This is a genomic window from Agrobacterium sp. LR_9 (assembly GCF_041954855.1).
Classification (GTDB): Bacteria; Pseudomonadota; Alphaproteobacteria; order Rhizobiales; family Rhizobiaceae; genus Agrobacterium; species Agrobacterium leguminum.
In genome coordinates, this window is the sequence record NZ_JAVAYA010000014.1 from 1 (window position 1) to 56,477 (window position 56,477).

The 56,477-nt window shown below is 58.3% G+C and carries 53 protein-coding genes and 5 pseudogenes (1 of these 58 running past the window's edge); 24 read left to right on the forward strand and 34 right to left on the reverse strand.

Annotated features, from left to right (window positions below; translation table 11 throughout):
* The 7 genes and pseudogenes from RAC79_RS16440 to RAC79_RS16470 all read right to left on the reverse strand — a co-directional run.
* Positions 1-315 (reverse strand): annotated as a pseudogene (locus RAC79_RS16440) (recombinase family protein); the annotation flags it as partial.
* Positions 278-586, reverse strand: coding sequence for a hypothetical protein (locus RAC79_RS16445; RefSeq protein WP_174037372.1), 309 nt, complete (start codon positions 584-586; stop codon positions 278-280). The gene RAC79_RS16445 and the pseudogene RAC79_RS16440, both read right to left, overlap by 38 nt.
* Before the next feature lie 369 nt (positions 587-955).
* A complete protein-coding gene (locus tag RAC79_RS16450) occupies positions 956-1,342 on the reverse strand; it encodes a response regulator (protein WP_374997307.1) in 387 nt (128 codons plus the stop codon).
* Positions 1,342-3,654, reverse strand: a complete 2,313-nt coding sequence (locus tag RAC79_RS16455) for a GAF domain-containing protein (RefSeq protein ID WP_374997291.1) — start codon at positions 3,652-3,654, stop codon at positions 1,342-1,344. Before RAC79_RS16455 ends, RAC79_RS16450 begins: the two co-directional genes overlap by 1 nt.
* A gap of 9 nt (positions 3,655-3,663) precedes the next feature.
* A complete protein-coding gene (locus RAC79_RS16460) occupies positions 3,664-4,110 on the reverse strand; it encodes a response regulator (protein WP_065654879.1) in 447 nt (148 codons plus the stop codon).
* Positions 4,111-4,121: 11 nt separating this feature from the next.
* Positions 4,122-5,231, reverse strand: a complete 1,110-nt coding sequence (locus RAC79_RS16465) for a PAS domain-containing protein (protein ID WP_080857739.1) — start codon at positions 5,229-5,231, stop codon at positions 4,122-4,124.
* A gap of 23 nt (positions 5,232-5,254) precedes the next feature.
* Positions 5,255-5,437 (reverse strand): hypothetical protein, encoded by a 183-nt coding sequence (locus RAC79_RS16470; RefSeq protein ID WP_174040250.1) that lies wholly within the window; start codon positions 5,435-5,437, stop codon positions 5,255-5,257.
* Positions 5,438-5,515: 78 nt separating this feature from the next.
* Between RAC79_RS16470 and RAC79_RS16475 the strand changes: the two genes are divergently transcribed.
* From RAC79_RS16475 to RAC79_RS16485, 3 genes are all read left to right on the forward strand, one after another.
* Positions 5,516-5,806 (forward strand): hypothetical protein, encoded by a 291-nt coding sequence (locus RAC79_RS16475; RefSeq protein WP_174040251.1) that lies wholly within the window; start codon positions 5,516-5,518, stop codon positions 5,804-5,806.
* Positions 5,807-5,972: 166 nt separating this feature from the next.
* A complete protein-coding gene (locus tag RAC79_RS16480; protein ID WP_174037378.1) occupies positions 5,973-6,452 on the forward strand; it encodes an Hsp20 family protein in 480 nt (159 codons plus the stop codon).
* A gap of 78 nt (positions 6,453-6,530) precedes the next feature.
* Positions 6,531-6,830 (forward strand): DUF982 domain-containing protein, encoded by a 300-nt coding sequence (locus RAC79_RS16485; RefSeq protein ID WP_081307784.1) that lies wholly within the window; start codon positions 6,531-6,533, stop codon positions 6,828-6,830.
* A 512-nt stretch (positions 6,831-7,342) separates the two neighbouring features.
* On the opposite strand, the gene RAC79_RS16490 is transcribed toward RAC79_RS16485, so the two are convergent.
* Positions 7,343-8,260 (reverse strand): LysR family transcriptional regulator, encoded by a 918-nt coding sequence (locus RAC79_RS16490; RefSeq protein WP_078052924.1) that lies wholly within the window; start codon positions 8,258-8,260, stop codon positions 7,343-7,345.
* Positions 8,261-8,379: 119 nt separating this feature from the next.
* On the opposite strand from RAC79_RS16490, the gene RAC79_RS16495 reads away from it, so the two are divergent.
* The gene (locus RAC79_RS16495) at positions 8,380-9,246 is read left to right on the forward strand and encodes an aldo/keto reductase family oxidoreductase (RefSeq protein WP_078052923.1); all 867 of its coding nucleotides are present in this window, start codon (positions 8,380-8,382) and stop codon (positions 9,244-9,246) included.
* A gap of 81 nt (positions 9,247-9,327) precedes the next feature.
* Here the strand turns inward: RAC79_RS16495 and RAC79_RS16500 are convergent, their stop codons facing one another.
* Positions 9,328-10,341, reverse strand: a complete 1,014-nt coding sequence (locus RAC79_RS16500; protein WP_374997292.1) for a LacI family DNA-binding transcriptional regulator — start codon at positions 10,339-10,341, stop codon at positions 9,328-9,330.
* Between the two features lie 119 nt (positions 10,342-10,460).
* Between RAC79_RS16500 and iolG the strand changes: the two genes are divergently transcribed.
* From iolG to RAC79_RS16520, 4 genes are read left to right on the forward strand one after another with little or no spacing between them, the layout of a single operon-like run.
* Positions 10,461-11,468 carry an inositol 2-dehydrogenase gene (gene iolG / locus RAC79_RS16505; protein WP_174040255.1) on the forward strand — a complete coding sequence of 336 codons (1,008 nt, stop codon included), beginning with the start codon at positions 10,461-10,463 and terminating at the stop codon, positions 11,466-11,468.
* Between the two features lie 18 nt (positions 11,469-11,486).
* A complete protein-coding gene (gene iolE, locus RAC79_RS16510) occupies positions 11,487-12,401 on the forward strand; it encodes a myo-inosose-2 dehydratase (protein WP_174040257.1) in 915 nt (304 codons plus the stop codon).
* A gap of 14 nt (positions 12,402-12,415) precedes the next feature.
* The gene (locus tag RAC79_RS16515) at positions 12,416-13,588 is read left to right on the forward strand and encodes a Gfo/Idh/MocA family protein (RefSeq protein ID WP_022557482.1); all 1,173 of its coding nucleotides are present in this window, start codon (positions 12,416-12,418) and stop codon (positions 13,586-13,588) included.
* Between the two features lie 31 nt (positions 13,589-13,619).
* The gene (locus RAC79_RS16520; protein WP_080857748.1) at positions 13,620-14,666 is read left to right on the forward strand and encodes a Gfo/Idh/MocA family protein; all 1,047 of its coding nucleotides are present in this window, start codon (positions 13,620-13,622) and stop codon (positions 14,664-14,666) included.
* Positions 14,667-14,809: 143 nt separating this feature from the next.
* On the opposite strand, the gene RAC79_RS16525 is transcribed toward RAC79_RS16520, so the two are convergent.
* Together RAC79_RS16525 and RAC79_RS16530 are read right to left on the reverse strand one after the other, a co-directional pair.
* The gene (locus RAC79_RS16525; RefSeq protein WP_374997293.1) at positions 14,810-15,604 is read right to left on the reverse strand and encodes an SDR family NAD(P)-dependent oxidoreductase; all 795 of its coding nucleotides are present in this window, start codon (positions 15,602-15,604) and stop codon (positions 14,810-14,812) included.
* A 10-nt stretch (positions 15,605-15,614) separates the two neighbouring features.
* Positions 15,615-16,784, reverse strand: a complete 1,170-nt coding sequence (locus tag RAC79_RS16530) for a zinc-dependent alcohol dehydrogenase (protein WP_080857750.1) — start codon at positions 16,782-16,784, stop codon at positions 15,615-15,617.
* Positions 16,785-16,966: 182 nt separating this feature from the next.
* On the opposite strand from RAC79_RS16530, the gene RAC79_RS16535 reads away from it, so the two are divergent.
* Together RAC79_RS16535 and RAC79_RS16540 are read left to right on the forward strand one after the other, a co-directional pair.
* Positions 16,967-17,164, forward strand: a complete 198-nt coding sequence (locus tag RAC79_RS16535; RefSeq protein ID WP_080857751.1) for a hypothetical protein — start codon at positions 16,967-16,969, stop codon at positions 17,162-17,164.
* A 22-nt stretch (positions 17,165-17,186) separates the two neighbouring features.
* Positions 17,187-17,390: pseudogene (locus RAC79_RS16540) on the forward strand (sigma factor-like helix-turn-helix DNA-binding protein); the annotation flags it as partial.
* Here the strand turns inward: RAC79_RS16540 and treZ are convergent.
* Positions 17,373-19,178: a malto-oligosyltrehalose trehalohydrolase gene (gene treZ, locus RAC79_RS16545; RefSeq protein ID WP_374997294.1), complete on the reverse strand. Its 1,806-nt coding sequence runs from the start codon at positions 19,176-19,178 to the stop codon at positions 17,373-17,375. The pseudogene RAC79_RS16540 and the gene treZ sit on opposite strands and share 18 nt — an antisense overlap.
* The gene (glgA, locus tag RAC79_RS16550) at positions 19,178-20,731 is read right to left on the reverse strand and encodes a glycogen synthase GlgA (protein ID WP_374997295.1); all 1,554 of its coding nucleotides are present in this window, start codon (positions 20,729-20,731) and stop codon (positions 19,178-19,180) included. The genes treZ and glgA overlap by 1 nt, the downstream gene beginning before the upstream one ends.
* Positions 20,732-21,455: 724 nt before the next feature.
* On the opposite strand from glgA, the gene RAC79_RS16555 reads away from it, so the two are divergent.
* Positions 21,456-21,635, forward strand: coding sequence for a hypothetical protein (locus RAC79_RS16555; RefSeq protein ID WP_065654894.1), 180 nt, complete (start codon positions 21,456-21,458; stop codon positions 21,633-21,635).
* A 130-nt stretch (positions 21,636-21,765) separates the two neighbouring features.
* Positions 21,766-22,295, forward strand: a pseudogene (locus RAC79_RS16560) (thiamine pyrophosphate-binding protein); the annotation flags it as partial.
* Here RAC79_RS16560 and RAC79_RS16565 read toward each other — a convergent pair.
* From RAC79_RS16565 to RAC79_RS16605, 9 genes and pseudogenes are all read right to left on the reverse strand, one after another.
* A pseudogene (locus tag RAC79_RS16565) lies at positions 22,286-22,531 on the reverse strand (NAD(P)/FAD-dependent oxidoreductase); the annotation flags it as partial. The pseudogenes RAC79_RS16560 and RAC79_RS16565 overlap by 10 nt on opposite strands.
* A 54-nt stretch (positions 22,532-22,585) precedes the next feature.
* Positions 22,586-23,557, reverse strand: a complete 972-nt coding sequence (locus RAC79_RS16570) for a FecR family protein (protein ID WP_174040258.1) — start codon at positions 23,555-23,557, stop codon at positions 22,586-22,588.
* Between the two features lie 47 nt (positions 23,558-23,604).
* Entirely contained in the window at positions 23,605-24,147 is a 543-nt protein-coding gene (locus tag RAC79_RS16575) for an RNA polymerase sigma factor (RefSeq protein WP_174040260.1), read from the reverse strand.
* A gap of 366 nt (positions 24,148-24,513) precedes the next feature.
* A complete protein-coding gene (locus tag RAC79_RS16580; protein ID WP_142845666.1) occupies positions 24,514-25,308 on the reverse strand; it encodes an ABC transporter ATP-binding protein in 795 nt (264 codons plus the stop codon).
* Entirely contained in the window at positions 25,301-26,275 is a 975-nt protein-coding gene (locus tag RAC79_RS16585; protein WP_142845665.1) for an iron ABC transporter permease, read from the reverse strand. Before RAC79_RS16585 ends, RAC79_RS16580 begins: the two co-directional genes overlap by 8 nt.
* Positions 26,272-27,321 carry an iron ABC transporter permease gene (locus RAC79_RS16590; protein ID WP_174040262.1) on the reverse strand — a complete coding sequence of 350 codons (1,050 nt, stop codon included), beginning with the start codon at positions 27,319-27,321 and terminating at the stop codon, positions 26,272-26,274. The genes RAC79_RS16585 and RAC79_RS16590 overlap by 4 nt, the downstream gene beginning before the upstream one ends.
* Positions 27,318-28,238 (reverse strand): iron-siderophore ABC transporter substrate-binding protein, encoded by a 921-nt coding sequence (locus RAC79_RS16595; RefSeq protein WP_174040264.1) that lies wholly within the window; start codon positions 28,236-28,238, stop codon positions 27,318-27,320. The genes RAC79_RS16590 and RAC79_RS16595 overlap by 4 nt, the downstream gene beginning before the upstream one ends.
* 54 nt (positions 28,239-28,292) lie before the next feature.
* On the reverse strand, positions 28,293-30,671 hold the full coding sequence (locus tag RAC79_RS16600) for a TonB-dependent receptor (RefSeq protein WP_236775092.1): 2,379 nt from the start codon (positions 30,669-30,671) through the stop codon (positions 28,293-28,295).
* A 195-nt stretch (positions 30,672-30,866) separates the two neighbouring features.
* Positions 30,867-31,676: a ferric iron reductase gene (locus RAC79_RS16605; RefSeq protein ID WP_223215643.1), complete on the reverse strand. Its 810-nt coding sequence runs from the start codon at positions 31,674-31,676 to the stop codon at positions 30,867-30,869.
* A gap of 512 nt (positions 31,677-32,188) precedes the next feature.
* On the opposite strand from RAC79_RS16605, the gene RAC79_RS16610 reads away from it, so the two are divergent.
* Positions 32,189-32,869: a 4'-phosphopantetheinyl transferase superfamily protein gene (locus RAC79_RS16610; protein WP_174040268.1), complete on the forward strand. Its 681-nt coding sequence runs from the start codon at positions 32,189-32,191 to the stop codon at positions 32,867-32,869.
* Positions 32,870-32,958: 89 nt separating this feature from the next.
* Here the strand turns inward: RAC79_RS16610 and RAC79_RS16615 are convergent, their stop codons facing one another.
* Complete coding sequence (locus tag RAC79_RS16615) at positions 32,959-33,579, reverse strand: GDSL-type esterase/lipase family protein (protein WP_142845659.1); 621 nt, start codon at positions 33,577-33,579, stop codon at positions 32,959-32,961.
* Between the two features lie 68 nt (positions 33,580-33,647).
* Positions 33,648-34,559 (reverse strand): 2-dehydro-3-deoxygalactonokinase, encoded by a 912-nt coding sequence (locus tag RAC79_RS16620; RefSeq protein WP_142845658.1) that lies wholly within the window; start codon positions 34,557-34,559, stop codon positions 33,648-33,650.
* 115 nt (positions 34,560-34,674) lie between these two features.
* Between RAC79_RS16620 and RAC79_RS16625 the strand changes: the two genes are divergently transcribed.
* The 9 genes from RAC79_RS16625 to RAC79_RS16665 all read left to right on the forward strand — a co-directional run bounded on the left by RAC79_RS16625 (position 34,675) and on the right by RAC79_RS16665 (position 44,402).
* On the forward strand, positions 34,675-35,583 hold the full coding sequence (locus RAC79_RS16625) for a dihydrodipicolinate synthase family protein (RefSeq protein WP_142845657.1): 909 nt from the start codon (positions 34,675-34,677) through the stop codon (positions 35,581-35,583).
* A complete protein-coding gene (locus RAC79_RS16630) occupies positions 35,580-36,746 on the forward strand; it encodes a mandelate racemase/muconate lactonizing enzyme family protein (protein WP_078052905.1) in 1,167 nt (388 codons plus the stop codon). Before RAC79_RS16625 ends, RAC79_RS16630 begins: the two co-directional genes overlap by 4 nt.
* Positions 36,747-36,770: 24 nt before the next feature.
* Positions 36,771-38,042, forward strand: coding sequence for a sugar ABC transporter substrate-binding protein (locus RAC79_RS16635; protein ID WP_142845655.1), 1,272 nt, complete (start codon positions 36,771-36,773; stop codon positions 38,040-38,042).
* Between the two features lie 83 nt (positions 38,043-38,125).
* Complete coding sequence (locus tag RAC79_RS16640) at positions 38,126-39,052, forward strand: carbohydrate ABC transporter permease (RefSeq protein WP_142845654.1); 927 nt, start codon at positions 38,126-38,128, stop codon at positions 39,050-39,052.
* A 10-nt stretch (positions 39,053-39,062) separates the two neighbouring features.
* On the forward strand, positions 39,063-39,893 hold the full coding sequence (locus RAC79_RS16645; protein ID WP_142172418.1) for a carbohydrate ABC transporter permease: 831 nt from the start codon (positions 39,063-39,065) through the stop codon (positions 39,891-39,893).
* Between the two features lie 2 nt (positions 39,894-39,895).
* Positions 39,896-40,978, forward strand: coding sequence for an ABC transporter ATP-binding protein (locus tag RAC79_RS16650; RefSeq protein ID WP_142845653.1), 1,083 nt, complete (start codon positions 39,896-39,898; stop codon positions 40,976-40,978).
* Positions 40,975-41,958 carry an NAD(P)-dependent oxidoreductase gene (locus RAC79_RS16655; RefSeq protein WP_174040270.1) on the forward strand — a complete coding sequence of 328 codons (984 nt, stop codon included), beginning with the start codon at positions 40,975-40,977 and terminating at the stop codon, positions 41,956-41,958. The genes RAC79_RS16650 and RAC79_RS16655 overlap by 4 nt, the downstream gene beginning before the upstream one ends.
* Positions 41,955-43,637, forward strand: coding sequence for an SMP-30/gluconolactonase/LRE family protein (locus RAC79_RS16660; RefSeq protein ID WP_142845651.1), 1,683 nt, complete (start codon positions 41,955-41,957; stop codon positions 43,635-43,637). Before RAC79_RS16655 ends, RAC79_RS16660 begins: the two co-directional genes overlap by 4 nt.
* Positions 43,638-43,640: 3 nt before the next feature.
* Positions 43,641-44,402, forward strand: a complete 762-nt coding sequence (locus tag RAC79_RS16665) for an SDR family NAD(P)-dependent oxidoreductase (RefSeq protein WP_078052899.1) — start codon at positions 43,641-43,643, stop codon at positions 44,400-44,402.
* Between the two features lie 382 nt (positions 44,403-44,784).
* Here the strand turns inward: RAC79_RS16665 and gst are convergent, their stop codons facing one another.
* The 9 genes and pseudogenes from gst to RAC79_RS16710 all read right to left on the reverse strand — a co-directional run bounded on the left by gst (position 44,785) and on the right by RAC79_RS16710 (position 52,705).
* Positions 44,785-45,483, reverse strand: coding sequence for a glutathione S-transferase (gene gst, locus RAC79_RS16670; RefSeq protein ID WP_174040272.1), 699 nt, complete (start codon positions 45,481-45,483; stop codon positions 44,785-44,787).
* A 163-nt stretch (positions 45,484-45,646) separates the two neighbouring features.
* Complete coding sequence (gene ggt / locus RAC79_RS16675) at positions 45,647-47,404, reverse strand: gamma-glutamyltransferase (protein ID WP_174040274.1); 1,758 nt, start codon at positions 47,402-47,404, stop codon at positions 45,647-45,649.
* Between the two features lie 307 nt (positions 47,405-47,711).
* On the reverse strand, positions 47,712-48,593 hold the full coding sequence (locus RAC79_RS16680; RefSeq protein WP_081307780.1) for a carbohydrate ABC transporter permease: 882 nt from the start codon (positions 48,591-48,593) through the stop codon (positions 47,712-47,714).
* The gene (locus tag RAC79_RS16685) at positions 48,590-49,678 is read right to left on the reverse strand and encodes a carbohydrate ABC transporter permease (RefSeq protein WP_174040276.1); all 1,089 of its coding nucleotides are present in this window, start codon (positions 49,676-49,678) and stop codon (positions 48,590-48,592) included. Before RAC79_RS16685 ends, RAC79_RS16680 begins: the two co-directional genes overlap by 4 nt.
* A 13-nt stretch (positions 49,679-49,691) precedes the next feature.
* Positions 49,692-50,960, reverse strand: a complete 1,269-nt coding sequence (locus RAC79_RS16690; protein WP_104679853.1) for an extracellular solute-binding protein — start codon at positions 50,958-50,960, stop codon at positions 49,692-49,694.
* Between the two features lie 30 nt (positions 50,961-50,990).
* Positions 50,991-51,413: pseudogene (locus RAC79_RS16695) on the reverse strand (EAL domain-containing protein); the annotation flags it as partial.
* 26 nt (positions 51,414-51,439) lie between these two features.
* Entirely contained in the window at positions 51,440-51,745 is a 306-nt protein-coding gene (locus RAC79_RS16700; protein WP_065654962.1) for a hypothetical protein, read from the reverse strand.
* 120 nt (positions 51,746-51,865) lie between these two features.
* Positions 51,866-52,258 carry a GFA family protein gene (locus RAC79_RS16705; RefSeq protein WP_078052893.1) on the reverse strand — a complete coding sequence of 131 codons (393 nt, stop codon included), beginning with the start codon at positions 52,256-52,258 and terminating at the stop codon, positions 51,866-51,868.
* Between the two features lie 84 nt (positions 52,259-52,342).
* Positions 52,343-52,705, reverse strand: a complete 363-nt coding sequence (locus tag RAC79_RS16710) for a hypothetical protein (protein WP_065654901.1) — start codon at positions 52,703-52,705, stop codon at positions 52,343-52,345.
* A gap of 235 nt (positions 52,706-52,940) precedes the next feature.
* Here RAC79_RS16710 and RAC79_RS16715 point away from each other — a divergent pair, with 235 nt between their 5' ends.
* Positions 52,941-54,629: a dihydroxyacetone kinase family protein gene (locus RAC79_RS16715; RefSeq protein ID WP_174040281.1), complete on the forward strand. Its 1,689-nt coding sequence runs from the start codon at positions 52,941-52,943 to the stop codon at positions 54,627-54,629.
* 55 nt (positions 54,630-54,684) lie between these two features.
* Here RAC79_RS16715 and RAC79_RS16720 read toward each other — a convergent pair whose 3' ends face one another.
* Positions 54,685-55,143, reverse strand: a complete 459-nt coding sequence (locus RAC79_RS16720; RefSeq protein WP_003521846.1) for an Lrp/AsnC family transcriptional regulator — start codon at positions 55,141-55,143, stop codon at positions 54,685-54,687.
* Positions 55,144-55,266: 123 nt separating this feature from the next.
* Between RAC79_RS16720 and RAC79_RS16725 the strand changes: the two genes are divergently transcribed.
* Positions 55,267-56,477 carry the 5' portion of a cystathionine gamma-synthase family protein gene (locus tag RAC79_RS16725; protein ID WP_174040283.1) on the forward strand. It continues 73 nt past the right edge of the window, so 1,211 of the gene's 1,284 nt are visible here — the first part of the coding sequence; its start codon is at positions 55,267-55,269; its stop codon lies beyond the right edge, outside the window.

Genomic DNA, 56,477 nt, shown 5'->3' on the forward strand with positions numbered 1-56,477 from the left:
CTGGACCTCAAGCGATGACTGCTGATGGGCGGGGGTCTTGCCGATGACGACCTTCTGGATGAACTGGCGCACGATGTTCATGAAGGGCTGCTTCGTCTCCGTGTCGGCGTGTTCGCGTAGGTAATAGAAGGCGGAGTTGATGACCAACTCGACGGCGTCCGGGCTGACCTCGGCCTTCAGCTTCTTGATCTTCTCCCCGAAATCTTCCTCCGCCGGCGCCTGCTTCAGCCGCGCCTCGAGGCCGGCACGGCGTTCCTCAAGCGTATCGAGCGTATCGTTAAGGGCAGCCAGACGGGGCCGCCCCCTCGGCCGCACGATCGCTGATCTGCTGGATGATCTGGCGCTGTTCCTGTTCGGCAGCTTTCAACTCCCTGGAAATCTGCTCGCGCTCGTCGGGTTCGTGCTTGATGGACGCTGCGAGGTTATGGCGCGCCTGTCCGGCGACGTCGTCGAATAAACCCATTCCGAAGAACGCAGCGGGGAGGCAGGACAGAACCCGATCCTCGAGGTTCTTGTGCAGGATGGTCTTCTGGTTCGTACAGCAGGCGCCATCGAGGCCGTCGATTGGCAGTCCCCTGAAGGCCAATGGTCAATTCAAGTTGCGCGCGCTCACACGCGATCCGAGCAAGTATCAAGGCCTTGCTGACGAAGTCGCCGCCGCGGACAAGCGTCGTTCTTGTGCGTTGCGCAACGATGGATGGATCATCATGGCGACCCGTGCACGATATACTGAAGGCGGCCGGAATTGAAGTCGCCGTTGTTCGGCTTCCGTTGACGAGCCTCAAAGCAGACGTTTATGCGACTTTGCTGTGCATTGCGCGGCAGGTAGGAAAGTGGCCTGCTGACGGTTCAGGTGTCGGTGCATTACTCGGCACCACCGTTGCAAGATGGCTAACGAACATCGGCGGACATGCTTTGGCCTAGTGTGTGCATGGCAAACTTGGCTCTTATCGAATTACGCCTTCTGTTGAAGCAGCTGCCTAATAGTCTCGACGATCTGCTCTTCCCGGTAAGGCTTGGCGAAAAATACCGTTTCAGCAGGAATCCGGTCGCCAGGGTCCTGGATATGTCCAGAAACAACGATCACCTTGATCGGCGGCCACCTATCACGAATGATCGCCGCAAGGCGCATGCCGTCGAGGCCGCGCGGCATATCGACGTCGGTAAACACAATGCGAATATCGTCGCGTTCCTCCAGAATAGCCACGGCTTCTGTCGCATCTGCCGCGGCAACCGCTTGATATCCTGCCGCCTCAACGAGGTCGACGGCAGCCAGGCGCAACAGCGGTTCGTCTTCGACTACCAGGATGATCGCAGCTTTGTTCGTAATGTCAGCCATCATCATGAGTGCCTCAGTTGCGAAACCAATGCCTGCATCGTCACTCGCAATCCTTCCGGATCGTAATTGATTTCGACACCGCCTGTTCCCATCAATCCAAGTCGGATGAGTTTCGATCCAAAACCTTTACCTGATGGCGTAACCACCGCGGGGCCATCATGCTCGTTCCATTCAAGAAGAAGCGCAGTATCTCCGTTGCACTCCTGCGTTGTCCAACGAACGGTAACGGTACCCACGTCGTTCGACCATGCTCCATATTTCAGGGCGTTGGTGCCAAGTTCATGCATCAAAAGAGCCAGAGAAAGAGCCGAGCGCGGTCCAAGCTCCAAGTCTTGACCTGACGTCGAGTAACGGTCGGGTAGTGACAGCTGGCGCAAAACAGAATCAATGACGGCCTCCATACGCGCGGAAGACCAATCCTGCACGAGAAGGACCTCGTGGGCTTTGGAGAGCGCGTGGAGACGGTTGGTAAAGGCCTCGACTGGCCCTCGATCTGTCACCGGACGCAAGGTCTGCGTTGCAATCGCCTGGACCATGGCCATCGTATTCTTCAGGCGATGACTGATCTCATGGTTCAACACCTGCTGTTCCTGTTGGGCTAGTATCCTGGAGATGGCTTCGCGCGTTCGGTCGGCAATTGTGCGGACAAAATCGCGCTCTTCCGTCGTGAAGTGATGGGGTCTGTCGTAGTGAACGAACATAACTCCCACAAACGCGCCGTGCTCAACGATCGGAACATTGACGAGAACCGAGATTCCGATCGAATGAAACAGCTCGGCCGAGTCTGACGTCCGGGGATCTTTTTCCACGTCTGGGATAATCACCGTCTCGCCGCGCTTAAGATCCTCGATATATGATCCATAGTTACGAAACTGATGTAGGCCAGCGACGGTCGAGACCCCTTCTGCTCGCCAGTCTGGCAGCATTTCAACGGTCTCGGCAATCGGGTCCACAAGGCCGTAGCCTGCTCTTGTGGCGCCAGCCAGGTTTCGCGCCATAATCTCGGCTGCGGCAAATGCTACATCTGTGACATCGTCCAGTTCACGAATTTTGTCACCTAGCTCCAGAAATGCCAGCTGTCGGTCTTCCGCAACTTTTTGCGCCGTAGCATTCCGTGCGACCTTGATGAACCCGGAAATCGGTGAAGCACCTCGGCTTGGAAGCGGGCGAAGGGTTCCGTCGAGAAACACCTTTGATCCGTCCGCTGCCTGATGCCATCGCCGATCGACTGCGAGGCCTTCTGCTGCGGCTTTCCGCACTTCCCTAGCCGGAACGTCTGCCGCGCGATCCTCATTCGTAAAGAGCTCTGCGAACGGCCGGCCGAGCATCTCCGCTTCCGACCAGCCAAACGTTTCCTGCGCCCCGCCAAACCAGCTGGTAATGCGGTGCTCGTTATCCACTGTCAGAATTGTGTAGTCTTTCGCCCCCTCGACGATGAGCCGCAGCTTTGTCTCGCTCTCCTGAAGTGCCTCCAGCGCCCGCATTCGGTCTGTCACCTCGACAAAGATGATGACAAACTTATCATTACCGGTGGCTTGTACGTAGCCATCGAACCAGCGGCCAAGCGAGCCAACTTTCCGGGTAAACCGTTTATTCTGGCCGGTTTCGACCACGTCTGCGACGTCGGAAACCCACTCCTGTTCAAAACTCGGGAAAATCTCACACATTGTACGGCCTGACACGTTTTGGTCAGGATAGCCTACCAGTTCACTCCAAGCGGGATTAACCGTTTCATACCGCCAGTCGACGATCTTGCCATCGATATCCCGAACAACCGAGCCGACGATAATGCCTTCCTCGAGCTGCTCGAAAAGCGAACTCCATCGACGCTCGGATAGAAAAGTGGCAATCTGGTTCGAAACCAGCTTGCCGATCCGACTGAGCAACTCGAGCTCGCTCTCCGTCCAGTTACGTGGCTCGCCATCGATCGCAGCCAACGCCCCGATCACCATTCCGTCCGGCAACGTAACTGGAACCCCCATGTAGGAGATCACGCCCAGATCCGTGATGGCCAGATTGTTCCGGACAAGATCGTGGATCGTCGCGTCACCTATGATCAGAGGCTGTTTATCGCGGACGACATGTTGACAGAATGAGTGCGTCAGGGGGGTCTCAGCCGCCTCGGCCCATTTTTCCGGCAAGCCGAGGTGAGCGATGAAAACCTGACGATCTTCATCGAGTATCGACACAAGCGCCACAGGACAGTTCAGCCCCGCTTTGACGACCTCGATAATGTCCTGGAATTCCGACTGAACCGGAGCTTCAAGCAGACCTGAATCTCGAACAGCGCCGATGCGCTCCGATGGTGAACTCACTGGGTTTCCTTAACCGCGCGGACGCGAAGTTGATCGTGAAGCTAGAGCCGCAAGGACGGCGGGCGAAAGGACAAGGCTCGGCGGAACTACGGACGTGGGGCCTCCATCGACAAAACTTTGAAGAAACTGCATGGCGTTCTGCAACCCGTTCATTGTGTAAGGCTTCTCGATCGCCCCGAGTCCTCCGGCAAAATCGTCTGGTATACGCTTGAGATTACCTGACACGAAAACGAAGGGTATTGTTTTTTCCGACAGGTAGCGGCCGACATCGATGCCTGTCGGGCCGTCGAGCAACTGAATATCGACAAAAGCAAATTGCGGCGAGGTCGCTTCAGCGAGTTCGATTGCTTCCCGGCTGTCAGCGGCCGTCCCGACGACATGATGGCCGGCATCTTCCACTTCGCTTTCCAGCTCCATAGCCAGGAGGACCTCGTCCTCGACAATCAGAATATTCAAGACAAATCCTCTCAGTCTTTCACCGACAGTTCGACGCTGACGTCTGTTTTGTGACCGGTAATCTTCCGGTCCATCTTGGCGCGAAGTTGCAGGAGACACGCCTCAAGCATCTTCTGGCTGAAAGCCTCCTCTTCTTTGTCTACCTCCACTGGCGAAACGGTGTCGATGACCCGCATCAAGAAGTGCCCGTTCAGCCGCCTTATCTCGAGATGGATTTTGCCACCGCCGTCACTCAGACCCCTGCGGATAGCGTCGCCGACGAGCTCGTTTATGATCAGGGCCAGCGGAGATGCCTTAGTCGCTGGGACTACGACTTCGTGAAGATCTGTCGTGAGCTGGATGTCGGGGCGCTTAAGCGCACCTATCTTGTCAAGCATCAGGGTGTTTGCGAAATCTGCGACGTCGAAATAGCCGACCTCTTCGTCGTTCAGGAGTTTACGCTGAACCGTGCTTAGAGCTTCGACCCGATTGAGCACTGACATGAGTGTTCGCTCAACGACATCATTCTCAGTCATACGCGCTTGAAGTTTCACGATCGACGCAATCGTCAGCAGGTTGTTTTTTACCCTATGATCGACCTCGTGAACCAAGGCCGTTTTCGCTCGAAGAGCATCTGTCAGAGCCGCGGTTCGCAACGCAACTTCTTCTTCGGCGGTATGACGTGCCTGGGCGAGCTTCGCTTCCTTGCTCTTGATATTTGTGAAGTCGAGTTGCGAGGCAAAGAAATAGATGACCGTTCCTGAGGCATCCCGAACCGGACTGACGAAGAGGGCGTTCCAGAATTCTGATCCATCTTTCCGGTAATTTAGGATGTCGATTGACAGATCCTGCTCTGCCGCAATGGCTTCGCGAAGCTTCTGCACAGCTTTCGGATCGGTATTCGGTCCCTGAAGGAGACGGCAGTTCTTTCCGATTAGCTCCTCGTTGGAATAGCCAGTCAACTTAGAGAACGCCGTATTACAGAAGATAATCGGGTTGTCAGGTTGACGCGGATCGGTGATGAGCATGGGCATACGCGTGGCTTTGAACGCCGCCGCGAATGGATCTTCAGAAGCATGACCAGCAACGAGACGGTTCCCTGCATCTCTGGCGTCTTGTCGGGTCTGAGGGTCATCTGTCATGAGGATTCCTGATTTTGCGGCAACTAATAATGTGCGGCTCCCATATTGGTTCCATGGCAGGAGCTCGTTTGGCAGGAAAGCGTATCTTCATCCGCGCATCTGTTAAGGCGCTTCGTCAGACGATGTTCGAGGCTGGGTTGGACGCCGCCGCAGAATGGCGGCGTGTCGATGGTGAGTTCAAGCTGCACCAGGCTTGAATCGGACATGTCCACTTCCTAGCTCACCCGGCGATCGGGGCTTGATGAGCCCGGTCGCTTTCCCACGTCTGTATGGAGTGAGACCAAATGGAAGAGGACATTAAGATCATCAAGGACGCTAGCATCGCCGAGAGGGAAGAGATTATTGTCGATTTTGCGCGATGGCTTGAGACCGCCTCGCAGGAGGCAGTGGTCTACGGTGAGGGGCGTTTTGCATTGATGTCTGCGAATATGGCGGAAGCCATCCGCGTAAACGCCGATGAACTGGCACGCGACACTCCCGAAACCGCCGAGCGGGTATTGCAACAAGCTTGCGAGATGATCTCGCAGTTCAAGGCGGCTTATCCGCATCGTGTTCTCAGTCGATCGGTACATTGACAGCCGGACAGCGCGAATTCGGTAAATTTTTTCCGCAGCAGATCTTGAATCGGAAAATCACCAAAACCAAATCGTCTGCCGCCAGCCGCTTAAGACAGGGTTGGCATTGCCGGGAGCGCCGCTTTTGGCACTCCCGTACCCATGTTGCTTCAAGGAGGATATGGCTATGGCAACATCTTACGACTATGCACCACTCTACCGCTCGAGCGTTGGTTTCGACCGGATCTTCAATCTTCTGGAAAACGCTCAGCGTGCCCGTTCGACGAACGACTGGCCGCCCTATGACATCGTCAAAACAGGGGACGATTCATATCGGATCTCGATTGCGGTGGCGGGCTTTGCCCAAGACGATCTCGACGTCAGTTTCCAATCCAACCTGCTCACTGTTGCCGGCAAGAAGCAGGAGGCACCCTCGGATGGCTACCTGCATCGCGGCATCGCTGGTCGCCCGTTCGAACATCGTTTCGAACTCGCCGACCATGTCCGTGTGAGCGGAGCGGGTTTGAATAACGGTCTCCTGTCGATCGAGCTTGTCCGCGAGATTCCCGAGGCATTGAAGCCGCGCAAGATCTCGATTCAGAGCACGCCCACGCCCACGCTGACGTCGGCGGCTCCGGCACAGATTGAAGCACAGAAGGCGGCTTGATCTGTAAGTTTGTCCACTAAGTCCAAGGGCGCCATTGAGATGGCGCCCGTCAACATGACGGGTTGGAAGGAGAGAACGATGAAACCCGATATGTTCAGCAAACCAGTTACTATTCTTGTCGGCTTGGGGTTCCCGACGGAAGTTCGTACCTTAATGGATGCTTACCGACACCTGGCCGAGTGGCCGGTGTCACTCAGAGACACTGCCCATTCCGTTGCCTTAAAAGCCTGTCAGGCAGCCCTTCGTGGCGAGATTGAGGCAGAAACGGCGCGTGGTCTGTTCACAGCGTTTGCGGAAAAGCATGAACTTCTTGCCCCTGAAACATCTGCGGTTTTGGCTTCTCGCAGGTATCGCGATAGAGATCCACACGTGGGGTGATGCAGCTCGAGAGGTTCACTTCGGACGAAGATAGTTCCACCAACTTAAGGTGGGCTGTATTCCGAGAGGTCCCATCGAGTAGAGGGCAAGACTACCCGATGCCAGACCTTCGGGCGAGTCGTCGATGTTAACCCTGAGCTTTGGCGTAGCTTCCATCGGTTCCGTCTCCCGGCCGTCCAACGTCGTCGGGACAACAGTTCATGTAAGCCAGCACGCGGGTTGAACCTGGGTTGACTCCAGCAGGGATTGTTTTCGAACTCTACCTTCGTTCCCCGCAAAGGCTTGGCCTTCACGAGTATTTCGGCCCCATTCGCTGGTTCGCCGTCAATGCTATTGAGCGTCGGTATGGAGCGCTGCTCTTTTTCGACACATGATCGCTGTTTCACCGCATGTCCACCATGACGGACGCTCGACATATCGTTGGAAACCGAGCCTCCGCTAAAAGCAGTGTCGCCGGTTCGATTCCCATCAAGAGCGAGGACCGACCTTCAAGTTCAAACCGAAGCGTCCGCTCATTCTGCCCCGATCCATACCTTGTGCGATTGCCTCACGAAATCGATAAATGCGCGCAATGGCGCGGGCACAAGGCGCCGCCCAGGGTAATAGAGGAACGGACCCGAAAACTGCAGCCACCATTCTTCCATCACCGGCACCAGATCTCCTCGATCAAAGTGTGGCCTTAGCCAGTCCTCGAAAATATAAATCATGCCAGAACCGGCAATGGCTGCGTCGATGCCAAGATCAGTGCCGCCGCCGAACTGGACCACGAGGTTACCTTTCGGATTTATGATGACTTCCTCCCCATCGCGTTCGAATTCCCAAGAGGGGAGTGCACGCCCCGAAAACCGCCCCAGAATACAATCATGCGAAAGCAGGTCTCGTGGATGTTGCGGTCCACCCCTCCTTGCGAGATAACGCGACGACGCGGCAAGGGCGTAGCGCTGCTGACGCGGGCCGATCGGCAAAGCCACCATATCCTGCTCGAGCCGTTCGTCATAACGGATGCCAGCATCGCAGCCGCTTTTTATGATGTCGACGAAGTTCTCGTCGGTCACGATTTCCAGTCTTATGTCTGGATAGGCCGCCAAGAACGGCGGCACGATCGCAGGCAGGACCAGCCTTGCCGCGCTCATCGGGACATTTAGCCTGAGCTCCCCCGAGGGGCGGCCGCGGCTGCTTCTTACCTCGTCGAGTGCCGATGCGACTTCTGCAAACGCAGGTCCGGTGCGCTCCAGCAAGAGACGTCCGGCCTCCGTCGGGAGTACGCTGCGAGTGGTGCGATTGAATAGCCTTACCCCAATGTCCTCTTCCAGGCGTTTCACCGCATCGCTCAACGCGGAGGAACTGATGCCACTTTCGCGCGCGGCCTGCCGAAAACCTCTGGATCGAGCCACCAGCAGAAACGCATTGACGTCCGTAATGTCCGACATCCTGTTCTCCAAATCATGAGGCTGATTGTCCGTTAGGGCGGACAGCTTGTCCGGATTATAGCTTCTTGTGCCGCATATGCCAAACATCTATTTCTGAGGACTACAAAGGAGATACAGCCATGAGCACTATCGAAAATACAGGAACCTTCAAGCTTGGCGATCGTACGGTGCGCCGGCTGGGTTATGGCGCCATGCAGCTTGCGGGCAAAGGCGTGTTCGGCCCGCCGCGCGATCGTCGGGAGGCCATCGCCGTTCTGCGCGAGGCTGTGGACAGTAGCGTCAATCACATCGACACCAGCGACTTCTACGGTCCGCATGTCACGAACGAGATCATACGCGAAGCCTTGCATCCCTATGGCAGCGACCTGGTGATTGTCACGAAAGTCGGCGTAGTCAGGGGAGCTGACGCCTCGTGGAACGCGTCATTTTCGCGCGCCGGCCTGACGCAGGCCGTTCATGACAACCTCCGCAATCTCGGGCTCGATGTGCTCGATGTAGTGAACCTCCGCGCCATGTTCGACGTGCATGGTCCCGCAGAAGGCTCGTTGGATGAGCCGCTTCAGGTTCTGGCGGAGTTGAAGCAACAAGGCCTGATCCGGCATATTGGACTGTCTAATGTCACGGCCAAGCAGGTTGAGGAAGCCGGCAAGATCACCGAGATCGTCTGTGTGCAGAACCAGTACAACCTTGCGCATCGCCAGGACGAAGCCTTAATCGACACGCTCGCCTCTCGAGGCGTGGCCTATGTCCCGTTCTTTCCTCTTGGCGGCTTCTCACCGCTGCAATCCTCGACCCTGTCGAGCCTCGCCGCCCGGCTCAACGCCACGCCGATGCAGGTGGCCCTTGCATGGCTTCTCCAACGATCGCCGAATATTCTCCTGATCCCTGGCACTTCATCACGAGTCCATCTGCGGGAAAACCTTGCAGCGGCCACGATAGAGCTTCCCTCGGAGGTACTGTCGGAACTGGATAATGTTGCTGCCTAATGCCGTTGTTTAGATCTGAGGAACCTGTGGAGGTTGATGGTCCAGGGGATGTTCCAGTTCGTCTCAAACAGCCTGCCCATTTCAGCAGTTTTCAATTGTGTGGATCTGGACCGGCGTTATGAGCGAGGGTGGTGGTCTTTCCTGTCGCCCAAAGAAAGCTGCAAGCGCACCAATAGCAGTCTGCACCTCGAAAGCGGGTCCTTGATCGATGATGATATCGATCAAGCCCTGTCGCAGCAACTGCCGTCTCTCGTCCGTCAATTCATGGGTGATGAACACTATTTCATTCGCTCGTCCTACAGCATCCACGGCATTCAGGACGGTTGATGCGCCAGCTGACGCATTGTAGATCCCGCGAATGGCGCTGTTGCGCTTCAAGGCGCTAAACACTAAGTCGCCAGCCAGTTCAGCCCGCTCATAGCTTTCAAGCACCTCGGTCACATGACAATCGGGATAGCGTTCGTTTAGCACGGCACGGAATCCGGTCTCACGCTCCTCATGTCCCATCATGCTGAGCATGCCAGAAATCACAATGACGTCTCCACCGTCTCGCCCCAGAAGGCGGCCCATCAGATCGCCGGCAATCCTGCCTGTCTTGACGTTGTCGGGACCAACATAGGCAAAGCGCTCCGAGCCTGCGATGTCAGTGACAAGCGTGATGACCGGCTTGCCCGACGCGCCAAATTCTCTCAATGCGGCAGCAATATCGGGATCCGCTGCGCTGACAATCACCATCCCATCGCATGTCTTGATGAGGCTGCCGATCAGGCCAGCTGTCGCACGAGGCTTTACCGGATCGATATGATGGATTTTGAACTGCAGATTGAACTGCGGGAAATCTCGCGCTGCCGCCTCGAAGTTTGCCTGGACTGAGGCGTGAAACGGGTTTTCGGGACGCTGAAGCAGAACGGCAATCCTGAGGGTTCGTGCGGCCCGCTGATTGAGCGCGCGATCAATCTTGAGCTTTCGAGCCCATTCGATAACGCGTCTTTCCTTCGCGTCGGTGACGCCGCCACGATTGTTAAGAACACGGTCAACGGTGGAAAGCGAAACGTTTGCTGCCTTGGCGATGTCCCTTGCCGTGATCTTTCCCATTCCAGGTGGCCCTATTTTGACGAGATCTCTTCAAGAATAGAATACCGCATCAAGAACCTAACGCTATCATCTTTCTCATTCGAACGTCATGGGCGTTTCGAAAAAGGGAGGTTACAAACATGATTGAGCTCGCCGTCTTTGGCGCAGGCCGTATTGGGCAGGTGCATGCCCTGAATGCGGCTGCTCACCCTTCAGCGCGCCTGAAATACATCGTTGACCCCGTAGCAAGCGAGCATCGCGAGCATCTCGTAATCCAAACCGGAGCCGTGCTGTGCGAGCCGGAAGAAGTCTTTGCCGACCTAGATATCACAGGCATCGTCATAGCGAGTTCCACTGATACCCATGCGGAACTGCTTTTGCGGGCGGCGCAGGCAGGCAAAGCCGTGTTCTGTGAAAAACCGGTCAGCCTTGATTTTGCAACCGTCGTAGATGTCACAAGCAAGGTTGAAAACGCCGGTGTGGCCTGCCTACTTGGATTTCAACGCCGATATGATCCGGATTATCGTCTGGTGCGTGACAGGATTGCGAGTGGTCAGGCAGGCCGCTTGGAGCACATCGTCATGCACACCCGCGACCCGTCGCCCCCGCCACGTTTCTACGTCGAGCGGTCGGGTGGCATGTTTCGAGACCAGGCGATCCATGATTTCGACATGGCCCGTTATCTTCTTGGAGAGGAAATCGCAATTGTCTACGCGGTTGGAAAAAGCCTGATCGACCCGGAAATCGAAGCGGCGGGCGATATCGACACGGCAATGATCACACTGACATCGGTTTCTGGTCGCTTCGTTCAGATGATAAATTGCCGGCGTGCGCCATTCGGTTACGATCAGAGGTTGGAGGCCCTGTGCTCGAGCGAGGTGCTCTACGTCGAAAACCGCCCGCAACGGGGCGTCATGATCGCCGACGCCAATGGTTTTCATTCGTCGATACCCATGAACTATTTCATCGAACGTTTTGCGGGTGCCTATCTCGCGGAAATGCACGCCTTCATCGATATGATCGAGAAGGGTACCAAACCGCTCGCCGGGATAAGAGATGGCTTGGAGGCGCAACGCCTTGCCGAGGCCGCGATCGTTTCGATGACAACCGGCTCACCCGTCCACATCAGTTCCGACTGGCATCCTTGAGAAAGGAAGGTAACGACCATGACAACCACCGATCTCCTGCCAGAAGGTGTCAGAATTGCCGTCAGCCCGTTGTCATGGGTGAATGACGTGCTTGAGGATCTCGGACGCGACATATCGCTTGAAACCTGCCTGAACGATGCGGCAGCAATCGGTTACCAAGGCGTAGAGCTGGGTCGCAAGTTCCCCCGAGACGCCGCCGTGCTTCGTCCGCTTCTGGACAGCCGCGACCTGCAACTCGCATCAGGCTGGTATTCCGGCGAACTTGCCGAGCGCGGCGTCGATGCGGAGATGGCAAGCGTCGCCGCGCACGCTGCCCTGCTGCGGGACATGGGCAGCAGTGTGCTTGTCTATGGCGAGGTGGCGATGATGGCACCAGGCGCGCCGCTCGATGCGCCGATGTCGAAACGCCTGACCATGCCGGCGGATGATATTGGCGGTTACGCCGCGAGACTGACAGAGTTCGGCAAGCGGCTTGGCGGAGAATACGGGCTGGTGCTCGCCTATCATCACCACCTGATGATGGTCGCAGAGACCTTCGACGAGATTTCGTCGCTCTTTGACAAGACGGGAGCGGAGGCTGGGCTTCTGCTCGATACCGGCCATGCCGCCGGTGGTGGTTTCGAGTATGAACGGCTGATCGAACGTTTCGGCGATCGCATCAACCACATTCATCTCAAGGATATGCGCACTCCCGTGATGACGGAGGTTCGCAGCCGCGACCTCAGCTTTAACGACGGTGTTCGTGCCGGCATGTTCACTGTTCCTGGCGATGGTAACGTCGATTTCAGTCCGATCGTGCGCTTTGTTCGCGGCGGCTACAAGGGCTGGCTCGTGGTGGAGGCTGAGCAGGATCCCGCCCAAGCGCCGCCGCGTCCTGCCGTCACTCGCGCCTTCTTTCACATGCACGACCTTTTCGCAGCTAGACCAGATTGAAAGGGAGAGAGGCCATGACCCAAAAAAAACTCAATATCGGCCTGATCGGTTCAGGCTTCATGGGCCAGGCCCATGCGGACGCCTACCGTCGTGCTGGCGTGCTGTATCGTGATCTGGCGGCCATCCCCCATCTCTATATGCTCGCCGATGCGAGCGATGAAATGGCTGCCGATGCCGCCGCCCGATATGGTTTCGAGAAAAGCACCGGAGACTGGCGGCGACTGGTTGAGGATCCCAATGTCGACATCGTCGACATCACCTCGCCAAACGTCATGCACCATGAAATGGCGCTTGCAGCGATAGAAGCAGGCAAGCACGTCTACTGCGAAAAGCCACTTTCCGTGACGCTGGCAGAGGCAGAGCAAATGGCTGCAGCTGCCCGAAAAAAAGGCGTCAAGACGATGGTCGCCTTCAACAACATCAAGACACCGGCGGCAATGTTGGCCAAGCAATTGATCGACAGAGGCGATATCGGACAGCCCATGCGCTTTCGCGGCTGGTTCGATCAAGGCTTTTTCAATGATCCCGATTTGCCATTTTCGTGGCGCTGTACGCGTCGCGATGCAGGATCAGGGGCGCTGGGCGATCTCGGCAGCCACGTAATTTCCGTTGCACAATATCTGCTGGGTCCGGTTGAAAGCGTCATCGCCCAAAGTCAGACGTTTTTTCCAACGAGGCCCGTGCCACGGGGTGGTTCGGGTTACGGTGCAAAGGCGGGCAATGATGCGCCTCGCGCGATGGTCGAGAACGAGGATCAGATCCAGGCGCTGGTCCGCTTCAAATCCGGCGCAGGTGGCACCATTGAGGCATCCCGCGTAGCTGCTGGCAAGGTCTTTGGCGTCTACTGGGAAATATCCGGGACAGAGGGCACAATCATCATGGACGGAGAGCGCTTTAACGAGCTGAAGATATCGCGTTTCAACGACCCAAAGCCTGACCGCGGATTCAAGACGATCCTAGCGGGAAGCCAAGTACCGCAGTTTTCGGCATTTTTCGGCTTTGATTTCGCTGGCGGTGGCCTCGGCTACTTCGACGTCAAGGTTATAGAGGTACGTGACCTGATCGAAGGCATCATGCGCGATGCCGACTGTTACCCAAATTTCGAATTCGGGCTGGCCAACGAACAGATTATTGACGCCATGGAGCGGTCTCTGGCAACGGGCCAGTGGGAACAGACGGCGTCCTGAGCAATCGAGAGGCTTTTTGAGGAGATTTAAGATGACATTTCCAACCGCTCTTCCACCGTCCCGATTGCGAGCACCCCTGGACGCTCCTCCACTGCGCTGGGGCATTTTGGGGACTGGCTGGATAGCGGCAAAGTTCACAGAATCGGTAAAGGCACACACTCGGCAAGTAATCGCGGCCGTGGGTTCGAGATCGGAAGAAACTGCCAGGCGGTTTGCATCTGAGTGGGGTGTCGAGAACGCTTATGGAAGTTACGAGGCGCTCGTTCAATCACTCGATATCGATATCATCTATGTGGCGACACCACATGGTTGGCACCATGAGCACGTCCTGCTCGCGATCAACGCCGGTAAGCACGTGCTCGTCGAAAAGCCGATGGCGCTGAATCATGCCCAGGCTGCCGAAATGGTCACCGCTGCTCGTAAGAAAGGCGTCTTTTTTGCAGAAGCGCTCTGGACGTATTTCCTGCCGAAATTCGACATTGTCCAGCAGGTCCTTGATGCGGGCGTTATTGGGGACATCAAATCGGTCTACACGGAATATGGCGAGTATCTTCCGCGTGACCACCGCATCTTCAACCCAAAACTGGCAGGCGGGCCGCTGCTTGATCTAGGTACGTATCCAGTGTCGTTAATAAGCAAGCTGCTTGGCGTTCCTTCCAAGGTCGTCGGCGTTGCAAGTCCCGATCCGGCCGGAGTGAATGGGCAGCTGGCTGTCGCTATGATGAATTCCCGGGGCTGCCAGGGGACCATGGCAACGACCCTTTATGGGTTTACGCCAACCGGCGCGACCATGGTAGGCACGGAGGGCTCGATCCGGTTTGTCAACGAGTTCCATTTGCCAGGGGCGTTCGAAGTTTGGTCGCTGGACGGGACTGTCAGGTTGAAATACGCAGAACCTCGTGGCGCGCATTTCGAAGGGCTTTACCATCAGGCTGCTGGGGTCGCTTACAGTATCAGCGACGGCGACCTTGAAAGTCCTTGCAGACCGCTTGATGCATCACTTGACACGATGAAAACACTTGATGCGATCCGTGCAGCGCTCGATATCGACTTCAGGAAAGCAGGGTTGTCTGAATGACCGCAAGACGGGTCCGATAGTCGTTGTAATCTTTGCGCGAGATCATGAGCCTGGCGAAACGCGCCGCGGGTATGGCGACGCTCTTTGGAGCCCTCCCTTCGCAATCCACTCTGCGGTTCACAGGATCCTCGTAAGCCCCAGCGTCACTTTCCTTCCCGGGCAGCCATTTTGCGGTGTTGTTTCGCGAGAATATCCGAAGGGGTCACGTTTGCCGCGGCCGATATCAGCTTGTTCTTCCAGCCGGACACGACGTCTCCGTCACCATTCATCATCGCATCGTAGCCGATTTGTGCAACGAAGCCGGGGTCGTCCTTTTTCTGTTTGCCAACCGCCGTGTCGAGCATGTCCGCGCGCTCGAAAAACGCTGTCTCGGTCGCGCCGGGCATCAGGCACGTGACGGTGACCCCGGTGCCATCCAGCTCTTCGCGAAGTGCGAATGAGAAGGAATTAATGAAGGCTTTTGTCGCGTTATAGACCGCCTGAAAGGTGCCGGGCATGAAACCGGCAATGGAGCCGGTGAGTAGAATCCGGCCGCTGCCGCGCTGGCGCATGCCGTTGCCGATCGCATGCACCAGCGCAACGGTACCGCTGATATTGGTGGCTATCACCCGCTGGACCGCTTCCATTTTCTGATCGAGAAAACCGTTGCCCAGCCCCTGTCCCGCGTTCGCAAACAGCAGATCGACCGGCCACTCTTTCGTCGCTATGCGGGAGAGAAGTTTTTCCACGCCTGCCTGTGTCGAAAGGTCGGCTCGCATGGCTTCCACTTCCGTTCCCGCTGCCCGCAACTGTGTCGCCGCCGTTTCGATTTCCGCCTCGTCAGCCACGATGATGAGATTGTAGCCGTCCTGCGCCGCGCATCTTGCCAGTTCGTAACCGATGCCTGAGGAGGCGCCGGTGACGACAGCAAGGCCTTTGATTGATTTTTCCGCAGGCATGATTCTTTTCCTATGGCTTGAGGACGACCTTGATACAGCCGTCGTCGCGGTGGCTGAACGTTTTATAAAGATCAGGACCTTCATCGAGGGTGGCGCGGTGGGTGATGACGAAGGAGGGGTCAATCTCTCCCTTCTCGATCCGACCCATAAGGGTGGGCAGATAGGCCTGCACCGGTGTCTGCGCCATCCGGAATGTCAGGCCGCGATTGATCGCGGAGCCCATCGGGATTTTGTCGAGAAAACCGCCATAGACCCCGACGATCGAGACTGTGCCGAAGTTGCGGCAACAATAAATAGCCTGCCGCAGCACATGCGGGCGGTCCGTCCCCATGAATGTTGCCACCTTGATACGGTCAAGACGGGAATCCCAGCCGGCGGCCGGATCCGGTTCCGTCCCCACGGCGTCGATGCAGGCGTCGGCGCCCCGGCCATGGGTTAATTCCATGATCTGCTCGTAAATATCGTCATCCAGATAATTCAGTGTGAGCGCGCCGGCGGCGGCGGCAAGGGCGATCCGTTCCGGCACGGAATCGATAGCGATGACCCGTTCCGCACCCAACAGGAAGGCGGAGCGGATGGCCATCTGGCCGACAGGACCACAGCCCCAGATCGCGATCGTATCGCCGGGCTGGATATTACAGAAATCCGCCGCCATGTAACCGGTCGGGAAAATGTCTGACAGGAACAGGACCTGCTCGTCTGTCAGCCCGTCAGGAACCTTGATAGGCCCGACATCGGCGTAGGGAACGCGCATATATTCGGCCTGGCCGCCGCTGAAACCTCCCAGAAGGTGCGTGTAGCCGAACAGCCCGGCGGGGGAGTTTCCCCACATTTCCCGGACCTTATGGGGGTTGGGGTTGCTGCGCTCGCAGCCGGAATAAAACCCTCTTTTGCAGAAGAAACACTCTCCACAGGCAATCGTGAAGGGAACGACAACCCGGTCTCCGACCTTCAGCGTCTTATTGTCCCTGCCGACATCGACGACTTCGCCCATAGTCTCGTGGCCCATTATATCGCCACCATGCATGTCGGGCATGATCCCGTTGTAGAGATGAAGATCGGAACCGCAGATTGCGCAGGCGGTCACCTTGATGATCGCGTCGCGGCCGTGCTCGATTTGTGGATCAGGGACGCTCTCACAGCGAATGTCGTGTTTGCCGTGCCAAGTCAGTGCCTTCATGATCGGTGTTCCTTCTGGATCGGTGGAGCAGCGGGTGCGCCGGGTTCACGCCTAACCCGGCCCCATCGTCAAAGTTCCCGGGCTGTTCGAGCGATGGCGGCTGGCGGTGCGCCGTTAGAGAGGGAACAAGCTTGCCGGAGCGAAGTTAGACCGCCTATCTTTCCACGATCCGGAGGCGAGCCTTGACCCAGCCAGTTGAGTACGAAACCAGCAACAGCCTGAACATCGAAGCTGCGACCCCCAAGGTGATCAGGATCATTGTAGACGAACGCACCGTGCTTGAGGGTGTTTTGAACACCGGCAGCGTTTTGACGGTGCAGACGAAAGAAGGCGCCGAACCACAATCCATCGAACTTGTGATCGAGGACCTGGCACGGTGAAAATTGTGGTTCGCGGCCGGATACCCCTGCCAGCCAGGAATGGCGTGTGCGGCATCAGGAGGTCATGCGGGCTATCCGGCATCTCGACAAGAACCAGAAAAAAGCTCTGCTGCTCGTGGCGGCAGGGACGGGTTATGCCGATGCCGCCGCCATCTGCGGCTGCCGGGTGGGCACCATCAAAAGCCGCGTCAACAGGGCGAGGGAGTCGCTACGTCGAAATCTGGACCGAGTGCGGTCCGTCAACTGCAAACTGTGCCGCATAACCTCCGTAGTTTGTGTTATTGATGCTGCCATACTGGTGAAGGAGTTTTCCCTTTACCGGCGGCAGCTCACATGTGTTTGCCGAAAGATTTGCCCGCATTTGGAGCCGTCCCATTTTGAAATGCCAGTCGATTGCAAGGCATTTTGGCTGACATTCGAGCAAAACACCTTTCTCGAAGTGAGAGCAAAGGAGAGGCCAGATGTGCCAGCGCCGTTTTGAAAGCAACGCGGTCATCCTTGCCCTTGCCAGTTTTCCATCGGTCGTTTCAGCCCCTTGCCAGTTCAAGGTCGAAAGCTGCATCGTGTGGGGATCGTTTGGGTCACGTACCAGCTGCCGGGCATTGGGTGGGAGTTTTCCCTGGAACATTTCCGCCTGTTTAAGCCGATTTTCTATTTCCTTTTCTCGGTCGTCATCCGGATGGTCGGAGAAAAAGAAAAAAGGGTTGGCCGAGCCATGGTCGTCACCCATGAAAATTAGCGGCGTCTGCGGGGAAAGGAGTAGAATTGTTTCAAGCGTCTCAAAGAGGGGCAGTGCAATAAGGGCACGAAGCCTTTCACCGCGTAACCTGTTTCCGGCCTGATCATGATTATGGAGAAAATTCACGAATCGTTGCGGTGGCAGATGGTCACTCGGTTCTCCGCTGCTGCCAAAATCCCGGGAAGGGCGCGGTTCGCCCTGGTAGACAAAACCGGTCGCAAGCGAGCGGCAAAGCTTGTCATAGGGCCGTGCCGCGAAGTCACCATAGATGCCGCCCTTTTCCTTCGTAGTCGCAACATGGACGACGTGGTGAAAGTCATCGTTCCACTGCGCATCAATCAGGACGGTGCCATCAGCCAAGGGCGTCATTGGCGAGGCCGCGTTTCTAGCGTCCTCTATGACCAGATGCACATGCCTGTTTCTTATTGTCCGCTTCACCTCTCGCGCCATCTCGATGAGGAAATCGACCTCTCCGCCGCCGCCAGCGAGATGATCAGCGGCATCGATCCGCAATCCGTCGAAGCGATAGGTCTCGAGCCAGTAGAATGCGTTCTGAAGAAAGAATGACCGAACTTCGGCCCGGTTGAAGTCCGGCGCCGGTCCCCATGGTGTCTCATCCTTCTTGAAAAATGCCGGGGCGTAGGCCTGAAGCGTATTTCCTGCGGGGCCGAAGTGATTGTAGACGACATCCAGCAGCACCATGATACCGTGGCCATGGGCTTGATCAATGAAGGCCTTGAGCTCGTCTGGGGAGCCATAATCCCGTTGGGGTGAAAATTGCAGGACGCCGTCGTAACCCCAGCCGCGACTTCCGGCAAAGGTCGCAAGCGGCATGAGTTCGATCGCGGTAATGCCCACGTCTGCGAGATATTCAAGTTTCTCCGCCGCGGCCGCAAAGGTGCCCTCGGGTGTAAAAGTCCCGACATGGAGCTCATAGACGACTGTTTCGTGCCACGGTCGGCCCTTCCAGTCCGGGTTTTTCCAGATGAAATCATGGTTGACGATCAGGGAGGGGCCAAGCGGGCCTACCTGTTGCTGATTGGAAGCGGGATCTGCAACCCTCGTCCTGTCGGCCAGCACGAAGCAATAGCGATCGCCGGGGAGGGCGCGTTTTGTGATGTGGTGCCAGCCATCACCAGCCGTGTGCATGTCGAATTCCGCATCGTTCAGCCACAGTTTCACCGCTGCTGAGGCGGGTGCCCAGATGCTGAAATCCGTTTCGCCGGATTGATTGCGCTGCGCGCCCCTTTTGCGATAATTCGCTGCATTCATCATCAAGGCCTCCTGTTGCCAGTGGCCTGACCTGTTGGTGATCCCAGGGTTCCTGCCTGCCGTCTGTCAGCTCTTATCTTTGCAAAAGTCTCGGGCCTAATATCGGCGACAGCACCCGTTTTGGGCCTGTTGTCGCCGACAAGGCTTTCAAAAAGCGCCATATACTGTGCGGCACTCTTGTCCCAGGAAAAATTGGCCCGCATGGCTTGTGCCTGAAGCCGTCTGAAAAGTTCTCGGTCACTATAGGCACTGATGGCACGATCGAGCGCCGCGCGTAGATCGTCCTCATTTGCAGGCTCGAATTGAAAGCCTGTTGCCACGCCCGCCTCAATGGCTGCGTCATTCGCATCGATGATGGTTTCCGCTAGCCCGCCAGTGCGGCTGACTATGGGCAGTGCGCCGTATCGCAGGGCGTAAAGCTGTGTCAGGCCGCAGGGTTCGAACCGTGAAGGCTGGATAATGAAGTCTGAGCCCGCCTGAATCATATGCGCCAGACGCTCATCGTAACCGATATGGGCGCAGACCAGTTCAGGATAACGTTTTGCCAGCGCGCGCAAGCTGTCTTCCAGTGCGGTGTCGCCTTCTCCGTGAATCACCAATCTTCCTTTTCTCGCAATGATAAGTGGAACGACCTGAGGGAGGAGGTCGATGCCCTTTTGCCAGGTCAGACGGCTGACCACACCGAAAACAGGGCCTTGGGTCGGGGCGAGGCCAAGGGCCTGAAGCAAGGCATATTTGTTAAGGCTCCGGCGCGTGGCCGTCGCAGCCGTGAAATTTGTAAGAATGTAGGGGTCTGTTGCCGGGTCCCAGACTTCCTGGTCGACACCGTTGACGATGCCACGCAGGTCCTCGCGCCGCGTGGCAAGCACGCCGTGCATACCCATTCCCATTTCCGGTGTCAGAATTTCTCTTGCGTAAGTGGGGCTTACTGTCGTTACGGCCGACGCGGTCGTCAGGCCACCCTTTAAAAACGACAGGTCGCCATAATATTCGAGGCAATCGATGGTACAGAGATGTTGGGGCAACTCAAGCATACCCGCCCGCTCGAGTGGATATTGTCCCTGAAATGCGAGATTGTGAAGGGTGAGGACGGAGGGCACCGTCGCCGCCGACTCCGCGATATAAACGCAGGTCAAGGCCGCGTGCCAGTCATGGGCATGAACAAGATCAGGCTTCCAGTCGTCAATCGCGCCGAGGGCAATTTCCGCCGCCGCCTTGGACAGGACCGCAAAGCGCAGATCATTGTCGGCAAAAGGTTTGCCATTCATGCCATAGGGAGGACCTTCCCTGTCAAACAGGTCTGCCGCTTCAAGAAGCAGAAGCTTGTGACCGTCGGCGTCAAGGGAGTAAACCGATACCGCTTGCTTTAGAATATTGGCGACCAGACACGGCTTCTTGCCGCGGACGAGCGGCGTGAGCCTACGGTAGAGGGGTAGCAATGTACGAACTTCCGCGCCGTGTCTTGCTAGTGCCTCCGGCAGAGCGCCTGCCGCATCGGCCAATCCGCCGGTTTTGACGAATGGAAACATTTCGGCCGTGACGGCAAGAATCCGCATTTGGCGCCTCCAGGGAACGTATTGATCTCAGACTGCGAGGAGCCCGGAAAAAGGTTGGTGCAACCAGCTCGCCTGCCCGGAACAGGGGGACCCTACCTGTCCTGCTGCTGGCCTTTATGTGTCGTGTCTGTTTTGATGTTGCCTATCGGCCCGTCTGGGTGTTGTCGGAAGAGGAATCTTCTGTGCTCTGACGGCCATTGTCGCCGGGATCGTGATGGCTGCGGTTTTCTTCAGGAATGCAGAGCGTTTTCCTGGTCATGTTACACCTCTCCGGGTACAGGTTCCGTGGAGCGACCCGAACCTTGCTTGTAGAGGTTTGTTCCCGTCCGCCGGCTACGTTTTATCCTGCGCGCAAGTAATTTAGGGATGCACCGAAATGTAGAAACGCCGCAAGCTCCGACGGCGAGGTGCTGGGTCGGGCGACGTCTGCACGGCGTAGAGCAGGGTCGTGTTCCGCGGACACAACAGTGTTGTCCGCTGCCTTAACGATATTGCTGTCGTTCAGGAAAATTCCGGCTACAGGGAAACCTCCAAAGGTAGACGTACGCAAGTGTACAGACGGCGATTGCGACGGCCCTGCGCGCGACAGCCGGGCTCGGGGCCGTTCCGTCAATAGCTCCTCACGAAATATTAAATCTCGGAACTCCCGTGGCGCGGCATGGTTGGTCTAGGGCGCGCCACAGGGTGCGCAAGTGAAAAATCACCATATGAGGAGTGACATATCATGCCAAATCAAGGTGGTACGCACGAACAGCACGTGAAGGCCGGCCAGCAGAGCCACAAGAACAGCGACAAGCGTTCGCAGTCGGCATCGGCCTCCAATAATGACGACAATGGCAAGACCCGCGGTGGCACGCATGAGCAACATGTGAAGGCGGGTCAACAGAGCCACAAAAACTCCTAACGCTGACAGACTGGAAATCCCCGCGCGCGTCGTGGGGATTTCCTTGTTTTATTCCCTGACGGGACAGGACGTTTCATGACCGCTTTCGATGGCCAGTCTGGAAGGACCGCCGAGAGTTGAGGAACTGATCATGACGACCGCAGCAGACGTTCTGGTGGAGACCTTGATCGACTGGAAGGTCGACACGATCTTCGGCCTTCCGGGAGACGGCATCAATGGCGTCATGGAGGCGCTTCGCAAACGTCAGGATGCGATAAGGTTTGTCCAGGCCCGACACGAGCAATCCGCTGCCTTCATGGCGACGGCCTATGGCAAATGGACCGGCAGGCTCGGCGTCTGTCTTGCCACTTCGGGTCCCGGTGGCACCAATCTTCTGACCGGTCTTTATGACGCCAAGCTGGACCAGGTTCCTGTCCTCGCAATCACCGGGATGCAATATCACGACCTGATCGAAACTTTCACGCAGCAGGACGTCAACCTGACCCGCGTTTTTGAGGATGTTAGCATTTATAACACCGTTGTCAGCGATGCTCGCATATGGAAAATGTCGCCAGCCTCGCCTGCCGCACGGCGATCGCGCGGCGTGGCGTCGCGCATCTCTCGATAGCAAACGACACGCAGGAAAAACCAGCCGAGGAAGGACGGTCTCTGGTTTCGCGGCGCCCGTCGGTCTTGAGGGCGATGCCGGTCGGCGTATTGACTGTGGCAAGGCCCAGTGCGTCATGAAGGCTTGCGGACGGCTTATTGCGCGGATGCGCGAACAGGATGTCGACTGCGACATCGAGGCCGATATCGAGCTTGATAGCGGCATTGCGGTCCCCGTGACGAGTGATCCCGGTGATCCGGCCATCAAAGACAGGTACCTTTCGCCCCGCCAGATCGGCCCGGATGCCGGGTACAAAGGCATCCCCCAACATGATAAAGGGCTACAGCCTTAGCTTGGTTTTGTATCAGGACGTTACGACGACGATGGGGCCAATTCTGTATATCTGAACCTTGAGCGCGGTCCGCAGAAAATTCAGCGCACCCTCTGTATCGGTAACGAAGAGCGTACCGCTGACGATCCGATGGGCGGTCGCGTCATCTCCTATGACGATGCGCCCACGAAAGTGCCGTTGTATTTCCTCGATAACGTAGGAAAGCGGCATATTGTCGATGGTAAGCTGGCCTCGGCGCCAGGCAAGAGCAGTAGCGGCATCCGTTTTGCGGATCGTGCTTTCCCCTGTCTCGTTCAGGTGAAGCATTTCTTCACCTTCCCTGAGTTTCACCGGGATGCTTCCCTCAGTCTTGAACTCTACCCTTACGGAATGTTCCGTTACGGCGACACGCGTGTCTGACGCGCTTTGGCGAACATCGAAAGCCGTGCCAAGAGCTGTGACGAGCGTATCCTCTGTGCTGACGGAGAACGGACGACTTTCATCCGGGGCGACCTGGAAGAATGCCTGACCGCGCAGGAGCCGAACCGTCCTTCGGCCGTTGGTGAAATCGAGTGTGATCGCCGACGACGCGTTCAACTGAACCCGCGAACCATCTTCCAGCGTGACTTCCGGCATTTCGTCGGCGCCGGACATAATATCGGCACTCAGACGCATGGCGCCGTCCAGGGCAATGAAGAGTGCTCCGGCCGAAATGATTGCCACGATTGAAGAGATGATCGCGTTGCGCCCACGTGGTGAGGTGTCAACCGGCATATCACGAAGCCCGGCATCGGACCGGATCGCAGTTCTCGCTTCGCCGAGAATGCGCTTCGCAGCCGTGTAGGCCTGACAGTTCTCCGGATCCAGCTCCATCCAGCGACGGAACTCCGCCCGCTCCGTTTCCGGCTGTTCGGGGTCGCGGTTGCGAAAGACCCAGTCGGCTGCCTCTCTGTTTCGCTTGCGCTGATCGCGCGTCAGACGTCTACGTTTCACGGAACGCTCCAATTATGCTCTCCAATGTGTAGACGAATGAACTGCTTGGATTGGGATGTTTACTCCATTTCGAAAAGGCGGTCGAGGCAATGGCTGAGTGCGCGCCTGAGGTGCCGGTCAACCATATTGCGCGAAATTTTCAGCTTCGAAGCGATCTGGTCCGGTGAGAGATGATGCAGCCTGTGCAGCACGAATGCCGCCCGCCGTTTTTCAGGCAGGTCGGCAATGGCTTGTTTGAGGATCGCCAGCCGCACTTCGACGTCCATCCCTTGGTCGGGAGCGCTGTCCGTCGCCACTACCGCTTTCGCATCTTCATCCGAACCGGAGAAAAGTCGGGACTCGAACTGCTCGCGTCTGATCCGGTCGATCCGCATATTGGATGCGGCGCGGCACAGAAATGCTTTTATAGATCGTTTGCCGGAGAGCGCGTCCGGCTGCAATGCGAGTTTTACGTAGAGGTCGTGAACGATTTCCCGCGCGGCCCCGTCTGACCGGCTGCGTCCGCCCACTGCCTTGATAATGTCGCCGTAATGCTCGACGATCGCCCTGTTTAAGAGGTCGGTTCCGTCACTTTCATTGAGGCTGGCCGTCGACGTCCGCATCGCTTTCCTGATCCTCCGCAAGCTGCAATCTGCGACAACTGAAGGGGGCGAATAAGGAGCGCAAACCGGAGCTCTCCAAGGCCTTCGTCCGACCCAAGTTATCATCCGGCAGCACAGTTTTGACCCATCATCGCCGTAGTGGAATTTCTACTGGTGGGTAAAAAGCGATGCAAGTGCAATGATTTACGGTTTGTGCCGAGAAAAAATCCTTCGCTGCATAAAAGAGGATATTTTTTATCATGTTTATGTCTGGATTCATTACATCTTTTGGCCCTGCGGAGTAAGACCTGGGGATGAGTGAGGCCGGATTGCAATTTACGAAAAAGCCAACCAATGTTGCGAGGCCGCCACACGTCGCAGCTCGCCTCAACCGCGGGACGGGACGGGGACACACATCGGTGTTCCCGAAAGCGGATCCGGCATGATGACGGCGTTGACGCCGAAGACATCGAGAACATTCCTGTCGGTAATGACGGCGCCTGGCGTTCCGGCGTCAAATATCCTGCCATCCCTGATGAGAACAATCTCATCGGCGTAACGGGCAGCCTGATTGAGATCATGGAGCACCGCGACGATGGTGCGACCCCGATCACGAACAAGCTGCCGGATCAAATCGAGTATCTCGATCTGGTGGGCGAGATCGAGGAACGTCGTCGGTTCATCGAGAAGAAGAATGTCCGTTTCCTGGGCGAGCGCCATGGCGATCCATGCGCGTTGTCGCTGGCCGCCTGACAGGGATTCCACCTGTCGGCCGGAGAGCGCCGTCATGTTGGTGAGATCAAGGGCATGGGCGCAGGCATCCTCATCACGGCTGGACCATCGCTCGAAAAGCCTGCGATGCGGATAACGCCCCTGACGGACCAGCTCGGCAACCGTCAATCCTTCAGGGGCCTGAGGCCCTTGCGTCAGGACGCCGATCTGTTTTGCCCGTTCCCGTGATGGCATTTTCCGTGTCGGCCTGCCGTCGAGAAATATCTCTCCTTTCATCGGGGCGAGAAGCCCGGCAAGCGCGCGCAATATCGTGGATTTGCCGCAGCCGTTTTGGCCGACGAGAACGGTGAAGCGTCCGGATGGAATGTTCAGGCTCAGGTCATCGACAATAATGGAGCCGTTATATCCGAGGGAAAGCTCCCGTGTCGCGAGGCGATAGTGTTCAGACATGCCTGCGGCCCTTCAGAAGATAGGCAAAAAATGGAGCGCCCAGCAGGGCAGTGACGATACCGGCCGGCAGCTGCGCCGGCGCGATGACGGTGCGGCCGACAATATCGGCGATCGAGAGTAATAGGCCGCCTGTCAGCCCGGCAACGGGAATGAGGCCAACATGGGAGTGGCCGGCGATCCGCCTTGCAATATGCGGCGCGATCAGTCCGACAAAACCCACCAGCCCGACCATGGCGACGGTCGCTCCCGATATCAATGTACAGAGCAATATCAGGAATGCCCGCATGAGATTGACCCTCTGTCCCAAGCCCGTCGCCACATCGTCGCCGAAACGGATGAGATCCAGTTGCCGGCAGGAGAACCAGCTCAGGGCGAGCGGAGCGGCGAGCCAGATCAGGAGACTTTGGACCTTTGTCCAGTCGGCGCCGTAGACACTGCCCGAAAGCCAGATCATCGCGCGCTGAACATCGACGACATTGCCGAATGCGGTCAGAAAGCTGGTTCCCGCGCCAGCGAGCGCGCTTAAGCCGATGCCGACAAGGATGATCCGCAGAGAGGAGGTTCCGCGTTTCCAGGAGAGGGCGTAGACCGCCGTCGCCATGGTGACGGCCCCCGCAAAGCCAGCCCATGGCAGAACGGCTGGTGAAACATTGGCAAAAACGATGATCACTACGCTTGCGAAAAGCGCTGCGCCTGCATTGATGCCCAGAACGCCGGGTTCCGCGAGGGGATTGCGCATGACGGTTTGCGAAATCGTCCCCGCAACGGCAAGGCCTGCGCCCGCAAGCAGAGCCAGAATAGCCCTCGATAACCGGAATTCGATGACAATCATCTGCAGATCGGGTGACGCCGTGCCGATGACCGCATCGGCAACGTCACGCCAGGCAATCGATTGGTCACCCCACATCATTGCAGCAACCACGGCCAGCAGGTTAAGAGTGATCAGAACAGTTATCGCGCGTGTCACGGCTTGCCTGCCCCCGTGCGATAACGTGCCAGCCAGAGGAAAAACGGCGCTCCAATCAGCGCCATCGTGACGCCAACAGGAAAACTCTGGTTGGCGAGGATGATCCGTCCGGCGAGATCGGCGAGAACCACCATGATCGCACCGATGACGGCGCTGAAGGGAATGACCCAACGGTAATCCATGCTGATGGCTAGGCGGACGATGTGCGGCACAACGAGACCGACGAAGCCGACCGGTCCGGCAAGTGCGACGGCGCTGCCGGACAGGAGAATGACGATGACGACCGACAGGCTGCGCCAGAGGGCCGGGTTCTGGCCAAGCGCGGTGGCGACATCGGTTCCAAGGCTCAAGGTCGTCAGATGTCGGGCAAGGACAAGTGATCCGAACAGCCCCGCAAGCGAATAAGGCATGACGGTGATGACCTGATCCATCGTCCGGCCGCTCAAGGAACCGACGGTCCACAGACGCACCGCATCAAGTGTCGTCTGGTCGAAGATCAGAATTGCCGTAGTAAGCGAGGTGAGAAATGTCGCGACCACCGCTCCAGCCAGCACCATGATCAGCGGGGTCGCGCCCACACGCCCGATAGAACCAATGACGAAAACGCAGAACGCGGCAAAAGCTGCGCCGCCAAAGGCATACCAGACCAGCGCGTCGCCCGAAACGCCGATGATCGACAGGCTGGCCACGACTGCGAAAGCGGCGCCGGCATTGATGCCGAGCAGACCCGGCGAAGCCAGAGGGTTTTTCGTCACGGCCTGCATGATTGCGCCTGAGACGGCCAGGCCCGCTCCGGCGATCATGGCCGCTGCGACGCGTGGCAAGCGCAGCAACATCACGACGAGATGATCACGCGAGCCGTCAAAGCGAAAGATTGCAGAGAGCACCGTCGACGGTGAAAAGGGCGTCGGGCCAGCGATTACTGCCAGCATTGCGGAAAACAGCAGGCCAGCGATGGCGAGCAGAAGCAGGACCGCGCAGAAAAATTCCGCGCGGCGAGGATGTATCGGTCCTTCCGCATTCGATAGTCCGCGAAACGATGTCACGGCTTATCCAGCAGATATTGCTCGATGTCATCGAGAACTTTGTTGGCGGAGCCGATGCCGTTGAAGCTCATCCATGTTTCGCGCCTGACCCGGTGGGCGTTTCCGGATGCGACTGCCGGCAACATTTGCCAAAAGGGGTTGCTGGTCGTGCGGTCGGCAAGCGCATCGTCCATGGTTGTGTCATATCTGCCGGCAACGACGTAAAGCAGGATGTCCCCGTCCAGTAGGGCGAGGTCCTCCCATTCGGGCCGTTTGAAGACCGTATTGTCCTCAGTCGTTTCGTACGCACTCCGTTTTACGCCGGCATCACGGAGAACCTCATAAGGCGCATAGGCGGCTGGACCGTCAAGATAGACATGAAAGCCGCTGGGCGTCACCCGCAATACCGATACCGTATGGGACGCAGTTTTATCTCTGATGGCGGCAACACGTTTTTCGTAGCTGGCCAGCATCCCTGCCGCCTCGTCACTTTTTCCCGAAAGGAGCGCCAATGTGCGGAAATGGTCTTTCCAGTTCTTTGCGTCGATAAGCGCGGTCGGCGCAATCTTGGCGAAGTTCTGGTAGGATTGGCCGTGCAGGGCGGCGTCCCCGACAATCAGATCCGGCTTCAGGGCCACGATGCGCTCGAGACTCGGCTGCCGGGCTTCGCCAATATCGGAGACCGTCGCCTTGTCGGCTTTCTCCTTAAGCTCGTGGTCCTGAACGGACATAAGCGGTGCGCCGACCAAAGGCAGGCCGAGTTCAAGCGCCATTCCAAGATTATAGAAAGGATCGAGCACAACGATCCTGCGGGGCGTGTCCGGCACGCAGATCGGTGCGCCATACACGCCTGTTGTGAGGGACCGGCCCGAACATTGCGCCGAAGCGCCGGAGGCAAAAAGTCCCATCAGCAAGATGAGAAACGACCGCAGGATCATTCACTACTCCAGAAATGGAAGCCTGCGCGGCATGGGAGCCGCGCAGGAAACGCATCAGAATTTGACCTTGAGGTTCAGGCCGACGTTTCGGCGCTCACCGAGCGTGGCGGCAATATTGTTGTCGTTATAGACAAAATATTTCTCGTCCAGAAGGTTCTGCGCAAAGGCGTTGAGTTCCCACCTTTCGGTCTTGTAGCCCGCCTGCAGGTTCACGATCCAACGGCTGTCGAGATAATCGTGCGGCAGGCTGCCCAGACGGGCCAGATAGCTCGAGGTATATTTGGCGTCCGCGCCGATATAGACGCCATTATCGAACGTGTAGCGAGCGCCGAGACCCAGCGACCACTCCGGCGCTTCCGGGAACGGCAGGCCGGACAGATTGCCCAGGTTCAAATCGTTGAAGTTCTTGAATTCGGTATGGACGTAGCCGAGCGATGCGAAGGTTTCGAGGTTGTCAGTGACCTTGAACGCTGGCTCGAACTCGAAGCCCCATGCTTCCGACGACGCGGCGTTGATGATGCGCCGGCTCAGCAGATCCGTCGGATCGAACTGCATCAGAACCTGCTGGTTAGAGTATTTGGTGAGGAACACGTTTGAATTCACGGTCAGCCGGTCATCCATGAACGAGCCCTTGTAGAAAATCTCGTAGGTCGATGCCTCCTCGGGTTTATAGCTATAGGCCGTACGCTGATACGAATCGTAGCTCGCCCCCCCTGTCCGGAAGCCCTGGGAATAGGTAACCCCAACCGTCTGTGTGTCAGTCAGCTCTTTCGAAAGGCCGATTTTCGGTACGAAATTGACCTCGCTGAAGGATGCGGCATAGTCCGTCATCACGGTCGTCCTGCCGCCAAGAGGCTGGGTGCGTACCAGATTTTGCGTTATGTCCTGATCCGTGTAGTCCAGCCGGCCGCCGAGGGTAATTTTCCATGTTGGAACGAATTCGTAGGTCGCCTCTCCGAACAGGGCGGCGTTGAACGATTTCTGCGTATTGCGCTGGACCTGGTTACGCCTGACAGTGGCGGTCAGCGGAATGGTGCGGTCATAGAAATTTTTCTCGTCTTCATAGGAAAAATAGACGCCGCCGACCCAGTCCCATTTGTCACCTTCATAATTGAGGCGCACTTCCTGGGAGGCGATCCATTCCTTGTAGTAGCCGTGATAGGTGTCAATCTCGCCCGGAGTTCCGTAATTGACTGAAAGACGATCGGCATCGGAATAGCTGAAGGCGGAAAGTGAGGTCAGCTTTAACTCGTCTGAAAAATCATGTGTTACCTCTAACCCAACATTATGCACATCGGTTGGGCGATATTCTATGTAGGCCGGAATGAGGTAGTCGCCGCGTTTCTGGTCGAAGCTGAAGGGAATGGAGCCTTTGGGGCCGCCAATATCGCGAACGGCGGGGTTGTCGTGTGAAAACGAATAGCTGAGAAGCGCGCGCGTCTCCGGCATCTCCGCCGGTTCAAACAGGACCTTTCCTCGGACCTGATAATAAAAGTCGTGCGTGAACTCGTTATAGTTCTCATAACGCTCGAATGTCGGGTAATTGATATCGTTCTTGCTACGCTGAATCTCACCAGACATGCGAATGGCGATCTGATCGTCCACCAGCGGCGTATTGAACATGAAGCCAGTGCCGTAAAGATTGCCGGTGGCGATTGTGGTCGACAGCTCCGCCTCTTTTTCGAAGGTGGGATCCTTGGTCTTTATGTAAATGGCGCCGGCCATGGCAGCGCGGCCCGACAGGGTGGACTGCGGGCCGCGATAGACTTCGACCTGCTCGACGTCAAACAGCCCGCGTGCCCCGCGGCGTGCCCCTCGCACCGTCTGCTGAACACCGTCAATGTAGAGTGTCGCAAGAGGCGCACTACCGGGCACAAGACCTTCCGAGCTGACACCACGAATGATGAAGCCGGCATCGGCCCAGTCGCCGTCCATGACGTTTGCCATGCGACGGAAGCTATCGCGGAAACTTCTGATCTGACCGTCGGCGATCTGTTCTGCGTTGACGATGCCGATGCTCGAGGATGCGCTTGCAAGCGTCGTGGCGTTGCGTGAACCGTAAATCGTTATGGCCTGCAACTGAGTCGTGCCGTCGGCACCGACGGCTGCGGCATCTGCAGGAGCCGCCGCAAGGCTGAGGGCGATCTGGTTCTGGCCGGCAAACCGCGACTGGACACCGGTCCCTGCAAGCACTGCGCTGAGCGCCTGGGAAGGTGTGAAATTACCGCTGGCGCCGTTAGACGTTTTACCATTCGCAATCGAACCGTCAAAGATGATCTGCAGGCCGGTTTGCGTGGCGAGCTGATTGAGCGCGGAGGTAAGCGGCCCGGCGGCAATCGAAATCTGTCGCGGCGAGGCGCTTGCCTGGCCGGTGCCTTGCGCTGCTGCCGGCACATGCATCGCCAAAGCAGAAACCGACGTTGCGAGCAGCATCGCCACCCATCCAGCCAGACCGGTTCGAGCCGTTCTGCCGTTAATTCCCTTGCATTCCATTGAAGCCCCCGCTCCCGCGCACTTGATAAGCGTTTCAGACAAAAGGCGGCAATATCCGCCCACTCATGCTGAAGACGAACAGGGAAGGGACTATGGGACTCTCAAGTCGAAATAAATTTATGAAAAATAATAATTTTACTTCAGGCAGAAATGGGCACGCATTTCCTGTAGCAGACAGGCGTCCCGTTCATCGCTCGACTTCAATACGCAGGTCGGGCACTTTTCCGCACCTTTAACGGTATAGTACCGGCAGCATCCGCCACGCGCGCGAAACGTGTAGGTGAATGGTTCCTTCAATGCGCTGTCGTGCAGGGTGAGGTCAAAATACCCCAGCTGGCGGTTGTTCAGCGGCGATCCTTGTACCTTGACGATCGCCATTGCTGTTGCAATTGCATCGGCGAGACAGCCGAACCGTCTTCCAACGTCGAGAAATCTGCCGGCGATGGCGTCTCCCACCAGCCGCCACTGCGCATTCTTCGAAAAGCCGGTTCTTTTTGCCAATGCTTCCACCAGCGGATGGAAATGTTGCTCGACGCCCATCCTGAAATGCTCGCACAGGCCTGCGTGGTCCGTGACCGTCGAATGCGGCCCGTCATCCCGATCCGCAAAGATCTGCGGTGACAACAGCCTCACGCGGGCACGCCGCACTGTCATCGGCTCCCCGTCATGCTCGCCATGATGGGTATAGAACTGCAGCGAAAAGGCATCAGGCGACATATCAGGCACGATGCCGCGGCTAACCAGCAACGGCACGGTGGCCATGAAGAAGATGTAGCAATAGTCGCTCATCAGAAATGCGGCGCGGCTTTTGAGATCTACGCCGGGATCGAACGACCCCTCATAATCAAGGAATTCCTGCAATGCCGAAGGGCTGGAAAACAGTTCGGCAGCGGTTGTCCAGCCGTGAAGCAATGCGCCGGTGCTGCACGGCACTTCGGGCCACATGGTCTGCTGGAGAACGGTCGCTTCCGTCAGAATATCGCTGGCTTCGGGGACGCCGGCAGTTTCATGATGTCTCATCGTCTGCCGCATCCATCAGGTTCGCATCTCAAATCAGGCTCATGCCTCTCTCGCTGAAATAGCCCTTGCCTGCACCGCATCGGTTTGCCAAAGCTGGCCCAGTTTGCCGATGAAGTGCGCAAACGCTTGCGGGGCAAGCATATGCGACCCTTCGATCCGATGCATGGTGACACCGAGAAACGGAACATGCGAATTTCCTCTCGTAGTTTAGACGAACAGGATCGGCTCTTTAGGACTTTGTCATGAAAAATATTTTGATGGACACCGGTGTTGGGGCGCTGACGTTTAGTGTTGATCGTCGCTGCCGAAAACCGTGATGACTGTTTTAGTGGAAGGGGAGAATGATGATGATCTCGATTGTCAATTCTGCGATAGAAGCAAAAGAGCTTCTTCCGAAAAGAGATGCGCAAAAGTGGATGGTATGACCGACTTTGAAAATGTTTGATAAGGGTGAGGCCGACGCAGGTATTGTCGTTGCAATCCCTGTCTCCGAAATTCTTGCGGTTTACGATGCGGCTGCGCTTCTCAATGACGTCGAGTGGGCCCAAGCGCAGCGTTTCCATAAGTTGGAGGATAGTCGCCGTTTTCAAGGAGCGCATCTCCTCAAGCGCTTACTGGTCGGTGCGGCCGTCGGAATGGAAACCGCAGACCTTCATTTTTCGCGCGCAGCGGGTGGCAAGCCTTTCCTGGTAAACGCCGGCCCTCTGGATTTTAATCTCTCGCATGGCGGCAACTGGGTTGTCGTAGCGTTTTCGCGGTCGGGTCGTATTGGTGTTGATGTCGAATCCGAGAGGGAGGAAGATTTCTGGAAGGAAATTACCTCAGCTTTCCACGCGCCAATGGATGCGAAAAACGTCGGATTTTTGAAGATGTGGACCGCGAAGGAGGCCGCTGTCAAAGCCAATGGGGCAGGTCTCGTGATTCCGCTCTCGGAGGTTGTGATCGACACAGAAGATTCCGAGACCTTTATCGCGGCACTTCCGATTGAACGTTTATATGGACGATGGCGTCAACTTGATGCGACTCATGTTCTGGCCGTGGCTACTGAAAAGAATCCACCCGCGATTTGTGTATGTACCAGCGTCAGCATCTTAAAGCGTATTTTGGAGGTGATTTGAATTTCGTATCTCCTGTTCCCGGCATCTAAGCCGAAGTCAGGCAGAAATTCCACTTCTTCCTCCGTTCAAATTTCCCGAGCCAGCTCTGTTCAGCAGACCGACGTTTTTCTGAGCGCTTCCGACCAGACTGCATAGCCTGCTGCATTCAGATGAACCAGATCTGGCAAATAATAACGGAACATCGGCAGACCATTTTCACCGATGAGGCCGGCGTTCGGATCAAGCCATGTCGTGCGTTCGCGACCGTTGCACCAGTCGCGCGCCGTCTGGTTGAAAAGATCGAATTCATGGCGGTAAATCCAGCGCGCCGGACTGTGCTTGATCGCCAGAATAAACACGTCCGCCTGCGGGAGCGCTCGAGAGATGCTGTCGCGCAAATCCTGCAGGTGCCGAAACGTCGTCTGAGCCTTGAGGCCGTCGCTGGCAATATCGTTTTCGCCGAAATAAAGCACCACTCTGCCTGGCTTTAAGGGAACCAGGAGCTGGTGCAGGTAGTGGCTGGCGGAGAGGTAAGTGCCGCCGCCAAATCCCAGATTGACGATATCCAGCGAGCCGAGATCCTCGGTGACGGAGCTCCAGATTCGAAACGAGGATGAGCCATAAAAGGCGATCGGATTGTCTGGAAGGCCGATGCGCTGAAGGCGGGCCAGAATGGCAATGATATCGTTTTCGTGACGGCTGGTGCCGATATTGGCCGGGAAGTCGTACATGACGGTCCTAAAAACATGTGAACTGAAAGGCGGATGCCGCCATTTCGGCATCCCGCGGTCGGCTGAGGTTACGAAAGCGCTTGGTGCAGGACGGTCAGGGCCCCTTTCGTCAGGACGTCGTCCGCGCCAATCGATGTCCTGAGGCCGAATACATCCGCGGCAACCAGATAGAGATCGTTCAGCCCGTCATTGCCGACGATAGCTGCCTCGTCTCCTTCCGCATACCATCCCGCCTCACGGGCCTGCCTAAACTCCTGCCCGATGACCAGTCCCCGAACATAGGAGCGCAGCTGATCCGGCGAAAGCCGGCCGGCAAGCCCGCCGGTTCGCGCCGAAAACATGAGCGACAGCATGGCGGCGGATCGTTTTGCCTCTTTCAGACCCCAGCGATAGGCCTCCGGATCGTCGACCGGCGGCTGCGTGGAGCCGCGCGCGATGAAGGAATGATTGATGAGCAGGTTGAAGATTTCACCGGTCACGAATGTCTGGAAGCCGTCAATCCGCCCCGCCTTCACCCGCGCCCATTTGCTGTGGGTTCCGGGGATGATGAGGGTGGCGTTTTCGCCAAGGCCGTGGCCGACGATCTGGGTTTCTTCGCCGCGCATCACATCCGGAAAGGGCTGGCGGGCGGGGTCGTTGAGACCCGGCAGGAAGACGAGATCCGAGCCATTCGGCAGCGACCTGCGCACCGTGCCGGCGGCAAGTTCCGCCGGGCCTGCCGGGCACGGCACGTAAGCGACTTCAACCCAGCCGTTGCGGCTGGTGATCATGCCGAGGGCCGCGACGGGCAAGGCACCGTGGTGCGAGAACCACGGGGTGAGTGCCGCCATCAGGGCCGCCTCATGCTCACCCTTGCCAAGGCTCGAAATACCGTCGGCGGTTTCCAGATGATCGAATTCTTCGCCGCCTTCACCGACAAGCGCCGCCCTCAGTGATGTTGTTCCCCAATCAACGATGATCGATGTCGCTGTTGCAGCCATGTCTTGAACCTCCTCGTTCATTTCATCTTGGGGCTTGTCATAGGGTGCGAGTCTATGTAGTGTCAATTAGTGAATTCAAGGTATCAAAATATGATACTCAATTGGGAGGAAAAAGATGGTGGCTGGCCTCAAGGGGATTTTGCCTGTTCTGCCCACGCCGTTTCTGGCTGATGGTGGCATTGACGAAGCGGGCATGAAGCGGCTGGTGGTCTTTGCGCTCGACAAGGGCGTGGATGGTGTCGTGTTTCCCGGTTTCGCCAGCGAGGTGGAGGCTTTGAATGCCGCCGAGCGTGCAACGCTGCTGAAGATCGTCGTGGATGCGGTAGCCGGTCGTGTGCCGGTCGTGGCCGGCGCCAGTGCTGCCGACTGGCGTGAGGTTGTCGAGCATGGGCGGGCGGCATCGGCGCTTGGCATTCGCCATCTGATGGTGCAGCCGCCCAAATCGGTCGGCACGGATGCGCCGGCGCTGATCGAATTCCTCGGCAGGATCGTCGAGGCGCTGCCCGAAGTCGAAATCATCCTGCAGAACGCGCCTGCGCCGCGCGGCTCCGACCTCTCGCCCCAGGCGATTGTGGAAATCGTGCGCGCCTTGCCGCAGGTGGCTTATGTCAAGGAAGAGACCCTTCCGGCCGGCCCGGCCATCAGCCACATCATCGCCCATGCACCTTCGACCCTGAAGGGCGTCATCGGTGGCGGCGGTGCGCGTTATATTCTCGACGAATATGCCCGAGGTGCTACGGCAGCGATGCCGGCGCTGGAGATCGCCGAGGAACATGTGGCCATCGACCGGGCGCTTGTTGCCGGGCGGCGGGAAGAGGCTCGCCGGATTTATGTCCGCACCCTGCCGCTTCTGGTGTTGCAGGCAGTCTATCGCATGCGGTTGACCAAATATGTGCTCGCCCGTCGCGGCGTGATCGAAGGCGTCGGTGTGCGTGCCCCGACACCCGAGCTTGATGCGGCGGCCCTTGCCGATATTGACGCCAATCTGGTCGAGCTTGGCCTTGTTGCCGCGGAGGCCGCATGAACAGCCCCATCGCAACAGTCGAAGTCTTCACACTGACCCAGCCGCGCAAGGTTCCCTATCTCGGCGCGCTCAGGGAAGGCGAGGTGGTCAATCCCAACGGCTACATCGTGCGCAAGGGCAATCGCACGGTCTATCCCACTTTCGACCGCAGCGTGCTGGTGCGCATGACCACCGGGGCCGGCACTGTCGGCTGGGGCGAGACCTATGGCATCGTCGCCCCCGGCGCGGTCGCCGCCCTCATTAATGATCTTCTCGCCGGTTTCGTGATCGGCCGCGATGCGTCCGATCCTTCGGCTGTTTATGACGACCTTTACGACATGATGCGGGTACGTGGTTATACCGGCGGCTTTTATGTCGATGCGCTTGCCGCGCTTGATATCGCGCTATGGGACATTGCCGGGCAGGAAGCCGGAAAATCCATCCGCGACCTTCTCGGCGGCGGGGTCGACAGCTTCTCGGCCTATGTTTCAGGCCTGCCCGAAAAGACACTGAAAGCGCGCGGGGAATTGGCGAAATATTGGCAGGATCGCGGTTTTGATGCTTTCAAATTCGCAACGCCGGTGGCTGACGATGGCCCGGCGGCGGAAATCGCCAATCTGCGGCAGGTGCTTGGGCCTCAGGCGAAGATTGCCGCCGACATGCACTGGAACCAGACGCCGGAGCGGGCGCTGGAACTCATTGCCGAAATGAAACCCTCCGACCCGTGGTTTGCCGAAGCGCCGGTCTGGACGGAGGATATCGCAGGGCTGGAAAAGGTTTCGAAGGGAACAGACGTCCCGATCGCTGTTGGTGAGGAATGGCGCACCCATTGGGACATGCGCGCCCGCATCGAACGCTGCCGCATCGCGATCGTGCAGCCGGAAATGGGCCACAAGGGCATTACCAATTTCATCCGCATCGGCGCTCTTGCCGCCGAGCACGGCATTGACGTGATCCCGCACGCAACCGTCGGTGCGGGCATCTTCCTCGCTGCGAGCCTGCAGGCGTCGTCGACATTGCCGACCCTGAAGGGTCACGAGTTCCAGCACTCGATTTTCGAGCCCAACCGCCGCCTGCTCGCCGGCGACATGGATTGCCGAGAGGGGAGATATCACCTGCCATCCGGCCCGGGACTTGGCGTCAAGCCGTCGGAGGCGGCGCTCGCCGTTATTGAACGTATCTGAACTGGTTTTCTGGAGGAGGAACCCATGACCAAAAGAATAAAAAAGCTGGCGCTTGGCACAGCGACCGCGATGCTGATGACCGTGGGGGGATTAGCGCCCGCCATGGCCGATACGGTGTTGAAATTCATTTCCTGGCAGACGGATGATGCCGGCACAGGCGAATGGTGGCGCTCCGCCATCGCCGCCTTCGAGAAACAGCATCCGGGCGTGAAAATCGAATTCACCAAGGCCGAGCGCAGCTCCTACGCCGACACGATGACGACACTCTTTGCGGCCAACCAGCCGCCGCAGATCGTGCATCTGGCGTCCTTCGAATTTCAAATGTTTGCCGATAGCGGCTGGCTGGAACCGCTCGACCCGTGGCTGAAGAAGGACGGCATCGACATGACGGGCTGGGCCGGCCAGCAGAAATGCGAATGGAATGGCGAAACCGTCTGCATCATGACCAACTATTTCGGTTTCGTGATGGCCTACAACAAGAAGATTTTGGAAGAGGTGGGCGTCGCGGTTCCGAAGACCTATGACGAGTTTCTGGCCGCTGCGAAAGCGACGACCAAGGATCTGAACGGCGATGGCATTATCGATCAGTTTGGTACAGGCCACGAAACAAAGGGTGGTCCGGGGCAATATCTCACGGAAATGCTGAACTACATCCTCGATGCCGGCGCCTATTGGACCGACAAGGACGGCAATATCACCATCGATACGCCGCAGATGGTGGAGGGTCTTTCACGCTGGAAAACCGTGATGAAGAGCGGGATCAGTCCGGTCGACATGAGCGCCAGCGACGTGCGCAAGCTGTTTGCCGATGGCAAGATGGCCATGCGGCTCGATGGACCGTGGCTTTATGGTACGACCGAAAAGGGTTCGGCCAAGAGTGACATCGTTTATGTCGCGCCGCCGCTTCATCCGCCGCTTGGCGGGTCTTCCAACGTGCTGGCCATGCCGGCCGATATTCCCGACGACCAGAAGGCATTGGTCTGGGATTTCATCAAGCTGACGATGACGCCGGAATTCCAGCGCAGTTACGCCACCCTTGGCGGCAACACCCCGCCAAGCCCGAAGGCGGATGTCTCGGGTGTTGAAAAGACTATCCCGCATTTTCCGGTGCTGATCGAAACAATGAAGGCCGCGTCGGAAGCCGGTATCGACCGCATCCCGACCGGGCTTGAGCTTTTTTACAACGAGTTCAGCAAGATGGTGATGGAAGAAAGCCAGCGGATGATCATTCAGGATCTCGATCCGGCGGAGGTGGCGAAAACCATGCAGGCAAAGGCCGAAGCCATCAAGGGTTGATCCCCCATTGTCCTGATCCCGTTGTCCTGCCATGGCCCGTAAAGGGCCATGGCCATCATCCGCATCCGGCAGGAGGACCATCCATGACCGAACCCGTTCGGGCTGGGCGTCGCAAGTTCTTCGATCTTGCGCGTCCCAGCCGGCAACATCTCCTCGGCTATATTCTGATCGCGCCCGCGGTCCTGATGGTTGCCGCCATCATCGTCTGGCCGCTCGTGCTGGCCATCGACCTGTCGTTCCAGCAGGTCAAGATTCCAAGGCTTGGCGGCGCCAGCCGGCCGTTTTCGCTGAGCAACTACACCTGGCTGTTCTCGTCGCCGGAATTCTGGCTGGCCTGCTGGGTAACGCTGAAACTGGTCATCGTCGTTACCGCCGGCAGCGTCGCGGTTGGCCTCAGCACGGCGCTTCTGGCCAATAACCGTTTCAACGGCCGTACCGTTGCGCGGCTGGGAATGGCGCTGCCCTGGGCGGTGCCGGAAATCATCGCGGTCGTCATCTTTGCGTGGATGTTCGACACTTCCTTCGGCCTGTTCGGGTGGCTGGCGATCAAGCTCGGTTTTACCGACCAGATGATCCCGTGGGTCAGCAGTTCCACGGCCGCATTCTGGGCCGTGGCGATCACCATGGTGTGGAAGGGTTTTCCTTTCGTCTCGATCATGTGTCTGGCCGGCCTGCAGTCCATCCCCGCCGATTATTATGCGGCCGCAAAGGTGGATGGCGCGAGTTTGTGGCAGCGTTTCCGCTGGATCACCATGCCGCTTTTGATGCCGGTGCTGGGCGTGACGCTGGTGCTGACGCTGCTTTGGGTATTCCGCGACTTTTCCATCATCAAGGTTCTGACCGGCGGCGGGCCGCTGCGTTCAACCCAGACGCTGTCGATCATGACCTATGACCAGGCCTTCCAGTATCACAATTTCGGTCGTGCCGCCGCCGTCGGCGTGCTTACGCTGGTGATCTGCATCGTCGCGAGCCTGTTGATGCTCGGCCGGCGTTCGAAATCGATCTATTGAGGAGGCTTTGATGAAACGGACATTTTTACAGAGCCTTGCCCTTTACGCGACTGTGATTTTCACCCTGGTGATGATCCTGTTCCCGGTCTACTGGCTGCTGGTCACAGCACTTTCCACCACAGACGAGCTTTACCGCCTGCCGCCAACCTTCTGGCCGGATGATGCGCAATGGGATATTTTCGCCAGGGTCTGGGCGGCAAAACCGATCCTGCTGTGGCTCTGGAACTCGATGCTGGCGGCCATCGGCTCGGTGGCGCTATCGATGCTGGTTTCGGTCAGCGCCGGTTATGCACTGTCGCGTTATTCAATGCGGGGCGGCGCGACCATGGGTCTCTTCGTCCTGACGGCGAAGATGTTGCCTGCGACGCTGCTCGTCATTCCGCTGTTTTCGATCTTTTCCAGCTTCGGTCTGATCGGTAGCCTCTGGACACTGGTGCTGGCGCATTCGACCATGATCATTCCTTTCGCCACATGGATGCTGAAAGGCTATTTCGACACCATTCCGAAGGAATTGGAGCAGGCCGCCATGGTGGATGGCTGCTCGCCGATCGGCGCGATGGTGCGTGTCGTGCTTCCCATCGCCACACCGGGGCTTGCCGCCACCGCACTCTATGCCTTTGTGCTCAGCTGGGCAGACTATGCCTATGCTCGCACCTTCCTCGTCAACTCGCCGGACAACTGGACGGCCAATCTCGGCATCACCACGATGCAGGGCGAATATGTCACCTACTGGAACGACATCTCCGCCGCATCCGTGTTCATCGCGCTGCCGATCATCGCAATCTACCTGTTCCTTGAACGTTATTTGGTCGGCGGCCTCACCGCTGGCGCGGAGAAATAAGCATGGCCAATATTTCCATTCGCAACGTCAGTAAGTCCTATGGCGCGCTCAACGTTCTCAGGCCCTTTTCGCTTGAGATCGAGAATGGCGAGTTCGTGGTGCTGGTCGGGCCTTCCGGCTGCGGCAAGTCGACGATGCTGAAAATCCTAGCCGGCCTCGAACCGGCAAGCGAAGGCCAGATCTTCATCGGCGACAACGAAGTGACGGATCTGGCGCCGGGTGACCGCGACATCGCCATGGTGTTCCAGAACTATGCGCTTTATCCGCACCTGACCGTTCGCCAGAATATCGGCTTTGGCCTTAAGATGCGCGGCACCGACAAGACCGAGATCGACCGCCGTGTTGATGATGCCGCGCGCATTCTGGAAGTCACCCCATATCTCGATCGCAAGCCCAAGGATCTCTCGGGCGGCCAGCGCCAGCGCGTAGCGCTCGGCCGCGCCATCGTGCGCCAGCCGCAGGCTTTCCTGATGGACGAGCCGCTGTCCAACCTCGATGCCAAGCTGCGCGTCCACATGCGTGCCGAGATCGGCGCGTTGCACAAGCGCATCGGCGTCACCACCGTTTATGTGACGCATGATCAGGTCGAAGCGATGACAATGGCGGATCGCGTCGTCATCATGCAGGGCGGCATCATCCAGCAGATCGCTGCACCGGACGAGCTTTTCAACAATCCGGCCAATCTGTTCGTTGCCGGGTTCATCGGTTCTCCGGGCATGAATTTCCTCAATGCGGAACTGCGTGACGGCACGGTGACCCTCTTTGGGCAACAGGTTTCCCTGCCGGGGGTCGTCGAGCGTCAGGGCAGCGTGATCGTCGGCCTGCGGCCGGAACATCTCGTTCTGGGCGATGCGCCTGTTACCTTCGAAGTCCGTCCGACGCTGGTGGAAAGCCTGGGATCGGAAAAATATGTCTATTTCGATGCGGAGGGCGCAAGGGTCGCAGATGGCGAAGAAGGCAAGTCCAAGGGGCTGATCGCGCGCGTCTCGCATACCGGCAATCTTCCCGGCAATGAGGCACTCCGGCTCGGTTTCGATCCGGCGCAGCTTTATCTCTTCGATTCAAAGACCGGAGCAAGACTATGATCCTTGTCACCGGATCGTCAGGCCGTGTCGGCCGCGCCGTTGTCGCCGCCTTGCGCGCGCAGGGCCGAACCGTTCGCGGCTTTGATCTCAGACCCTCGGGAACCGGCGGCGAGGAGGTTGTAGGGTCACTTGAGGATGCGCAGGCTTTGTCCGACGCCATCAAGGGTGTGAGCGCCGTCCTGCATCTGGGGGCGTTCATGTCCTGGGCTCCGGCGGATCGCGACCGCATGTTTGCCGTCAATGTCGAGGGCACGCGCCGGCTTCTGGATGCGGCTTCAGCAGCCGGCGTGCGGCGGTTCGTTTTCGCCTCATCGGGCGAGGTCTATCCGGAAAACCGCCCGGAGTTCCTGCCGGTCACCGAGGACCATCCGCTTTGCCCCAATTCGCCGTACGGTCTGACCAAGCTTCTGGGCGAAGAGCTGGTGCGCTTTCACCAACGAAACGGCACGATGGAAACGGTTATCCTGCGTTTCTCGCATACGCAGGATGCGGCGGAGCTGCTGGATGAGGACAGTTTCTTTTCCGGCCCCCGGTTTTTCCTGCGGCCGCGCATCCGCCAGCAGCAGAATTTCGGAAACACCGCCATCGCCGAATTGCTCCAGTCCCGCGATATCGGCGAACCCGCGCACATTCTGGCGCGCAACGAAAACGGCCGGCCGTTCCGCATGCATATAACCGAGACACGCGATATGGTGGCGGGGATTCTGCTTGCTCTCGACCATCCCGACGCGGCGGGCGGCATCTTCAATCTCGGGGCGGATGAACCTGCCGATTTCGCCACGCTTCTGCCGAGGATTGCGGCGCTGACCGGCCTTCCCATCGTGACAGTCGATTTTCCTGGCGACGGCGTTTATTACCATACGTCCAACGAGCGGATCAGAAACACTTTGGGGTTTGAAGCGGAATGGACGATGGACCGGATGCTGGACGACGCGGCGGTCGCAAGGCGGCAGCGACTCGCGAAGGAGCAGAGGCAATGAAACCCGAGACGCCGGGGGGCACGGCGGCGCTTGCCAAGGGGCTGACCCTGCTCGACATGGTCGCCGATGCGCCGGAACCGCTGCGTTTTGCCGAGCTGCTGCGCGCCTCCGGTCTGCCGAAGCCGACATTCGCGCGAATCCTGCGCACCCTCATCGCTTATGGCCTCGTCCGTCAGGATGAGGCCCGCGGCACCTATGTGCTGGGCCAGCGTTTTCTGGAAATGTCCCACAAGGTTTGGGAGAGCTTCGATCTCGTCTCGGCGGCGACCCCGGAACTGGAGCGGCTGGCCGCTGAACTGGGGGAGACGGTTGCACTGTGCCGGCTTGACGGCACCATGACGCAATATCTCGCCGAACGCTCGCCGAACGGTCTTTCGGTGCGCGTCGAGGTGGGGCGCCGCGTGCCGCTGCATTGCACCGCACCGGGCAAGGCGCTGCTCGCCTTTCAGGACCCCGCCGTTGGCCGCGCGCTGCTGGATCGCCTGACGCTCGATCTGCAGACACCCAAAACCATTACCACCCTCGATGCGCTGCAGGCGGATCTGACGCTGACGCGGGCACGGGGTTATTCGATTTCCTACGAGGAGCATCTGCCGGGCGTGAATTCGGTCGCCGCCCCTGTCATGGGCCGGGACAATACGCCGATGGGCGTGCTTGTTGCGCTCGGGCCGTCGTCGCGGCTGGATTCCTCCAATATCCATCCCGCCGGGCGTGAATTGATTGCCGCCGCCCGCCGCATTACCGGTGCCGCCGGGGCCGTGGCGATCAGCTCGCGACCGCGCCCGCGTTCGGCAACGGGCCGCCCCAGTGCCGAACTCAGCTGCATTCTGCCTTGGGGTGCGCAGCTGGGGGAAAGCCCGGTCTGGCACGAGGGGGAAAACGCGCTCTATTGGGTGGATATCCTGCATCCGGCGGTGTACCGCTTCGATCCCGCTACTGGCCGCAACGAAACCTGCGAGACCGGCAAGCTGGTCAGCGCCGTCATCCCGGTCACCGACGGGCGGTTGCTGGTGGCGTCGCAGGATGGCGTCGAATGGCTGGATTTCGCCTCCGGCCGGCTGACACCCTTCGTCAGCCCGGAGGCGGGCATCGTCGACAACCGCCTCAACGATGCCAAATGCGGGCCGGATGGCGCGATATGGGTCGGATCGATGCGCATCGATGCCTCCAAGCCCACCGGTGCACTATATCGCATCAATGCAAATGGCGCGTCCGAGCGCAAGGAAGGCGGCATCATCGTCTCCAACGGCCTCGGCTGGAGCCCGGATGGCCGGACCTTCTATTTCGTCGATACCGTGCCCGGTCTCATCCACGCCTATGATTGCGATCCGGCGACGGGCGCGCTGTCGCAGCGCCGTGAATTCGCCCGCATTCCGGTGGCCGATGGCCGGCCGGATGGTCTGGCGGTGGATGCCGAAGGCGGTGTCTGGTGCGCCATCTGGGATGGCTGGTGCGTGCGCCGTTATCTTCCGAACGGCAAGCTGGACCAGGTGATCGACATGCCGGTGCCACGCCCTTCCAGCATCGCTTTTGGCGGGCCGGACCTGTCGACGCTGTTCATCACCAGCGCCCGCACGCGCCTGCCTGCCTCCACACTCGCCGATGCGCCGCTCTCCGGCGGCCTGTTTTCCTGCCGCCCGGGAATTGCCGGCGCGCGCATCTCGCTGTTTGAGGGATAAAGGATGCGTCTCGAAAGCGTCTTTGGATTGACGGGCCGCACGGCGCTCGTCACCGGTTCCAGCCGTGGCATAGGCGCCGCCATTGCCGAGGGGCTGGCGGGCGCGGGCGCCCGTGTCATCCTGCATGGCGTAAAGCCGGGCGCTGCTGCGCCCGTGCAGTACCGGATCGTCGCAAGCGGCGGCACGGCGCAGGAACTGGCGGGTGATCTGTCCGAACCCGGTGCCGGTCGTGATCTCATCGAACGGGCCGAGGCGATTGCGCCGGTCGATATTCTTGTCATCAATGCCAGCGCCCAGATCAACGCCGTGCTTTCGGAACTGACAGCGGACGATCTGGCGTTTCAGCTGGCGGTCAATCTGGGCTCGACGGTGGATATGCTGCAGGCGGCCTTGCCGCGCATGGCGGCCCGAAAATGGGGCAGGGTGGTTTCCATCGGTTCGGTCAATCAGCTGCGGCCGAAGGGCATCGTCACCGCCTATGCCGCCACCAAGGCTGCGCAGCACAATCTGATCCAGAGTCAGGCGCGGGATTATGCGCGCGACAATGTGTTGCTCAACACACTCGCGCCCGGCCTCATCGACACCGACCGCAATGCCCACCGTCGTGATGAGGATCCCGAAGGCTGGGGGGAATACGTCCGGACGCTGAACTGGATGGGCCGTGCCGGGCAGCCGGAAGAAATGGTGGGGGCCGCCATCTTCCTGTCGTCGCAGGCCTGCAGTTTCATGACCGGGGAGAACATTTTTCTGACAGGTGGATATTGACGGATTTGCCGGCACGGCTTGCTACTAGCATTCGCAACAAGGCTGCGTATCCCGAGATTCCTGCATATTCGGGATGCCGGCCCATCGCGCGGATCAGAGGACGACAGACACTTCAGACCCATTCCGTCAAACGGAGTCTGCAGCCTGCTAAGTGACAAATGGATTGTGCCGGTTCTTTGGCGTCGTTCTCTCGCGGAAGATCATCGGCTCCGCTTTTGAAAAGAGGTAGGCTTGCGCCATCGGACTTCTGTAATGACATTGGTGTTGGTTCGGGTTCCTTTCAACTGCGTGGCTGTGAAGTGGTGCGTCGGGGGTGCGTATCTCTTCAAGACTTTTGTCCGGCTGGATGGCAGACAAAGCGATGGCGCCGCGCAGACGTAAATCAACCCGCTACCTTCCGGAGCGATTTCTCAATCTCTCCTCCGCAATAAGCGTTGCCGTATTCCTCGAAACTTTTATCGTTCAAGGCGGCCAGCGAAGTTGTGGCTACCACTCTTCTGGAAAGGCCCCAGATTGTAGGTGACGTATCCTCAATGATGCCCTGAATGACAGGGAACCGGTCGGCGACCGTAGTCCAAAGGATTGCAGTCGCTATATCTGCTACGCCAATCTTTTCTGTTCCGAGCATAAAGCCGGAAGTAGGGCTCAAGCCGTTTCGTGCCCCGGTATCCGCGAAAATACGGATCCATTTTTGGAGGCGTGGGACGAACTCTTCCCATTTTTCAGGTGTCCACATTTCGCGCCCGCCGTTGAGAGTCAACTCATCAAGGACATCGTTGGCATCGTTAACGATCTTGGCGCTGAGTGCGCGGCCCTCAATAGTTGTCGGCAATATATCCAGCCGCTCACCCAGGTAGATGGCGATCGCCGGCATCTGGGAGATCGCAAAATTGCGCTCACGGTCAATCAGAACCGGCGGCCCCATGAAGGCAACCGGCTGCTTTTCCACCGCACAATCCATAATATTCTCAATCGCATCGGCATCGTGTTCATCCCAGGAGCACCCACAATGGGCCAGAATTCCGCGGAGGAACTGACCTCGAAAAGGAACTGGCCAGTAATAAAGGGCGAAGTTTTTCATGCCTTCCTCCATTGGTCATGCAAACAACGAACGGCGTTGGTTGTTACCAGTTCCCCGACGATTTCCTCGCTAAAACAGAACACCCTGCGGGGTAGTCATCTAACCTCTACACGAACGCTATGCTCAGTCTCTTGAGGCCGCCGTTTTTCCGCAGGCTGAGCGTTCACTCCCCCATCACCAGTCCCTCGCGTCGTGGGTCGGCGCTGCCGGCCAAGCCTTCGGCGGTGATTTCGACAGCATGCAGACCGGAGTTCATCTCACCCGGTTTCACCTCGTAACCCAGCGCCTTCAGCGGACCGGCCAATTCTTCCGCGCTGGTGCCGGCCTCGATGTCATAGGTGCCGAACCGGTTGATGAGATGCGGCTGGGCGACGATCACTTCCACCGGCATGCCCCAGTCGATATAGGCGATCAGCGCCTGCGCCACATAGCCGATGATCTGGCTTCCTCCGGGCGAACCAATGGCGAGCAGCGGTTTTCCATCCTTCATCACGATAGTGGGGGCCATGGAGGAGCGCGGTCGTTTACCGGGTTCGACGCGGTTGGCGATCGGCAGACCGCCGTCATGGGTCTTGAAGGAAAAGTCCGTCAACTCGTTGTTCAGCAGGAAGCCATTCGTCATCAGACGCGAGCCGAAGCCGCTTTCGATCGTCGTCGTCATCGAGACCACGTTGCCTTCCTTGTCGACGATGACGAAATGGCTCGTCGACGGCAACTCAAGCGCGGCATCCCGGCCGAAAAGCAGCGCGTGGTCCCATTCCGGCTCACCGGCCTTGACCGCGTCTTTGGCCAGCGCCTTGTCGCCGTCGAGCAGCTTTGCCCTCTCGCCTAGATAGGTCTTGTCCAGCATGCCCTTGACCGGTAGCGGCACGAAATCGGTGTCAGCGACGTAACGCTCGCGGTCGGCGAAGGCGAGACGCTGCGCGTCGCCGATAATGCGCCAGCTTTCGACATTTTTCGGCCCCAGCGACCTGAGATCGAAATTCTCCGCCATGCCGAGCATCTGGCCTATGGCGATGCCGCCTGACGATGGCGGTCCCATGCCGCAAACGTCAAGTGCACGATAGACAAAGCACACTGGCTCGCGCTCGATGACGCGATAGTTGGAAAGATCGGAAAGCGACAGCACGCCAGGATTGTCGGCTGCCTCGCGCACGGTCTTGACGATCGCCTCGGCAATTTTCCCCTTGTAAAAGGCATCGGCGCCGCCCTTGGCGATCGCTGCAAGCGTCTCGGCATAGGCCGGGTTCTTCAACCGAGCACCGGCCCGCAGCGCGGCCCCGGAGGTGTCGAAGAAATAGGACCGTGCCTCTGGATATGTCTTCAGCCGGTCACCCTCTGATGCGATCAGAGAGGCAAGGCGCGGCGACACCTGAAAACCTTCGGTCGCCAGCGTTTCCGCAGGCTTCAGCAAGCTTGCCCATTCGGCCTTTCCATAGCGTTTGTGAGCTTCCTCCAGAAGTCGCACCGTTCCCGGCGTGCCAACGGAACGACCGCCGATGACTGCGTTCATGAATTTAAGCGGCTGACCTTTGTCATCCAGGAAGAGCTTTGGCGTGGCTTCCAACGGTGCCGTCTCCCGGCCGTCCAACGTCGTCAGCCTGCCGCTTTTAGCGTGGTAATAGACGAGGAAGGCGCCGCCGCCGAGACCGGAACTCTGCGGTTCAACGAGGCCCAGCACAGTCTGCACCGCCACCATCGCATCTATGGCGTTGCCGCCCGCGGCGATCACGTCGCGCCCCGCTTTAGTCGCGAGCGGATTGGCTGCGGCGACCATGAAGTTCTTCGACTCGACACGTTTGGCGGTGGCAAGCCCGGTTGCCTTTTCCGGCGCCACCGTGTCGGACGCCTGCTGGGCGGAGGCGATTGCGGTGGAAAACATCAAGGCAACAACAGCCTCACAGAAAAATCTCATTTTCATCGGCCTCATCCTTCAGAGCGGCGCAAACCATGAATGTGAGAAGGGCAAATCTCGCAGGGCGCTTAAGATCAACTCTCGGGCGACTGCTCTTCCCGGTCAAACATTCGATTTTAATGGCAGTGTAATCAGCCAATCTGGAACGACGATCTGCCGGGCGCCGTTCAGCGTTCAAGTTCGTAAGAAAACACAACAGCCTCCGGGTTGGCCAGAATATTCGGCGCTAATGGAATGCAGCAAGCTCCCGCAAGTCCCAGTGTATTCTCACTAAAGCCCTGTGTCAGGCCTTCACCCCGTGCAGGATGAGGCGCTATCCCTTTATCCCGCTTGCCGCGATACTGGAGATGAACAGCCTCTGCAGGCAGAGATAAAAGATCAGCACCGGCAGCGTGATGATGGTGAGATAGGCCATCACCTCACCCCAGGGTGTGTTGAGCTGGAAGAAATACTGCAGCCCCACCATCACCGGCCTGTAGGCCTCGGACTGGGTAACGAGAAGCGGCCATAGATATTGCTGGCTGTACATGACGAGAAACTTCAGGATCGCAGCCGTTGCGATGACCGGGCCGCTGAGCGGCATCACCACCTGTGCGTAAATCCGCAGCCAGCCGGCCCCGTCGATGCGCGCCGCCTCCAGCAATTCCTTCGGCAGATCCTTGAAATATTGCACGAAAAGGAAAATCGTCAGCCCGTCTGCGATCCATGGGATGATCTGCACATGCCACGAATTGAGCCATCCCCAGGTAAACCCGTTGCTGCCGATCCATGGCAGATTGTTGACTTCCAGCAGCAGCGGCACGGCAATGGTTTCAAAGGGAATGATGAGCGTGGCGAGGATGATCGAAAAGAGAACATCCTTTCCGCGCCAGTTCAAAAAGGTGAAGGCGAATGCGGCAAGCGAGCCAAGCAGCAGGGCGAGAAACACGGTAACGGCCGTTACCAGAACCGAGTTGAATATGAAGGTCGCAATCGGCGCCCGGGCGAAAGCCGCGGTGTAGTTTTCAAGCGACAGATCTCCAACCGGCAGGAAAGCGCGTATCGAGGTCGCATCACTGAGCAGCTGGTCGTTCGGTTTCAGCGACGAGAAGCCCATGAACAAGAGAGGCAAAATGAAGATCGCCGCGAAAGCGAGCATGAGCACATAGTTGCCGATGAGAAAAGCGAGGCTCTTGCGTTGTCCGGCCTGCATCATTGCTTCTCCCTTGTCAGGTATCGTTGGGTCAGTGAGATGCACAGGACAAGCAGGAAGAGGACGACCGAGATTGCCGAACCTGCCGCGATGTCCTGTTGTCGGTATCCCCGCTCAACCGCCTGATAGACGATGCTTTGTGTCGAATCGCGGGGGCCGCCCTTGGTCATCACATCGATCTGCGCAAAAAGGGCAAAAGCCTGCATGGTGATGACGATGATAATTAGCACGGCCGTGTTGCGCAGCAGCGGCCAGGTTATCATGCTGAACTTTTGCCAGCGGCTCGCGCCTTCGATATCGGCTGCCTCGTAAAGATCCGGAGAGATTGTTTGCAGGCCGGAAAGCCATATGACCATGTGAAAACCGACCCCCTGCCAGACGGACATGACCAGGATGGCCCACAGGGCGGTATCGGTTCTGCCCAGCCAGTCGAGTGGCTGGAACAGCCCGAAGCTCATATAACTCAAAAGGCTGTTCAGAAGCCCGTTATCCGCTGCGTAGATAAACCGCCAGAGCAACGCCACCACCACCACCGACAGCACGACGGGCATGAAGTAGACCGCGCGGAAAATCGTGACGCCGGGAATCTTCTGGTTCACCAACAGGGCAAGAAACAACGCCAGCGCCGCCTGAACCGGGGCAACGACCGCCACGAAGGAAAGCGTGTTGACGAGCGCTGTCAAAAACACGACGTCGCGCGCCAGAATGACGATCTGGTTCTCACCCCAGCTGAAGCTCTTATATTCCCGCATCCCGTCCAGATGGGGGTAGTCGGGATTGTTGCGGGTGAAAGTGCGAATGCGCGAATAGGAGGTTGGGCCATCCGCATCCTGCGTTAGGCTCCCATCCGCCTCCCTTTCCGGCTCAAGCTTCAACACGCCGATACCCAGCAGCCGGGTGTAATTTTCAACGCCGACAAACTCGGTCGGATTGGGAGATGTCAGCCGCTGGTTGGTGAAGGAAAACCCGAGCCCCAGCAGAAAGGGCGTGATCAGGAATAGCCCGATCAGCGCCATCGCCGGTGCGGCCATGAACCAGCCCGTAAAGCTGTCCCGGGTCAATTTTCCCTTTGAAGACAAGAGCGCCATCGACAACCTTCCCCTATTTGGGTTGGTAACCGGAATTGCGTTCTATGTTGTTGTTTATCTCGTCGGCCGCGTTGTCCAGCGTATCGGCGACATCCGCGCCATTGGCAATGTCAGACACCGCTTTCGAAAACACCGGCGAGATGAAGGCGTAAGCCGGCGTCACCGGGCGCAACGTTCCCTGACGCTTGGAGAGCTCGAAGAAAACTTCGAGCGGGCCACCCTGTTTATAGTTCTCCGTCATCTGGGCTGCGGAAGACGTGGCCGGGATCAGGCCGATCGCATCGGAGAACTGCGCGAGATATTTGTCCTGTATGGCGAATTCGATGAAGGCGGATGCGCCTTCGGGATGCTTGCTGGTGGCCGATACACCAAACTGCCAGGATCCTGCACCGATCTTCGGACCGTTCCCGAAATCAGGGGCAGGCAGGAACAGCAGGTCGTCTCCATATTTCTCCAGAGCCTTCACCGCAACCCAGTTGCCCATCCATTGCAGCGCGTGGCGGCCTTCCAGAAAGCCGGTTTCATGGTCGGCAGGCGATTGCGATGTTCCGGGTGCCAGTTTTTTCTGGAACAGGGACTGCCACCATTCTCCGAACTTGATGGCATTGTCTCCGTTAAGGGCGTTCTCGGCGGTTTGATAATTTTCCTTGTCGATCAGGCTTCCGCCGAAGCTTTCCAGAAATGGGCTGAAGGCATAGCTGTACCATTCGGTTTTATCGGCCATACCGAGGTCGATCGCATATTCGAACTTGCCGCTGGCCGCGAGCTTTTCGAGCGCGGCATTAAATTCCTCGCCGCTCCACGGCCGGTCCAGCGTTGGAATGCGAATGCCATTTTCATCGAGAACCGATTTGCGGGCAAAGACCGCGACAGCCGCGTCCCACAGGCCGACCGAATAGAGCTTGTCTCCCCACTTTCCCACCGCGCCGGGCAGGAAATTGGCAAGCTTTGCCTCGTCGATCTGCAGTGGTTGCAGATAACCGGACCAGGCCCAGTTCGGCATGTTCGGGCCGTCGACATCCAGAATGTCTGGCAGCTTGTTGGAGAGCGCGGCGGCGGTGACGGATTCGTTATAGGCGGTTTGGGGAAATTCCTGAAGCGAGACCCGCCAGTCCGACTGGGACGAATTGAAGTCCTCAATGATGCCGGCCAGAATCTTGCGTTCTTCCACATTGCCCGCGCCGTGATACCACATGGTCAGGTCGGTCTGCGCCAGTGCCACAGTGGAAAAAAGCGTCGTCAAGGCAGCGGCTGCCCCCACAAAAATGGCTTTGGTGATCATAGATTGTCCTCCTCCTGAAGAAGAGTAACTTCAACATCTACCGATTGTTCCGCAGAAAATTTGCGTTCTGGCGCGGCACCTTCTCAGGAACGCGACCAGAAGAAGCTTCCGAAAAATAAACAGCACGGAGAAGTGAAGGAGCCGAGCGAAAGCGTTTCTGGGGGCAGGCCGGGCCCTCGAAAAAAGCCAGCCCTCAGCGAAGTCCACGCCGTGTTCCCGCAGATACGCTGCCTGCTCCTCCGTCTCGATACCGTCGCAGAGGGTCAACAGGCCAAGTTCACGCGCCATTCCGGTAATATGCAGCGTAACGGTGCTGGTTGCGGATTTCCTGCCAGTCGTGTCGACGAAGGACTTGTCGATCTTCAGGGCATCCATCGGGAGCCCCTGCAAATATTGAAGGCTGGAATAGCCGGTGCCGAAATCGTCTATCGCGATGGAATGTCCCGCCTTGCGCGGGCTCATCGCTTTGGCGTCTATCCTCAGATCCCGGACCCATCAAGCTCCCGGGCATCGTCACCTTCCCAGGGAGCGGGCATCGCAAGGCCATCGGTATTGGCTGAGGGCATAGGCATCCAGCACTTCAATTCCGGCTCGGAGTATTCGATGATCCGCCCTGGCGAAGAGTCTGAGGCACGCCAGCCTTCTGAACCGTACTGGTCGCCTTTCGACCAGTACGCAAGGTCTACTTGGGATGGCCCTTGTTCGGACGGACGTATCGTGATGAGAATCCGATCTCCGTTTTTCGGCGCGCTTGCCATATGGCGCCATCGGTGTGGTTGATCCATCATTTCCCCCATCGTTCAGGCATTCAAGTCTCGCCTCACCGTCCAAGAGGGTCAACTCAAACTTTGTATGACCCTGTATCGATCCGACGGAATTCGACGTCCCTGCAATGAATTTGCCCGTTAACGTTTCTCTCCAGAATCTCGAAAAGAAAGGGAAACCCAAGCATGGCGGGTCTCCTCATAAACGCTCTGAGTTGGTTCCATAGCGCTTGCATCTTCAAAACAGCCCAAGGCGATGGCGACGAGATTGGGCCGAAATTCCGGTATCCAATAGACGGTCGATCCACAGACTGGGCAGAAGCGGAACTCCAGGCTCTTCCCGCTATCTCCGGGCCGCATGTAGGTTTGGTATTCTCCCGACGCAGTAACTTGATCGGCTTCATAAAATACCGCGACACCGAACGCTGAGCCGGTACGATGCTGGCACGCACGGCAGTGACAAACGGAGACCTTGCGGGGTTCTGCGTTTGTCACGACAGTTAGCTGACGACATGAGCAATGGGCCAAGCGCAAACTGTTGCTCCCAGTTCTAAATCCCCGAAATATGGCTTTCGAGGCCCCTCCACCACTCACCGGCAGGAACCGCCCCTCCGGATCTCAGGCTTCGACAGCTTCGCTAACATCATCCAGAAGAAAATGCACGATCACATAGCGTGTCGTGTATTTCTGACCGCTATCGGAGACGCTTTCGATACTGCCGCCGTCGGAAGGGTGCCATTTCTGGTAGTGGGGGTTGTTGGCGATCAGCGTAATCGCCTTGTCAGAGAACCTGCCGTTCAGCCGGTAGCGGGCCTCTGCGAGATGCCAGATATTTTCAAAATCCTGCTGGCTGATCCGGGCTTTCAAGGCCTTTCTGGATATTGTTTTTCCGGGCGAACCATCGTCATGCGCCGTCGATGGAATATGTAGGTCAACCTCTTCTGCACCGTCCAGCAGAAACGCAAATTCGTCTGGCCACATCCGTCTCACGTATCGCTCCTCCCAAAGCTTACCGTCATACAGCGCGATCATGATAGCGCCTCCGCCGCGAGAGGCAATGGCGGATATGCACCTGTGTTTCCCTCGCGCGCCCACAATCGATGTCGCGAGTTCGAATAGCTGGAACTTGAAATTGGCCGGGAGATCGTGCTTGTTCACGGTCAGCAGGGCACGTGCGTGTCCCCGCCGGCCAACGAACTGCATCGAGGAGTAAGGCATGAAGAAGCTCATCAACGATCCAGCCACCGTTGTGCGGGACATGCTCGAAGGCGTGGTGGCCCTCAGCCCCGCGACGGTCCTGCTTGCGGATGAGAATGTCGTTATCCGGTCTGGCCTTCAGGCCCCGGAAAAGCGCAGGGTGGCGGTGCTGTCGGGCGGGGGCAGTGGCCATGAGCCAGCCCATGCGGGTTATGTGGGCGCGGGCATGCTGACCGTTGCGGTGGCAGGCGATGTCTTCACCTCGCCAAGCACCGATGCGGTTCTTGCCGGCATCAGGGCTGCGGCCGGACCCGCCGGCGCTCTGGTTATCGTCAAGAACTACACGGGCGACCGGCTGAATTTCGGATTGGCGGCCGAGCTGGCGCGAGCTGAAGGAATTCCGGTCGAAATCGTGGTCGTTGCCGATGATGTCGCCTTGAAGGACACAGTTCCCGACGACCGCCGCCGGGGTATTGCAGGCACAGTGCTCGTTCACAAGCTCGCCGGCGCGGCCGCGGAGCAGGGACTTCCCCTTCAAGAGGTGGCTCGCATCGCCCGGGAAGCCGCCGAAAAATTGTCCTCCATGGGAATATCGCTGGGCTCCTGCACGCTCCCTGCCGTCGGCAGGCCGGGCTTCGTCCTTGGTGACGCTGAAATCGAAGTCGGGCTCGGCATCCATGGCGAGCAGGGCGTCCGGCGGATGTCCATCGCATCGGCGGACGAGCTTGTGAAGCTGGTCCTCGAGACGATCGAAGCCGATGGCGGGCTGAAGAGCGGAGACCGGGTTGCGCTTCTGGTCAACGGACTGGGATCGACGCCGCCAATGGAACTTGCGGTCGTGGCGCGATCCGCCATCACACGCCTGGAAGCAAAGGGCGTCGTGGTCGAACGGGCATGGGCCGGTACCTTCCTCTCCGCCCTCGATATGCCCGGCTTTTCTTTGTCGGTCATGCATGTGGACGACGCAATGCTCAACCTCATCGATGCGCCGACCGACGCCGGCGCATGGCCGCGCGGCGGTGCGGTGAACCGCAACCGCGTCTTGCCTTCGGCAGGTGTCGAGAAGAGCGTGACTGCGGAAATCGAAATAACAGCAGCCGGTGAACGACTGCGTTCCGCGGCGGAGCGGGTCGCCCGAGCCCTGATCGCCGCGGAGCCTAAACTGACGCAGCTGGACAGTGTTACGGGCGACGGCGACCTTGGGACAAGCATGGTGCGAGGTGCCGAAGCAATATTGGCGCTGCCTCGGGAGAGCTTCGCAGATGTGTCCGGTGGCTTGATGGCGATGGCAAACGCGATGCGGAAGGCAATCGGCGGAAGCTCTGGCCCCTTTTACGCCACGGGTCTGATGCGCGCTTCGCGCCATCTTGCCGGGATCGAAAAGCCGACGGACCAACAGATGGCGGAGGCGTTCGTGGCTGCCGTTCTTGCCGTCTCGGAACTCGGTGGTGCGAGACCGGGGGACCGTACGATGATAGATGCGCTTAATCCGGCGGCGGAAACGTTCCGGGACAAGCTCGCAGCCGGAGCTTTGACCGACGAGGCCTGGCGATCCGCCTCGGCGGCAGGCATCGCAGGCGCCGAGGCGACCGCGTCTATGAAGCCGCGGCTCGGGCGCGCGAGCTATCTTGGCGAGCGAGCTATAGGACATCCCGATGCGGGAGCTGTCGCCGTCAGCATCTGGCTTGAAGCAATCGGGAACGATTAGCGCCGATGGGCGGCGGGCCTGATGAGAAAGCGGGTTACCGCCGTGGCCGCGAAGCTCAGATGCGCCGCGCCTTGATGGTGTTCATGACGAAGCTGGTCTCAATGGTCTCGACGCATTTCAGCTTTGCAATCTTGTCCTTGATGAAACGCTCGTAATCCTCCAGCCCACCGCACATGACCTTGAGCATGTAGTCCCTCGGACCCGTGACGAGATGACATTCGAGAACCTCGTCCCAGTCAAGCACGGCCGCCTCGAACATCCGGATTTCGTCATCGTGCTGGCGGCTGAGGCGGACGGACGCAAGGGCGGTCATGGTCCATCCCTCGATTGCCGGATTGATGATCGCGGAGTACCCTTTGATGGCGCCCATCTCTTCCAGGCGTCGAAGCCGCCGCAGGCACGCCGATGCCGACAGTCCGACCCGCTCGGCAAGTTCGTTGTTGGTGATCCGCGCATCGGCAGACAATTCCTTGAGTATCCGCCTGTCGATCGGGTCTGCAATTTTTTGCGACATAAATGACCGTTCTCCGCAATATATTGCTTCATGAGATAACTTGACGCTTCAGAATGCAAGGTATTTTGGTTTCACTGCGTGTAACCTGCGGGTAGTTCAACGCCAGCTCAGGGATCATCGGAAATGACCGCGCCGCATCCGTCCAAAACCCATATCGGCAACCACGCTCTCCATCCTGAAACCCAGATGCTCAATTACGGTTATGATCCGGAATTGTCGGAGGGCGCCGTCAAGCCTCCCGTGTTCCTGACATCGACCTTCGTTTTCAAATCGGCGGAAGACGGGCGCGACTTCTTCGACTACGTCTCCGGCCGCAAGGAGCCGCCGGAGGGCAGGGGCGCGGGCCTCGTCTATTCGCGCTTCAACCATCCAAACAGCGAGATCGTCGAGGATCGTCTTGCGGTTTATGAGCGCACCGAGAGCTGTGCGCTGTTCTCCTCGGGCATGTCCGCCATTTCGACAACGCTTTTCGCCTTTGTCCGGCCCGGTGACACCGTGCTGCATTCCCAGCCGCTGTATGGCGGCACGGAGACGCTGCTGGCCAAGACCTTCCATAATTTCGGCGTCTCGGCGGTGGGTTTCGCCGATGGTGTCAGCGAAACCTCGGTGATGGCTGCCGCAGAAGAGGCGATGGCGAAAGGCAGGGTCTCCGTCATCCTCATCGAGACCCCCGCCAATCCGACAAACAGCATTGTCGATATTTCGATGATGAGCCGGGTCGCCGATGTGATCAGCGAAAGGCAGGGGCACAGGCCGATCATCGCCTGCGATAATACGCTTCTCGGCCCGGTGTTCCAGCGGCCCATCGAATACGGTGCGGACATCTCGCTCTATTCGCTGACGAAATATGTTGGCGGGCATTCCGACCTCATTGCCGGCGCGGCGCTCGGCCGGAAGGAAGTCATGAAACAGGTGAAGGCGTTGCGTGGAGCAATCGGCACGCAGCTCGATCCGCATTCGTGCTGGATGCTCGGACGTTCCCTTGAGACGCTGCAGATCCGGATGGAGCGGGCGGACAGCAACGCCAGGGTCGTGGCGGAATTCCTGAACACGCATCCCAAGGTCGAGAAAATCCATTACCTGCCGTTCAGCGATCCGGCGTCCGCGGTTGGCAGGGTATTCGCCGCTCAATGCTCCGGCGCGGGATCGACCTTCTCGTTCGACATCGTCGGCGGGCAGGCCGCATCTTTCAAATTTCTCAATGCGCTCAACATATTCAAACTCGCGGTAAGCCTCGGCGGCACGGAGTCTCTTGCGTCTCACCCTGCAACGATGACGCATTCGGGAGTTCCTGCCGATGTCCGCCAGCGCATCGGTGTGCTGGATTCCACGAT

Excerpts from the sequence above, each read along its gene's own strand:
- RAC79_RS16450 (WP_374997307.1), bottom strand. The coding sequence starts at position 1,342 with ATGATGGCTGACATTACGAACAAAGCTGCGATCATCCTGGTAGTCGAA.
- RAC79_RS16465 (WP_080857739.1), bottom strand. The coding sequence starts at position 5,231 with ATGACAGATGACCCTCAGACCCGACAAGACGCCAGAGATGCAGGGAAC.
- RAC79_RS16470 (WP_174040250.1), bottom strand. The coding sequence starts at position 5,437 with ATGTCCGATTCAAGCCTGGTGCAGCTTGAACTCACCATCGACACGCCG.
- RAC79_RS16475 (WP_174040251.1), top strand. The coding sequence starts at position 5,516 with ATGGAAGAGGACATTAAGATCATCAAGGACGCTAGCATCGCCGAGAGG.
- RAC79_RS16480 (WP_174037378.1), top strand. The coding sequence starts at position 5,973 with ATGGCAACATCTTACGACTATGCACCACTCTACCGCTCGAGCGTTGGT.
- RAC79_RS16485 (WP_081307784.1), top strand. The coding sequence starts at position 6,531 with ATGAAACCCGATATGTTCAGCAAACCAGTTACTATTCTTGTCGGCTTG.
- RAC79_RS16490 (WP_078052924.1), bottom strand. The coding sequence starts at position 8,260 with ATGTCGGACATTACGGACGTCAATGCGTTTCTGCTGGTGGCTCGATCC.
- RAC79_RS16495 (WP_078052923.1), top strand. The coding sequence starts at position 8,380 with ATGAGCACTATCGAAAATACAGGAACCTTCAAGCTTGGCGATCGTACG.
- RAC79_RS16500 (WP_374997292.1), bottom strand. The coding sequence starts at position 10,341 with ATGGGAAAGATCACGGCAAGGGACATCGCCAAGGCAGCAAACGTTTCG.
- iolG (WP_174040255.1), top strand. The coding sequence starts at position 10,461 with ATGATTGAGCTCGCCGTCTTTGGCGCAGGCCGTATTGGGCAGGTGCAT.
- iolE (WP_174040257.1), top strand. The coding sequence starts at position 11,487 with ATGACAACCACCGATCTCCTGCCAGAAGGTGTCAGAATTGCCGTCAGC.
- RAC79_RS16515 (WP_022557482.1), top strand. The coding sequence starts at position 12,416 with ATGACCCAAAAAAAACTCAATATCGGCCTGATCGGTTCAGGCTTCATG.
- RAC79_RS16520 (WP_080857748.1), top strand. The coding sequence starts at position 13,620 with ATGACATTTCCAACCGCTCTTCCACCGTCCCGATTGCGAGCACCCCTG.
- RAC79_RS16525 (WP_374997293.1), bottom strand. The coding sequence starts at position 15,604 with ATGCCTGCGGAAAAATCAATCAAAGGCCTTGCTGTCGTCACCGGCGCC.
- RAC79_RS16530 (WP_080857750.1), bottom strand. The coding sequence starts at position 16,784 with ATGAAGGCACTGACTTGGCACGGCAAACACGACATTCGCTGTGAGAGC.
- treZ (WP_374997294.1), bottom strand. The coding sequence starts at position 19,178 with ATGATGAATGCAGCGAATTATCGCAAAAGGGGCGCGCAGCGCAATCAA.
- glgA (WP_374997295.1), bottom strand. The coding sequence starts at position 20,731 with ATGCGGATTCTTGCCGTCACGGCCGAAATGTTTCCATTCGTCAAAACC.
- RAC79_RS16555 (WP_065654894.1), top strand. The coding sequence starts at position 21,456 with ATGCCAAATCAAGGTGGTACGCACGAACAGCACGTGAAGGCCGGCCAG.
- RAC79_RS16575 (WP_174040260.1), bottom strand. The coding sequence starts at position 24,147 with ATGCGGACGTCGACGGCCAGCCTCAATGAAAGTGACGGAACCGACCTC.
- RAC79_RS16580 (WP_142845666.1), bottom strand. The coding sequence starts at position 25,308 with ATGTCTGAACACTATCGCCTCGCGACACGGGAGCTTTCCCTCGGATAT.
- RAC79_RS16595 (WP_174040264.1), bottom strand. The coding sequence starts at position 28,238 with ATGATCCTGCGGTCGTTTCTCATCTTGCTGATGGGACTTTTTGCCTCC.
- RAC79_RS16600 (WP_236775092.1), bottom strand. The coding sequence starts at position 30,671 with ATGCTGCTCGCAACGTCGGTTTCTGCTTTGGCGATGCATGTGCCGGCA.
- RAC79_RS16605 (WP_223215643.1), bottom strand. The coding sequence starts at position 31,676 with ATGTGGCCCGAAGTGCCGTGCAGCACCGGCGCATTGCTTCACGGCTGG.
- RAC79_RS16610 (WP_174040268.1), top strand. The coding sequence starts at position 32,189 with ATGTTTGATAAGGGTGAGGCCGACGCAGGTATTGTCGTTGCAATCCCT.
- RAC79_RS16615 (WP_142845659.1), bottom strand. The coding sequence starts at position 33,579 with ATGTACGACTTCCCGGCCAATATCGGCACCAGCCGTCACGAAAACGAT.
- RAC79_RS16620 (WP_142845658.1), bottom strand. The coding sequence starts at position 34,559 with ATGGCTGCAACAGCGACATCGATCATCGTTGATTGGGGAACAACATCA.
- RAC79_RS16625 (WP_142845657.1), top strand. The coding sequence starts at position 34,675 with ATGGTGGCTGGCCTCAAGGGGATTTTGCCTGTTCTGCCCACGCCGTTT.
- RAC79_RS16630 (WP_078052905.1), top strand. The coding sequence starts at position 35,580 with ATGAACAGCCCCATCGCAACAGTCGAAGTCTTCACACTGACCCAGCCG.
- RAC79_RS16635 (WP_142845655.1), top strand. The coding sequence starts at position 36,771 with ATGACCAAAAGAATAAAAAAGCTGGCGCTTGGCACAGCGACCGCGATG.
- RAC79_RS16640 (WP_142845654.1), top strand. The coding sequence starts at position 38,126 with ATGACCGAACCCGTTCGGGCTGGGCGTCGCAAGTTCTTCGATCTTGCG.
- RAC79_RS16645 (WP_142172418.1), top strand. The coding sequence starts at position 39,063 with ATGAAACGGACATTTTTACAGAGCCTTGCCCTTTACGCGACTGTGATT.
- RAC79_RS16650 (WP_142845653.1), top strand. The coding sequence starts at position 39,896 with ATGGCCAATATTTCCATTCGCAACGTCAGTAAGTCCTATGGCGCGCTC.
- RAC79_RS16655 (WP_174040270.1), top strand. The coding sequence starts at position 40,975 with ATGATCCTTGTCACCGGATCGTCAGGCCGTGTCGGCCGCGCCGTTGTC.
- RAC79_RS16660 (WP_142845651.1), top strand. The coding sequence starts at position 41,955 with ATGAAACCCGAGACGCCGGGGGGCACGGCGGCGCTTGCCAAGGGGCTG.
- RAC79_RS16665 (WP_078052899.1), top strand. The coding sequence starts at position 43,641 with ATGCGTCTCGAAAGCGTCTTTGGATTGACGGGCCGCACGGCGCTCGTC.
- gst (WP_174040272.1), bottom strand. The coding sequence starts at position 45,483 with ATGAAAAACTTCGCCCTTTATTACTGGCCAGTTCCTTTTCGAGGTCAG.
- ggt (WP_174040274.1), bottom strand. The coding sequence starts at position 47,404 with ATGAAAATGAGATTTTTCTGTGAGGCTGTTGTTGCCTTGATGTTTTCC.
- RAC79_RS16680 (WP_081307780.1), bottom strand. The coding sequence starts at position 48,593 with ATGATGCAGGCCGGACAACGCAAGAGCCTCGCTTTTCTCATCGGCAAC.
- RAC79_RS16685 (WP_174040276.1), bottom strand. The coding sequence starts at position 49,678 with ATGGCGCTCTTGTCTTCAAAGGGAAAATTGACCCGGGACAGCTTTACG.
- RAC79_RS16690 (WP_104679853.1), bottom strand. The coding sequence starts at position 50,960 with ATGATCACCAAAGCCATTTTTGTGGGGGCAGCCGCTGCCTTGACGACG.
- RAC79_RS16700 (WP_065654962.1), bottom strand. The coding sequence starts at position 51,745 with ATGGATCAACCACACCGATGGCGCCATATGGCAAGCGCGCCGAAAAAC.
- RAC79_RS16710 (WP_065654901.1), bottom strand. The coding sequence starts at position 52,705 with ATGTGGCCAGACGAATTTGCGTTTCTGCTGGACGGTGCAGAAGAGGTT.
- RAC79_RS16715 (WP_174040281.1), top strand. The coding sequence starts at position 52,941 with ATGAAGAAGCTCATCAACGATCCAGCCACCGTTGTGCGGGACATGCTC.
- RAC79_RS16720 (WP_003521846.1), bottom strand. The coding sequence starts at position 55,143 with ATGTCGCAAAAAATTGCAGACCCGATCGACAGGCGGATACTCAAGGAA.